The sequence below is a fragment of the Streptomyces lacaronensis genome (genome assembly GCF_047337785.1).
Taxonomy (GTDB): Bacteria; Actinomycetota; Actinomycetes; order Streptomycetales; family Streptomycetaceae; genus Streptomyces; species Streptomyces lycopersici.
On the sequence record NZ_JBLHDK010000003.1, the window covers coordinates 2,269,611 to 2,327,281 of the forward strand.

The following is a 57,671-nucleotide window of genomic DNA, read 5'->3' on the forward strand; positions in this document are numbered from 1 at the left end:
CGGGGAGCAGAACATATAGCGGGTCAGCGGATCGCTGACCATGCCGGACTCCAGGATCTCCTGGGCGGACATCGGCTTTCGGCGCCATGCCTCGGGGGTCAGACCGCCGTTGCGATACGCCTTCTCGGCCACGAGGGCGAGGGTCCGCGGGGTGATTCCGTGGTCGTGCATATAGCGTTGGATCTTCATGCCGAAGAACTGGGTGGTCACCATCAGCCCGTCGCTGCCGTACTCCACGCCCAGGCCCCAGTCCTCGGGCCTCGGGTCGAAGGCGCCGCGCGGGTGTTTGTCGAAGCCGACGGCGAGGACGACGTCGGCCATGCCGGAGCGGATCGCGTTCACGGCGGAGACCAGCGCGCTGCCACCGGTGGCACAGCCGTTCTTGACATTGACGAACGGCAGTCCGGTCAGGCCGAGTTGGGCCACCAGGGTGTCCGCCAGACCCGCGCTGTCGCTGCCGCCGAACGCGGCCCCCACCCGCGACCACTCGATTCCGGCGTCCGCCAGCGCGGCGTTCACGGCCGAGACGGCCAGCTGCCGGCCGGTCGTCTCCGACCACCGGCCGAACGGGGTGCGCCCCGCGCCGCAGATCAGCACATCGGTGCTCAAGAGCCCTCCTCGCTCAGGGTCGTGGGCCTGGCCCGGGGCACCCCGGGACCGGCGGTCACGGAGAGGGGCATGCCGATGCGGATGCCGTCGAGGTCGTCGAGGTCCAGGACGGCGGCCACTCGTACGTCGTCCGCCAGCTCGACATAGCCGAGGGCGAACGGCACGAAGCCTCCGGGCGGGGGCTCGTAGGGCGGCGACTTGGGCGCGTACCGCTGCACCGTCCAGGTCCACAGCGTGCCCGTGCCCTGGAGGGCCACCGGATCGGCCGGCCCTCCACACCGCGGGCAGGCGTCGTCCGCGGGGTAGACCGTCACCGAGCAGCCGGAGCAGCGTGCGCCCTGGAGCCCGGCGGTGGCCTGGCTCCGCGGATCCGTGGTCATCGGGATCAGCGCCCCTGCCACTTGGGTTCGCGCTTCTCCAGGAAGGCCGAGACGCCCTCGTTGGCGTCCTCGGAGTTGAGCGCGACGCCCACGGCGAGGTGCTCCATCACCATCAGCGACTGGGTGTCGGCGTCCAGGCTACGGTCGATCGTCATCTTGGTGAGCCACATGGTGAAGGGGCTCTTGTCGGCGAGGTGGCTGATGAACTCCTCGACCGTCGCGTCCAGCTCGTCGGCCGGGGCGGACTTGTTGATCAGCCCGAACTCGGCGGCCTCTACGCCGGAGAGGAGCTTGCCGGTGAGCATCAGCTCCTTGGTCTTACGGATGCCGATCATGCGCGGCACCCGGTAGATCGGTCCGGCCCCGCCGAACAGCGCGCGGCGGATGTGGAAGTCGCCGATCTTCGCGTCGTCGGCCGAGATGGCGAAGTCGCAGGAGATCATGATCTCGAAGCCACCGGCGGTGACATGGCCCTCAAGGACCGCGACCGAGGGCGTCTTCATCGAGTACAGCCGGTCGCACACCTTCGCGGACTTCACCGCGACGTCGATCGCGTTCGACTTGCCGACGTACTCGGCCTTCAGGCTGTCGAGGTCGAACCCCGAGCAGAAGGTGCCGCCACGGCCGCGCACCACCAGGACCCGCAGGTCAGGATCCTCGTCCACCTCGGTGATGATCTCATCGAGCCGGTCCAGGATCGGCACGGTGACGCAGTTCTTCTTCCACGGACGGTTGAGCCACACCCGGGCGACGTGGCCGTCGCGCTCGAACTGGATCTCGTCTTCCGTAGTCATCCCTCACCCCTCTGAAACTGAACTGAATTCACTACAACTCTGGGAGCCGGAGACCTCCCTGTCAACCCCCTGATCGAGCCAATCGAATCTGATTCAGTCCCGCGACCGTCGCTGCTCGACCTGATCGGCCTGGACACAGCCCGGGGCGGCTCAGGTGCCCGCTCAGGCGGCGCCACGGGGGGCGAGGCCGACGCGTTCGGCGAGCCGGGCCCGGTGCTGGTCCGCCGTGCCGAACAGCACCTCGGCGGCACGCGCCCGGCGTACGTACAGATGGGCCGGGTGCTCCCAGGTGAAGCCGATACCGCCATGCAGTTGGACATACTCGGCCGTCGCCAGGCGGAAGGTCTCGGAGCAGACCACTGCGGCGGCACAGGCGGCCACCGGCAGCTGCGGTGAGGCGACGGCCACACAGGCGGTCGCGTACGCGGATGCCGAGCGCGCCGCCTCCAGCGCCACCAGCGCATCGGCCAGCCGGTGCTTGACGGCCTGGAAGGACCCGATGGGACGCCCGAACTGGTGGCGCTGCGCTACGAATTCAACCGTCGCGTCCAGCGCGTGCCCGCTACCGCCGAGCTGTTCGGCCGCCAGCGCGGCCCGTCCTGTGTCCAACGTCGCCGAAACCGTGCCCTCGGCCTCCTCCGCCGTACCCACGGCGGTGGCCGGGGCGCCCCGGAACTCCACCAGCGCCTGGCGCCGCGTCTCGTCCAGGACGCGGCGCGGAGTACGCAGGGCGGTGTCGGGGGCGGGCTCGCAGGCGAAGAGCCGGGGCCCGGCAGGCGTTCCGGCCCGCACCAGGAGCAGATCCGCGCCGGCCCCGTCGAGCACGAAGTCCGCGCGTCCGCGCAGCACCCAGCCGTCGCGGTTCTCCTGTTCCGCGGCGACGCCGGGCTCGTCGGCGTCGAAACCGGCCACGGTGGCGGTGAGCGTGCCGTCGGCGATCCGGGGCAGATAGCGCTCGCATGCCGTACGGTCACCGCTGAGCAGCAGCGCGTGGGCGGCCAGGACCACCGTGGGCAGCAGTGGCGCGCAGTACAGGGCGCGCCCGGATTCCTCCAGGGCCACGGCCAGTTCGGCGAAGGTGAAACCCGACCCGCCGTACTCCTCCGGAACGGCCAGTCCATGGATTCCGATCTCGCCCGCGAGCCGCGCCCAGAGCGCTTCGTCGTATCCGCGCGGGCCGGCCAGATGTTTGCGCACATCCTCGACGCCACTCGCCTCGGCGTAGAGGTCGCGCAGGACGGTGCGCAGCTGTCGCTGCTCGTCCGTCTCGGACAGCAGCTGGGGGTCGATCTCGGGGCGGCGACGGTGCATGGGATCTCCATCGTGCTCGTACCACGGGCGGCGGCTTAAAGTATAGAAACTGAACTCAGTTCAAGACGGTAGGCACCGAACTCCGGGCGGGCAAGACCCGCACCCGAACTGCTCCGGACACCCGCTCAGGCGGTGAACCGGCCGCCGTTGGCGAGCAGCACCGCGCCGACCAGGTTCGCCGCGGCATCGCTCACGAGAAAGAGGGCGATCTCGGATATCTCCTCGGGCGTCGCGTACGGGCGCACCCGCGGGTCGGCGAAACCGGCCCGCAGCGCCTCGGGGGTGCGGGCCGCCATCCCCGTCTCGGTGGGCCCCGGCGCCACCACGTTCACGCGGATCCCGGACGCGATGACCTCCTTGGCCACGGCCTGGGCCAGCGCGTGCACACCCGCCTTGGAGGCCGCGTAGTGGGGATAGCCGACGGGCGCGTCGAAGGCCGACGACGATCCGATCACCGCGATCGCCCCGGCCCCGGCGGGCCGCATGACCCGCACCGCGGCGCGCAGCACATGGAACGTCCCGTCCAGGTTCACGCGCAGGACCCGCCGCCAGGAGGCGTCGTCGAGGGAGTCGGTCACCTCGACCGGCCGTCCTTCGGCCGTCGCGTCCGCGATGCGCCGCTTCGCCTCCGGATCGTCGACCCCCGCCGCGTGCACCAGGACGTCGAGCCGCCCGTACCGGCGCAGTACGTCCCGGAAGGCGCCGTCCACGGCCGCCGCGTCCGTCACGTCGAGTGCGATCGCCCCGGCGCCGGGCAGCTCCTCGGCGACCGCCGCGGCGCCCTCACCGTTCACGTCCGCCAGGACGACGGCCCCCGCCCCCTCCACGGCCAGCTGCCGGGCGACCGCCGCGCCCATGCCGGAGGCGGCTCCCGTCACCATCGCGACCCGGCCGGCGAACCTCCCGGTGCGGACATCTTCGCCTGTCATATCGACTCCATTCAGTTGCCCAGGACATCTATTGAACCGACTTCACCTCTGTTACCGTGGCAGCCGTGGCGCTGACAAGACCCAGGACGGTGAAGATGAGGGCTCTGCGGCTGACGGCCTGGGGCGAGACTCCGGCGCCGGCTGAGGCCGAGCGGCCCGTCCCCCACGGCACCGAAGTGCTGGTGCGGGTCGAAGCCGCCGGGCTGTGCCGCTCCGATCTGCACGTCATCGACGCTGCTCCGGGGGCGCTCCCCTACCGGCTTCCGTTCACCCTCGGCCATGAGGTCGCCGGGCGGGTCACGGCCCTGGGGCCGGATGCCGACGGGGTGGCGGCAGGTGACCGCGTGGTGGTCTACGGGCCGTGGGGCTGCGGCTCCTGCGCACGTTGTGCCGCGGGCTCCGACAACTACTGCGACCGGCGTGACACCCTCGCCTGGCACGGGGCGGGACTGGGCCGGGACGGCGGAATGGCCGAATATCTGCTCGTCCCGTCCGCCCGCCTCCTGGTGCCGATCGGCGACCTGCCGGCCGACCAGGCCGCCCCGCTCTCCGACGCGGGCCTGACCTCCTACCACGCCGTGTCCGGGCTCCGGCCCGCACTCGGCGAGGGCACCACCGCCGTCGTCATCGGTGTCGGCGGGCTCGGCCACCTGGCCGTCCAAATCCTGCGCGCCACCACCGAGAGCCGGGTGCTGGCGGTCGATGTCCGGGAGGACGCCCTGGCTCTCGCGGACCGCTCCGGCGCGGACTTCTCCACCCTGATGCGGCCGGACACCGCCCGCGCGCTGCGGGCGCGAAGCGGTGACGTGGGGGCGGACGCCGTGCTCGACTTCGTCGGAACCGCACAGACACTGGAACTCGCGATCAGCGTCCTGCGCCCCGGTGGCGAACTCGCCGTCGTCGGAAGCGGGGGCGGCAGCCTGACGGTGTCCAAGCCGGGTGTCCTCCCGGCCGGTTTCCGGCTCTCACTGCCCTTCTGGGGAACTCGCCACGAATTGGCAGGGGTCGTCACGCTGGCACGTTCGGGGGCGCTGCGCGTCGAGACGGAACGCTTCCCGCTGTCCGCCGCTCCGGAGGCGATCGACCGGCTTCGCCGGGGCGCGGCCCGGGGCCGGACCGTGCTCGTCCCCGACTGATCACATTCGCGGTGAACTGATGGCTCCGGCTCATCGGTGCCGGGCTCATGGATGCGGAAGGGAAGTTCAGCATGCGCTTCGACGGAAAAGTGGCGATCGTCACCGGCGGCGCCCGGGGCATGGGTGCCACGCATGTACGGGAGCTGGTCGCGGAGGGCGCCCGGGTCGCCGTCTGCGACCTGCTGGACGACGAGGGGGAGGCCCTGGCCGGGGAACTCCGCCAGGCGCGGTACTGCCACCTCGACGTCACCGACGAAACGGAGTGGCGGTCCGTCGTCCGCACGGTCGAGGACACCCTCGGCCCCGTGGACATCCTGGTCAACAACGCGGGGATCATGCACTACGGCGGCGTGGAGGAGCAGTCGCCCGAGCACTTCCGCCAGATCATCGACGTCAATCTGGTGGGCGCCTTCCTCGGCATGCACACCGTCCTCCCCGGTATGCGCGAGCGCGGCCACGGGGCCGTCGTCAACGTCTCCTCGGCCGCCGGGATGACGGGTTTCGCCAATGGCATCGGCTATGTGGCGAGCAAGTGGGGGGTGCGCGGGATGACCAAGGCCGCCGCACTGGACATGGCCGGCACGGGGGTACGCGTCAACTCCGTACACCCCGGAGTCATCCGCACGCCCATGGGTGAGACCGCCTCACCCGAACGTTTCGCCCAACAGCCGGTGGCGCGCATCGGGGAGCCCGAGGAGGTCACCCGCATGGTGCTCTTCCTCGCGAGCGATGACACCTCCTACACCACGGGCGGGGAGTTCCTCATCGACGGTGGCCAGACCATCGGCCTCGGCGGCCATTCCTCCGCGGACTAGAGCGCGGCGTGGAGGCCTGCGGTCACCACGCCGACACCCCCTATACATCCTTGCGGACGGTCAGCAGGGAACCGATTCCGATCAGGCAGACCAGCATGACGAAGAACGCCGGGGAGAGCAGGTTCCCGGTCCGGTCGACCAGGAAGGCCGCGATGTACGGAGCCGTACCGCCCGCGAGGACGGTGCCGACGTTGTACCCGATCGCCATACCGGTGTAGCGGACCCGGCGTTCGAACAGATGCGGCCACAAACTCGCCGCCGGGACCTGCACGAACGCACTGCTCAGCATCAGGAGCAGATACGCCAGACCGGCCAGCGCCAGGCTCCCCTGGCCCATCAGCATCATCGCGGGGTAGGCGGTCACCAGGAAGCCCAGCAGCCCGCCCATCAGGACGCGCCGGCAGCCGAATCGGGCGGCGAGCCAGCCGGCCGGCACCATGAGCAGCACGGTGAAGAGCACGACACCCGCGGACAGCCAGTACACCAGCGTGGTGTCGTATCCCAGGTTGGTGGTCAGATAGATGCCGATGTACGTCAGCCCGAGGAAGATGGCGCCGCCCTGTGCCATGGCCAGGCCGACAGACTGCAGCAGCGCCGTACGGTGAGTGGCCAGCACCTCTCGGATCGGAGCCGGGGGGATGTCGGCGCGCTGTGCGGCCTCCTTGAATTCCGGGGTGTCCTCGATCCGTAGCCGGGCCCACAGGCAGAGGATGGTGAGCGGCACGGCCATCAGGAAGGGCAGCCGCCAGCCCCAGTCGGCCATCTGGTCCTTGGTGGTGAGGGCCGAGATCGCCCCGGCCGTCGAGGCCGCGAACATGAACCCGAGGTTGGACCCGATGGGCGTGACAGCGCCGAGGAAGGCTCTGCGCCGGGGTGGCGCCGACTCATAGATGTAGGTGTAGGCGCCGACCGACTCGCCGCCCGAGGAGATGCCCTGCACCAGTCGGGTGATGAACAGGAGCACCGCGGCGAACACACCGATCTGGCTGTAGGTCGGCAGCAGTCCGGTGAGGCTGCTGGCCACCCCCATGCACAGCACCGAGGAGACCAGCGCCTTGCGACGCCCCCAGCGGTCGCCGATCCATCCGAAGAAGACACCGCCGATCGGCCGCACCACGAGGCCCGTGGCGAACACCGCGAGCGCCGCCAGCGTCGAGGCCGCTGGATCGTCGCCCGGGAAGAACTGCGGAGCGATCGCCACGGCGAGATAGCCGTAGACGCTGAAATCGAAGTACTCGATCAAGGTGCCGATGCTCCCGGCGAGCATCGCGCGGCGCACCGTACGTGGATCGTACGACGCCGACTCCTCCCCCGGCGGCGCGGGCTGATGTGTGGTGCTCATGTTCCGGCTCCCTTCCTGGCGGCATGGTCCGGTCTCCTGCCGACGCCCGGGACGCTACAGAACTGAACTCAGTACAGCTAGCCGTCGAACAGGGTTTTCTCCGGGAGCCCGGCGGACGCCGTGGGCACGATCAGGCGCGCGGACCGAAAGGGCTCTATGTATGGGGCGCCCGACCTGCGGCCCAGACAGCGGTGGAGGGCCGCGCGGGACGGTCACCACAGCGACACACACCCGATCGGTTGAGGATCTGAATTGGATTCGGTTTACTCATAGGAAGCGGGCGCACCGCGTGCGACGTCCGCGCTTCAGACCTACAGGTAGGCAGTAGCCAAGCTCGGGAGTGCAACGTGCCCATCGGGTTCGAGATCGAGGAAAGAGTCGCGGAGATCGCGCGGCGCACCACCGAGTTCGTACGGGACGTGGTGATACCCGAGGAGCGGGCGTGTGACGGCGATGTCCATGCCGGGCCGGAGCCGCTGCGCCGCCGGCTTCAGGACGCGGCCCGCGAGGCGGGGGTGTTCGCCCCGCATATCGACGCCGAATGGGGCGGACTCGGACTGGACCTGCGCGGGCAGGCGGTGGTGTTCGAAGCGGCCGGGTACTCGCTGCTGGGGCCGCTCGCGCTCAACTGCGCGGCTCCCGACGAGGGCAACACACACCTGCTCGAGGTGGTGGCCACCAAGGAGCAGAAGGAGCGGTATCTGCGCCCGCTGGCGGCCGGCGAGACGCGCTCGTGTTTCGCGATGACCGAGCCGGCGCCGGGCGCCGGCTCCGACCCGCGCGCGCTCACGACGACCGCGACGAGGATCGACGGCGGCTGGCGGATCGACGGCCACAAGTGGTTCATCAGCGGCGCCGACGGGGCGGCCTTCGCCATCTGCATGGCCCGCACCAGCGGCGGCCCCGGCGACCCGGGTGGCGCGACGATGTTCCTCGTCGCCGCCGACAACCCCGGCATGAAGATCGTCCGGAATATCGACACTCTGGACCGGGGCCTCTTCGGCGGCCACAGCGAGATCGCCTTCGAAAGCTGCGAGGTCGGGGACGAGGCCGTGCTGGGCGAGGTGGACCAGGGCTTCGCGTATGCCCAGGTACGCCTGGGGCCCGCCCGCATGACCCACTGCATGCGCTGGCTCGGAGTGGCTCGGCGGGCACAGGACATCGCCCTGGAACGCGCGGCGGACCGTTCGGCCTTCGGCAAGCCGCTGGCCGAACTGGGCATGGTGCAGCAGATGCTGGCCGACTCCGAGATCGACATCGAGACCAGCCGGGCGGTGCTGTGGCGGGCCTGCTGGGAACTGGACCAGGGCCGCCCGGCCGCCCAGCACACCTCCATCGCCAAGACATACGTCTCCGAGGCGGTGCACCGGGTGGTCGACCGGGCCGTCCAGATATGCGGCGCGCTCGGCATCTCGGGGGACGCCCCGCTGTCGCGGCTGTACCGCGAGGTGCGTCCGTTCCGTATCTACGACGGCCCTTCCGAGACCCATCGCTGGGCCATCGCCAAGCGCGCGGTGCGGGCGGCACGGGAGCGGAGGGCCGCTCGGTGACCCTCCCCGGGACGACGCCGGCCGGCGTCGACGTGGCCGCGTTGCAGCGCTACTTCGAACGCCACGTACCCGAGTGCGCGGGCCCGCTCGAGGTCACGCTCCTGGAGGGCGGGCGCTCCAATCTCACCTACGCGGTGACCGATGGGACACACCGGTGGGTGCTGCGCCGACCGCCACTGGGGGTGCTGACACCGACCGCGCACGACATGGACCGCGAATACCGCGTCGTCGCCGCGCTCGCCGACACCGCGGTGCCGGTCGCCCGGGCCGTGCTGTCGTGCACGGACCCGGAGGTGATCGGAGCGCCGTTCTGCGTCGTCGGCTTCGTGGAGGGCACGGTGCTGCGCGACGGCGACGAGGCCGCCGTACTCCCGCCGGACGACGCGCGGCGCGCCGCTGACACACTGGTGGACACCCTGGTCACGCTGCATTCGGTGGACGCGGCCGCCGTCGGGCTCGGCGACTTCGGCCGGCCCGACGGCTATCTGGAGCGCCAGGTGCGGCGATGGCGTGGGCAGTGGGACAAGGTCGCCACGCGGAGCCTGCCCGACCTCGACGAACTGCACGGCAGACTGGCCCGCTCGCTGCCCGCGAGCGGCGCCCCGGCCATCGTGCACGGCGACTACCGCCTGGACAACGTCATCCTGGCACCCGCCGACTTCGGGCGGATCGCCGCGGTCCTCGACTGGGAGATGGCCACGCTCGGCGATCCCCTGGCCGACCTCGGGATGCTGCTCATGTACTGGGACCGGACCTGCGAACCGGTCCTCGCGGCGCGGCACGTCCCGACGGCCAACCCCGGTTTTCGATCGGGGCGTGAACTGGCCGAGCGATATGCCGAGAAGTCCGGACGGGACATCGGCGCCCTGCCGTATTACCAGGCCCTGGGCTGTTTCAAGCTCGCCGTCATCGCGGAGGGCATCCACGCCCGCTTTTCGGCGGGACAGACGGTCGGCACAGGATTCGAACGGGTCGGATCCGCGGTGCCCGCGCTGCTGCGCTCGGGGCTGGAGCTCCTGCCGTGACCACTGACACACAAGACGAAGGAGTGCCCGTGGGAGACCGACTGTCCGGACAGATCGCCCTGGTCACCGGCGCCACCGGCGGCATAGGAACCGCCGTCTCACGGCGGCTGGCCGCCGAGGGCGCCACGGTGGTGGTGACCGACGTGGACGCCGACCGCTGCGACCACCTGGCGGAGGAGCTGACGAAGGAGCCGGCGGCCGACGGAGCGCGGGCACTCGGCCTCGCGCTGGACGTGAGCGACGAGGAGGCGTGGCGCGGCGCGGTCGAGCGCGTGGTCTCCGAACTGGGCGGCCTGTCCGTGCTCGTCAACAACGCGGGTGTCGCCCAGATGCGCACCGTGGAGACGGAGACCCAGGAGTCATGGGACAAGGTCATCGCGGTGACCCAGGGCGGAGTCTGGCTCGGCATGAAGCACGGTGGCCCCGCGATCGAACGCTCCGGTGGCGGTTCGATCGTCAACATCGCGTCGATCTTCGGCACGGTGGGCGGCTTCGGCAGCCAGTTCTCGTATCACGCGGCGAAGGGCGCGGTCCGGCTGATGACGAAGAACGCCGCGCTGCACTGGGCGACGCGCGGCGTCCGGGTCAATTCGATCCACCCCGGCTTCATCGAGACCCCGCTCTCGCGGGAACTGTGGCAGGGCACACCCCGTCACACCGCGATGGTCGAGGGCACCCCCATGGGGCGGCTCGGCAGGCCGGAAGAGGTGGCGGGGGCCGTCGCCTTCCTCGCGTCGCAGGACGCGAGCTTCGTGACCGGCTCCGAGCTGTACGTGGACGGCGGCTGGACGGCGCGCTGACGGGGCGCTACCTGGCGTGTGGCGCCGTCGCGGTGGCGGTGTCCGCGGCGGTCAGTCCGAACACCAGGGCCGAGGCGATGCCGCCGGCGTAGGCGCGGTGCCACAGGCCACCGGTGTCCGACCCGGCCGCGAGGAGCCCGGGAAGCGGTTCACCGTCCCCGCGCAGCACGCGGGCCCGGTCGTCGACGCGGATCCCGTGAAAGGGAAAGGTGATGGCCGGTACCGTCTCGATCACGTAGTACGGCGGTTCGTCGAGCGGGAGGCGGTCCAGCTTCCGGCCGGGCACCGGCTCCAGCCCCGCCGCGGCGTGTTCGTTGAACAGCTTGACCGCGTCGCGCACGGCGTCGCCCCGGTACCCCCATTCCTCCGGGAGGTAGGCCAGTTCGTCGAGGTCTTCGGCGAGTCCCACACGGCCGCCCCGCTTACCGGCCAGAGCGAACTTGTCCACGGCGACCGCGCCCTCGACGTAACTGCCGACGACCCAGTCACGGAAGACCCGGGCGTCGGCGATGAGAAGGCCCCGGCCTTCGGGCTGCTCCAGCAGCGCCATGGCCGTGAGGTGGTCGCCCAGCGTCTCGTCGACGAACCGGTCGTTGTCCACGTTGAACAGCAGGGCGTGCTCGCTGTAGTAGAGCGACAGGTCGACGAAGTCCGCCGGGTCGGCGAAGGGGATGCCGCTGGGGATGAGATGGCCGTAGAAGCCCGCGTCATCGTGGCCGGTGGCGGCACCGGCCCCGGTGGCCAGACGGTAGCCACCGCCGCGGCTGAAGGGGTTGGAGCGGAGCCGCATGCCCCCGGCACGGGGGTGCACATGCGTGGCGCGGAGTTCGGTATCGCCCTGAAACCCGCCGGTCGCGATGAGCGTGGACCCGGCGCGCACCTGTGTACGGGTGCCATCGGCCAGTCGCAGCTCCGCCCCCGTCACGACACCGTCCTCGACCACCAGCCTTTCGGTGCACGTTTCCAACAGCAGCGCGCCACCGCCTCGGCGGATGGCTTGACGACAGGTGGCGACGTACTGATGGGTGTCGAATTGGTGCCCGCGGCCGAAATCGAGAACGCGCTGCGCGTCCTTGATGTCCACGCCGAGGGAACGGATCCATGAGATGCCCTCGGGGAACCGATCCACGAGGGCGCGCTTGAGCGCGGTGTCTCCATACGGATTGTGCTGGTCCATGATGTCGTGGCTCGGCGCGGTCCATGCGTAACCCGCGAAGAGCGCGGAACCGCCGACGTCCTTACCGATCTCCACGACCGTGACGGACAGGCCATTGCGAACCGCGCGGGCACCGGCGGTCAACCCCGCCATACCCGCACCGATGATGAGCAGATCGACTTCTTCCGCGCGCACGCGACTCCCCTCCGGTCATGGGACGACCATCTCAGCAAAACCGAATCCAGTTCAAAGAGCAAGCACGGGAACGAGATCAGCCAGCCAGAACCGGTATCACCATGACCGAAGTGGATTCGCTTGGCGAGGGTGTCAGCGGTAGTGGGCCGCCAGTTCGGCGATCGAGGTGAAGGTCTGCGTTCCGCCACTGCCGCCGATGACGCGGACGCCGTCACCGGTTGTGGTGTCGAAGTCGAAGACGTAGGTCTTGTTCGGGCCGGCGGCCGAGGAGGTCGGGTAGGACGGTGTGACGCGCTGGCCGGTGACATCGGTCCAGGCGCCGTCGCGGCGGACCTGGATCTTGGGTGGACTGCTGAACCAGCCGCCGTCGCCGAACATGGTGCCGGTGGTGTAGGCCACCTGGTTGAGGCGGTATGTACGTGGCCAGGTGTAGCCCCACCAGCTGGTCGGCTTGCGTTCGTCGTTCCAGTCGTCCTCGTTCTGGGCCGTGTCACCGTCGTTGTAGATCGCGCGACCGAAGTGGGTGGCGCGTTCGATGGGCACGGTGCCGGGTTCGCGGGCGAGGTTGCGGGAGGCGTCCGGTGGGTTGTCCGGGGTGGTGGGGGCCGAGGGGGTCAGGGACATCTTGCGCAGTGAGAAGGTGTACGCCCAGAAGTCGCCGTTCGGGTAACCGCCGCCGCAGGGGCAGACGTTGGACTGGAGCCACATCGACTTGCCGTCCGCGCTGATGTACTTCGACGGGATGGTGGTGGCGTAGCCGCCGTGCTTGGTGTGGGTCCAGGGGTAGCCGCCGAAGTCCTTGGGGGTGAAGTGCTTCCACGGGCCCCACGGCGTGGGCGCCTCGTAGAACTCGTAGGTGTACTCCGTCCAGGACGTGTAGATGTAGCGCTTCAGTGCCTTGTTGTAGACCACGCCGCCCTGGCTGATCACGCTGAGGTCCTTGACCCGGCCCGCGGTTCCCACGTTCTGGTAGACGCGGTGGTCGTCGTGGAGGACCGACACCCGCTGGTCGATGTCGGCGGACCACCGGGGGGTGCCGCCGCTGTCACCGGCGTAGAACTGCCAGGTGGAGCGGTCCATGATGGACGTGGCGGGCACTCGGGCCAGATAGAGGTCGGTGGGGTCCGGGTCGGGGTCGAAGGTGTCGCGCCAGTTGTAGTCCAGGCCGTAGGCGTAGACGTATCCGTCCGGGCTGTTCGCGTTGTCCTTGCCGTAGTCCAGGAACATGACCGTGGTGAACTTCTGGTCCGAGAACATCGGCTTGACCTTGTCCGATGTCCAGGTCTCGCCCTTGTCGGTGGACTTCACGACCGTCGCGCTGGGCGCGTTGTCCAGCGTGCCCTTCTTGAGGTCCTGCACGGCGAGATACAGATCGCCGTTCACGCAGACCATGCCGGTGGGCTTGCGGTAGTAGTCCTGGGGGGCGCCCCAGATCCGGCCGATGCCGTCGCCCGACGCCCGCTGGGCGCCTGCCAGGTTGCCGGGTGAGCCGCTGATCCGGGCCACGCCGATGTCCTGCCAGGTGTCGCCGAAGCCCACGCCGTCGCCGTACGCGGCGTACACGTTGTCGTCGTTGGACCAGCACGACGGCCACAGGTCGCCGTGCTCCTTGTTGTCGCCGATCGCGGGGGCGCCGATGGTGGCGCCGGGGGCGATGTCCACGGTGGAGAAGTAGTCGCTCTCCGGGGCGTTCGCGGCCTTGGTGCTGGTGGCGGCCGTGGTGGTGTCGCGCCCGGCGTCACGGGGGTGGCCGGTGCCCGCGCTGTCCGCCTGGACGGCGGGTACCGTCGCCATCGTCACGACGGCCAGCCCGGCCGCCAGGGTGATCAGGAGTCTGGATCGTCGCACGGTGTGCTCCTCGCGGGTGTCGGTGGCGGCGTCCTCAGGCGGCCAGGCCGTTGATCCGGTACTGCATCACCCGGTAGTTCTGGTCGTCGTACCACTGGCTCACGGCGATGTGGAAGTCGCCGAAGGTCGAGCCGGGGACGATGAAGCCGCCGTAGGGGTTGGCCACCGCGTTGCCGGACTCGTTGCCGGGAGTGGTGGGGACGATGAGGGTCTGCTCCGGGGTGGCGAACAAGTCGCTCGTCGGCAGGGGGAAGACCTGGGCGCGGATGTCCAGGGGCTCCATGTTCAGCCAGGTCAGGGCGTACTTCCCGGCCATCGCACGGAAGCAGATCTCACCGAACCGGCGCCGGGCGGTGATGGTGGTCGGGTAGTTGCCCCAGGCCCAGGCGCCGTTCGCGTAGCCCCACGGCTGGTACGCCGCCGGGTCGCCCAACCGGTCCTGCGGGACGCGGTGCAGCAGCAGGTCGGAGGGAACATCCCGGTTGAACACGCTGGACAGGACGTAAGCGTAGCCGTCGTCCGCCACCGCGTAGGTCTTCTGCTGGAACTGGCCGCCGTACTGGTCCCCGGGCCACTGGCACAGGTACTGCCACGTCTGGCCGTTGTCCGTCGAGCGCCAGAAGTCGGAGTGGTGGGTCTGGTAGAGGACACCCCGCATCAGGTGCATGTACATCGTGTCACCGACGGTGAAGACGTCCGACGGTATGGCGGTGGTGTTGTTCTCGTGGCCCTCCGGGACCAGGCCCACGGCCTGTGAACCGCCCACGCTGTCGTCGATGACGAGGGCGTTCAGGTCGGGGTGGCGTGCCCGCAGGCCCACCGGGGCCCGCCAGTTGGGGCCGCCCACGCCACCGCCGTCGAAGGTGTCGCCGCACACGAACAGCATCGTGCCGTCGGGGCAGCGGACGGGGATGCCGAGGTCGGTCCAGGGCGCGGCGAACCGGCCCGTCTCGGCCGGGCCGGTGAGGTTTCTGACCTTCGTACCGGTGACGGCGGTGGCGGCGGCGTTCGCCCGCGGCGCACCCGCCGTCAGCCCGGCCGCGGCCGTGGCCAGGCCCAGACCGGCGGCGAGCACCAGACGGCGGCCGGGGCCACCGGCGGTTTCGGCGGGCTCCCCACCCGCCATTCCGGCGGGGACGGGTTGTGATGAAGCTGCCATGTGCGACTCCTCGGAATCGTGCGCTGCTACGGCTACGTCTATGGCTGCGACTGCGGCTGGACCGCCACGTCTCCGCACAGATGCACCTCGACACCCAGCTCGGCGAAGAGCGCGGCCTTGGCGCGCAGCGCCTTGTCGGCGGTCGCCGCGTCGGGGGCGTAGGCCACGTTGAGGTGGTTGGCGCGGTGGCGGGCCATGAACTGGTCGCGGGTGACGCCGTGCAGGACCGCGTGCATGATCGGCCACTGGTGGTTGGTGGCGTCGAGCCGGCGCCGGGTCTCCTCCTCGGGCAGCTCGACCGAGGTGGCCCGCCCGAGGTCGACGTGCAGCCCGCCGTCCATCAGGAACACCCGCGACCAGACGATCTCGCCCGGCTTGGAGACACCGCTGAGGGTGCCGCCGCCGAGCGGGAAGAACATCGGGGGCTGGCGCATGCTGTACGACTTGTCGTAGCCGCCGTTGTGCGAGGCGGGCACCGATCCGGAGATCTCGAAGACCCAGACGAACCGGCCGTCGTATTCCTCGCCCCAGCGGATGTCGTGCAGTGTGGTGGCCGGGTCGAGGCCCATCGCCGTCCAGATGCGGTTGGTGACCAGGGAGTCCACGGCAACGCCCTCGTCCACCTCGTTGAAGTGCGGCAGCGGCGCGCCCGCGTACAGCTCGCGGGCGCCGTCGCGGCTCCGTACCGGCGGGCGCTGGACGTTGTTGAGCAGGCCCTCGGCGAGGTCGCTCGCCGGGACGGTGTCCTTCAGGCCCTGCTGGTACTGGATGCCGACCGCGTCGAGCCCGAAGTCGTCGGCGATGCGCACCGCGGCGATGTACATCTTGAACTGGCTGAGCAGCTGGGCGTCGGTGAGTTCGGTGGCCTCGTCGGTGCCGGTGTGGAAGGTCATCCCGGCCCGGTCGAGCCAGGCCCGGACCTCCTGGGCCTCCTCGTCGGGCACGTTCCTCATCTCGGCCACCAGGGCGCTCTGCGACAGGCGCTCCTTGTAGATGCCGAGCGGGTTGAGGAACTCGTCGTCGATGATGGCGTTGTACATGCCCATGCAGCCCTCGTCGAAGACGCCGATGATCGCCTTCTCCTCGCGCAGCTGCCGGGCGAGGGCCACGCCCAGCCCGGTCTCGGGGTCCGCCCCCGGCAGGGGCGGCAGGGGCCGGACATGGCTGGTGTCGTGGGTGAGCGTGCCGGTCTCCAGCCAGGTGCGCAACGACTCGCGTGCCCACTCGTCGGTGAAGTCGGCGCTCCACAGCACCGAGTAGTCGCGTCTCGCCTTGGTGAGGCTCCCGGCGAGGTTCAGCAGGCCGACCAGCCCGGGGAATTCGCCACTCCAGTTGGCCACCACCAGGATCGGGCCCTGGTGGTCGCGCAATCCGGCGAGGACGTGGTGGCTGTACTGCCAGACGGCCTCGACGACGATGAGCGGGGCGTCCCTGGGTATGCGCTTGAAGACCTCGATACCGGCGCGCTGGCTGTCGATGAACCCGTGCCCCTTGGCCTCGTCCACGGCGTGGCCTCGGTGGACCTTCCAGCCGAGGTCCGTGAGGGCCGCGGCGAGGTCGCTCTCCAGCTTCTCCTGGGTGGGCCAGCAGGTGACGTTGGCGGCGGGACGCAGGTCGCCACTGGCCACGGTGTGGACGGTGGCCGGCTCGGCGGCGGGCGGCCGGTGGAGCTCGGGCAGGGTGTACGCGGTCATGCGGTCTCCGTTGACGGTGCGTCGGTGATGGTGCGTCATTGGCGCGTGGGGGCGCTGAAGGCACTGGGGGTACTGGGGTGTGGCCGCGGACGCTGGGCCCGGGGGGCGCGTGGGCTCTCAGCGCTCCTGTAGTGCGGCCAGCGCGTGGACGGTCGCGGCGGTGTCCGGGTACAGCCGCCGGTAGAGGGCGTACAGCTCGTCGTAGCGCCCGGTGTGTTCGGCGCGCGGCGTCACCGTCTCGCGCACCGGGTTCCAGTCGTCGATGGAGGCGTCCCCGACGAGCTGGGCGGCCAGCAGCGCGTCGCCGTAGCCCGCGCCGATGGTGATGGTGCGCAACTCCTGTGGGCGGCCGGTGATGTCGGAGACGATCTGTGTCCACAGCGAACCCTGGGTGCCGCCACCAACGGCGACCACTCGGCGGATGTCGCCGCCGACCGCCTCGATGACCTCGATGTTCTGGCGGATGGCGAACCCGGTGGCCTCGAGTGCGGCCCGGTAGAGGTCGCCGCGGGTGTGGGACAGGGTCAGCCCGGCGATCACTCCGCGGGCGTCGGGGTCCATGATCGGGGTGCGCTCGCCGGAGAAGTACGGCAGCATCAGCAGGCCGTTGGCGCCGACGCCCGACTCGGTGGCCAGCGCGGTGAGTTCGGCGTGGTCGCCGTCGGCGAACAGGTCCTTCAGCCAGCCCGCGACCGCGCCGGAGGTGGCCATGCCACCGGCCAGATTCCGGGTCCCGGGCAGAGCGCCGACGGTGCCCCACAGGGACGGGCTGGTCAGCGGCCTGGGCACGGTGTGGATGAGGAACATGGTGGTGCCGTACATCAGCATCAGATCGCCGATGTTCTGCGCACCCACGCTCAGGGCCTCGGCCCAGGCGTCGATGGTGCCGGTGGTGACGGGGATTCCGGCGGGCAGGCCGGTCGCCGTGGCGGCCTCGGGGGTGAGGGCGCCGGCCGCCTCGCCGGGCCAGCGCAGCGGCGGCAGTTCGATCCCTGGGGCGACCTCGGCGGCCCAGGGGGCGTACCACTCACCGGCGAGCGTGTCGTACAGCGGGGTGCACTGGCTGGCCGAGTGGTGGTCCAGGACGTAGTTTCCGGTGAGCTTTCCGACCAGCCAGGAGCTGGGCATGTACAGGCGCTTGGCCCGCGCGTAGAGCTCGGGTTCCTGCTCGGCGATCCACGCGATCTTGGGCCCGGCGGCCTGGGTGGTCAGGGCGGAGCCGCCGCGGCGGATGATCTCGTCGGCGCCCAGCCGCGCCTCGATGCGCTGGATCTGGTGTACCGAGCGGGTGTCCACACCGTAGAGCACGGCGGGGCGCAGCGGGGCGTCGTGTTCATCGGTCAGCAGGACGCAGGGCCCCATGCCGCTGACCCCGACGGCGACCACGGTGGTGTCGTCCGCGGCGGTCAGCTCGCGGGCCAGTTCGGTGAACTCGCGCCACCAGACGGCGGCGTCCATCTCGAAGTGGCCGGGACCCGGTCTCGCCGGAGTGTGCTCCCGGGTGGCCGAGCGGATCAGTGCCCCATCGAGACCGACGAGGACGCCCTTGGTGCTCGAGGTGCCGATGTCCACTCCGATGACTGCGTTGCGAGGCATGGCGAGCACGCTGACAGAAAACGATTTCAGCGTCAAGGGAGACCACGCGAATGGCCTTGCCCTGGCGAAAAGCCATATCAGCCGCGCGCGTCGGCACCCCGCGATCGACCGCATGTCTCACCCCTTGACACCCCTTGGAGCCCGCTCTACTTTGCGGTGAAATGGATTTCAGACGTGCTGCGCCGCACCGCCGGTGACGCCGTTCTCCGCGCGCCACGGCGCCTCTTCCGGCCCATCGGCGCGCGTCCCGTACCCCACCCATGAGGGCAAGACACGATGACGACCTTTGGACTCGACGGCATCTCCCGCAGGACGCGTGCCGTGAGCCGTTCCATCAGCGCCGAGAACATCACCGGCGCCAAGTCGGGTGGCGGCCGCGCCACGGAGGGCACCGGAGCGGTGGCGGCGAGCAGGCTGGGGCCGGGCTGGAAGATCTCCCCCAGCATCGACATCGCCCCCGGCACGACGGCCGTGCTCGCCGACATCGAGGGTCCGGGCACCATCCGCCACCTGTGGTGCACCACCGATCCGCACCGGGCCTGGCGGGGCGCCCTGCTGCGGATGTACTGGGAGGACGAGGAGGAACCGGCCGTCGAGGTCCCGCTCGGTGACTTCTTCTGCAACGGCTGGAACACCTTCAGCCAGGTCTCGTCCGTCCCCATCGCCGTGAACCCCAACGGCGGCTTCAACGCGTACTGGCCGATGCCGTTCCACCGCAGGGCACGGATCACCCTGGAGAATGTGACCGCCGAGAAGGTCACGCTCTACTACCAGGTGGACTACGAGCTGGACGAGGTCGGGGACGACGCCCTCTGGTTCCACGCCCAGTGGCGCCGCAGCCATCCGGTGCCGTACGGCGAGGTGCACACGCTGCTCGACACGGTCACCGGCGCCGGCGGCTACGTCGGCACCTATCTGGCCTGGGGTGTCAACAGCCCCGGCTGGTGGGGCGAGGGCGAGCTGAAGTTCTATCTCGACGGTGACGACGAGTTCCCGACGCTCTGCGGCACCGGCACCGAGGACTACTTCGGCGGCGCCTGGAACTTCGACGTCCCCGGCCAGGGCTACACCGCGTACACCACCCCGTATCTGGGCCTGAACCAGATCCTGCGCCCGGACGGGCTGTACAGCAGCCAGCAGCGGTTCGGGATGTATCGCTGGCACGTCCTGGACCCCATCCGCTTCTCCGAGGATCTGCGCGTCACCGTGCAGAGCCTCGGTATCGGCCCGGGGCAGGGCAACGGGCTGCCGCACCGCTACCGGCACACCAGCGATGACATCGCCAGCACCTCGCTGTTCTACCTGGACGCCCCGTCGTCCGCGTCCCGCCCGGCCACACCGGACCTGCTCACGCTCGAAGTCGACTGACGAGAAGCTCGACTGACGAGAAGCTCGACTGACGAGAACGTCGACTGACGACAGGTTGGCTGACCGGAAGCCGGCTGACGGGAAGGCGCCTGAGAGGCCCGCCCGCCCCGGATCCGTACGTCCCAGCACCCACCCCCCACCCGCACATCCCAGCCCCATCCCACTCCGACAGGAGCGCACGACATGCTCCAGCACGGCAATGAAGCCGGGCGCCCGGCCACCTCCCCCGGCACCTCACGCCGCCGTTTCCTCGCCACGGCTGCGGGCGCGGGCTCGGCCGTGGCGGCCCCGGCCCTGCTCACCGGTTGCGGCACGGCCCGAGCGAAGGGGGGTAACCTCCAGTTCTGGAACTTCTACGGGCCCCAGCGCTCGCCGGACCCCGCGATCAACGCACAGGCCAAGTGGTTCGTCGACATGGTCGACCGGTGGAACGCCACCCACAAGGCGCGGATCGACCTCGTCTATCTGCCGCAGCCCACCTATCTCAACGGATTCAAACTGCCGTCCGCCTTCGCCACCGGTGAGGGCCCGGACATCTTCCTGCTCTCCCCCGGCGACTTCCTGCGGTACTACAACGGCGGCGTCCTGGCCGACCTCACCCCGCACATGGAGAAGGCGGCCATCGACGACTTCGGCTCCGCGCTCGACAGCCGCATGGTGGACGGCAAGGTCTATGCCCTCCCCATGGAGATCGAGCCGCTGGCCATGTTCTACGCCCAGGACGTCTGGGAGAAGGCCGGTCTGTCGGAGGCCGACATCCCCACCACCTGGGACCAGATGCTCGACATCGGCGACAAGCTGCGCACCAGGACGCGGGCCGGGCTGGTCTTCGAGACCAGGCCGGGCTACTACCAGAACTTCACCTGGTACCCGTGGATGTGGCAGGGCGGCGGCGAGGTCCTGGACGAACGTGGCGATGTGGCCTTCGACTCCAAGGCCACCCGCCAGGCTCTGGGGCTCTGGCAGGACGCGGTGCGCCACGGCATCGCGCCGCGCACCATGCCCGCCGCCGCGGACGTGGTCGGCGGCTTCAAGGGCGGCAACGTCGCCATGTGGCAGCAGGGGATCTGGAACGTCTCCAGCTTCAAGGCGTTCGCGCCCAAGTACCGGTACGGCGTCTTCAAACTGCCCACGCCCCCGGGCGGCCGGTACGTCACCGCGCTGGGCGGCTGGTCCTTCTGCGCCAATGCCCAGGGCCGCAACCCGGAGGCGGCGGCCGAGTTCTGCGTCTGGGCGCTGGGATCCATGAAGGACGAGTCCATCAACCGGATGGTGGAGTGGTGCGTCGGCACCAAGTCCGATGTGGCGCCACGGGACAGCGCCCTGGACCGCGGCTCCGCCAAGGGCGGCTACGACTCCGGGATCATGAAGCAGTTCAAGGACGAGATCTTCCCGGGCGGCCGTGCCGAACCGCGCTATCCCCCGGTCGTCTACAAGGCGATTTCCGACGCCATCCAGGGCACCATGCTCGCCGGCCACGGCGTGGCCGGTGACGCCGAGAGAGCCGCCCGGTCCATCGCGGCCTACACCAAGAGCTACCAGGGGGCGAGCCTGATATGAGCAGTGTCGCCGCACAGGAGCGCCGCCGCCGGGCCACCGTGGCACCGGCGCAGTCGCCCGCCACGTCCGGCCGCCGGCCGAGGCTGAGCCGCAAGCACCGCGAGTGGCTGGCCGCCGGGCTGTTCCTCGCGCCCGATGTACTCGGGCTGCTGGTGTTCGTCGCGATCCCGATGGTGTTGTCCATCGGGCTGAGCTTCTTCCAGGTCAGCGGCTTCGGCAGCTATGAGTGGATCGGGCTCGGCAACTACCGGCGGATGGTGGACGACCCGCTGTTCTGGGACTCGATGAAGATCACGGGGCTGTATGTGGTGTTCCTCGTCCCCATCCTTTTCTGTGTGAGTCTGGGGCTGGGCCTGCTGGTGAAGCAGAAGCTGCCCGGGGTCGGTGTCTACCGCACGATGCTCTTCATGCCGTACGTCATCAGCCTGGTGGTGGTCGGCGTGCTGTGGAAGTTCCTGCTCGACGAGCAGACCGGGGTGGTCAACCGGGCCATGCGCGCGGCCGGTTTCGACGGCGAGTCCTGGCTCGGCAGTCCGTCCCTCGCCCTCGGCTGTGTCATCGCCGTCATGGTGTGGGTGATGATGGGCTACTACATGATCATTTTCCTGGCCGGGCTCCAGGAGATCCCCCAGGAGTTCTACGAGGCCGCGAAGCTGGACGGCGCGGGGCCGTGGACCACGTTCCGCACCATCACCTGGCCGCTGCTGCGGCCCACCAGCTTCTTCGTCCTGCTGATGTCGACGGTCGCCGCCATCACCGGCGGTCTCGACCTGATCTTCGTTCTGACCAATGGCGGCCCCGCCAACGGCACATCGCTCGCCATCTTCTACATCTACCAGCAGGCGTTCGGATTCGGGGAGTACGGCTATGCCTCGGCCATGGGCTCGTTCCTGGTGCTGATCATGGTGCTCATCTCCGCGGTGCTCTTCACGTTCACGAGAGGCGGGAGGTTCGACGATGGCGAGTGACGCCCTGACGACCCGGGCCCACACCACGGCCACCGCGGCCGGTCGGCGGCGGCTGCTGTCCTCGCGCGCCGGGCTGACGCTCCTGGCCGTCGTCCTGTCGCTGATCAGCCTCTTCCCCGTGCTGTGGATGGTCACGTCGTCCTTCAAGACGCGCGCCACCGTCACCGACGGACGGCTGATCCCGCGGGACATCACCTTCCAGAACTTCGTCTACGTCTTCACCGAGGTGCCGTTCGGCCGCTATCTGTGGAACAGCTTCTTCATCTCCACGGTGATCACCGTGGCGGCGCTGTTCTTCCACTCGATGGCCGCCTACGCGCTGGCACGGCTGCGTTTCCCGGGGCGCGAGAAGCTCTTCGGTGCCATCTTCGCCACGTTGCTGGTCACCGCGCCGGTGGTGCTGATCCCGCTGTTCCTGGTCGCCCGCCAGCTGGGGCTGCTCGACAGCTATGCCGGGCTGATCATCCCGGCGATCTTCAACGCGTTCGGCATCTTTCTGCTGCGCCAGTTCTATCTGGGGCTGCCGAAGGAGTTGGAGGAGGCGGCGGTCATCGACGGCTGCGGCCACTGGCGGGTCTACTGGAACATCGTCCTGCCGATGTCCCGGCCGATTCTCTCGGCCCTCGCGATCTTCTTCTTCCTCGCCAACTGGAACGCGTTTGTCTGGCCGTTGGTCGCCACGAGCGATCAGGACCTGACGGTGGTGCAGCTCGGTATCTCGTCGTTCCAGACGCAGTACACGTCCAACTGGAACTACATCCTGGCGGCGGCGACGGTGGCCGCGCTGCCCATGCTGGTGCTGTTCTTCATCTTCCAGCGGCAGATTGTGGAGTCGATCAAGACGTCGGGGTTGAAGTGAGCGCTGTGAGGTGAGGTGGCGCCGCACGGGCTGGATGGCCGGTGCGGCGCTGCTTTTGTTCGTGGTTCAGCGCAGCAGCGCAGCGTATGGCGTCCGCCCGCCCGTCAGGCGCGGGCGGGCCCGGCCGTGCTCTCCCTGACCTGCAGCTTTGTGCGCAGCACCACGGTCTGCACCGGCGACACGCTGCCGTCCATGCGCTGGAGGAGGAGGTCGGCGGCGGTGCGCCCCAGCTCGTACGAGGGCAGTTCGACCGCGGTGAGGGATGGCCGTACCAGCGACGCCCAGGGGACGTCCCCGAAGGAGAGCACACCGACGTCGGGTGGGATGCTGCCCGACTCGCGGAGGGCGTCGAGGACACCGATGGTCATGAGGTTGTTGGCGACGAACACGGCATCGGGTGGCTCGGGCAGCGCCAGCAGTTCACGCATCGCCGCGCGGCCCCCGTCCACCCGGAAGTCGGCATGCCGTACGTAGGTGTCGTCGGCGGCGGCCGGACCGCCCTGGGCGGCGCGCAACGCCGTGCGGTGGCCCGCGAGTCGTTCCTCGGAGGTGGAGGCTCCTTCGGGCCCCGTGATGCAGGCGATCCGGTGGTAACCGGCCCGCAGGAGGTGGCGGGTGGCCACCTCGCCACCGTGGTGGTTGTCGACCCGGACCGCGTCCACCTCGGCGTCGCGCGGACGACGGTCGACGGCGACCACGGGCACACGCCGGTCGGTCAGCGGCCCCAGATCCGTCTCGTCCTGGGACGCCGCCGCCACGATCACGCCCGCCATCTGCTCACCGAGAGCCACCTCCAGGTAGCGGCGCTCCTTGTCGGTGTCCTCGTCGGAGTTGCACAGGACCACGGAAAGGCTGGTGCGCTGCGCGGCGTCCTCGACGCCACGGGCGAGCGAGGTGAAGAACGGGTTCTCGATGTCCGGGATGATCAGCGCGATCACGCTGGACCGCTGCTTGCGCAGCGACCGCGCCACCCGATTGGGCGCGAACCCCAGGGCCGCCGCGGCCTCTTGCACGGACAGGGCACGTGCCGGTGTGACCTTGCCGCCGTTGAAGACACGCGAGACGGTCGCCGGAGAGACACCGGCGGCTCGCGCCACGTCATGGATCGTCACCAACTGTGTCCGCATCCTTTCACCGTGTACGGTCAGCCTTCACCCTACCCCGCGCTGAAAAGGATTTCACACTGGTATTGAGGCGTCGCGAGCGGGTCGGGGGGCGAACACCCTCCGGCGACGGGGGTTCGTCCAGACGTCAGTCGTGTGTGGGGGAGGCGTCCCGGTGGGGAGTGTTCCCATGAGTGGCGGTCCCGGGCCATGACGGCGGCGTATCGACGATGTGGCCGAGGAGATGTAGCGGCGCGGCGCCGACCCCGGCCGCCTCGACCGCGTCCCAGTAGGCATGCGCAGGGGAGGCGTCGACCAGCCCGTGGACCAGTGGCAGGCCGGACACGGCAGTGTGCAGCAGGGATTCGAGTCGGCAGGAGGCGACCGTGCCCGGCAGCCAGGACCGTTCCGCGTAGCCGGAGGCGGCGGCCGATGGCAGGTCGTCGGCGATGTGCCGCTCGGTGTCACCGACGGCGAGCAGTCCGCCCCCGACGGTCAGCACATCGCGCTGCCCGCGCATCCTGGCGAGGGCGCGTGCGGTGTCGAAGCAGTGCGGGAAGGAGTCGTCGACCACGACGGCGCCGGGGCGTAGCCGGTCGATGTCGAGGACGGCCGTGCCACCGCTGACGGCGGTGACGATCAGGTCGGCCTCGTACACCGCGGCGGGAAGAGCCGGTGCGGACTCGGCCGTCGCCACCGACCCGGCCAGCCCGGTCCCGCGCAGTTCCGTGGCGAGCGCCCGCAGGCGGGGCGCGCTGCCCGCGACATCGCACAGCAGCAGGTGAGCGGGCGGGCGCGGAGCGCGGGTGAGCAGCAGGTTGAGGGAAGAGGTGCCGATCGAGCCGAGTCCGACCACGGCGACGGTCAGGTCACCCAGTTCGCGTCCGGTCGTGGCGAGCGCGGCGTGGACGGTCTTGACCACGGACACTGCTGTGGCGGCGTGACCGGTGGTGACCGCCGTCGCCCCATCGATGGCGCGTACCACCTCGAATCCGTAGCCGGTCAGCGCAGGGAGCATGCCCGCCAGGGAGACACAGCGGGCGCCGAGGGAGGCGGCGTGGCTGACGGCGCGGGCCGTGTGGCCGGTGAGCGCGCTTCCCGCGGCCAGTTCATCCGCGAACAGCGGCAGCGCGACGAACGCGGAGCGGCCCAATGGCGTGCCGATCTCCTCCAGGAGGCGGGGACCGCCGTCCGGGAAGAGCAGGTGCCGCATGTGTTCGCGGGGCAGGTCCGCTTCCGGGACCCCGGCGAGCGCCGCGAGGTGGCCGGGCGCGGGGAGGTAGCCGATGAGCGCGGCGTCCGTACGGGATGTGCGCGGGGCAGGGGCCAGGGCAAGGCGCGGACGTGGCGAGGCCGCCTGGGTGAGCTCGTCCCGCAGGAGACGGGTGAACGCGGCGAAGGCGGGCGCATCGAGGGCAGCGGCCGAGGCCCGCAAGGTGACACGCAGCTCGCCCCCGACCGGCCGAACGGCCAGGAAGACGTCGGTTCCCACCGGCGGCGGGGCGAGTTCCGTGTCGTGATGGTCCCAGTCGAGGGCGAGGGTTGCTCCGGTGGGTGAGCCGAGGGCGGAGAAGTCCAGGTAGCTGAAGAGGAACTGGGTGGCCCTCGGCAGACCGAGCGGGGTGGCTGGGGCAGTCGGGATGGGCAAGCTGTCGGAGGGCTCACCGCCGGTGGCACGGCCGATGTCACGTCCGATGTCACCGTCCACGCCGCCGGTGTCGGGGCCGGTGTCGCCACCGGTGCCGTGAGACCATGCCGCACCGGCCTCCTCAGGGAGCCGGAGCGGGCCGGAGGGCGTACCGCCGGTGCCGCCACTTGTGCCGCCGCCGCTGTCGTCACCAGCGCCGTACGTCCGTGCGGCCACGGCCTCCTCGGTGATCCGGAGCAAATCTTCACGGAAAGCGCGGAAAGCGCGGAACGACCGGCCGGGCGTGGCCTCGGCACCCGTCTCCGACGCGGCAGGGCGCAGCGGTACGGCGGCCGCCAGGGGGCCGAACAGTCGGCTGATGTCGGGCAGTTGGTGGTCGCGTCCGGTGACCGCCAGGCCGAGGACGAGGTCCCGCTGGCCGGTGAGGTCCGCCAGGGCCCGGTAGTAGGCGGTCAGGACGGGGGCGTACGGTGTGGCGCGGACCGTGGTGGCGAGGTGGCGTAGCCCGGCCGTCAACTCGGCGCCGAGCGTGAACTTCGCCGACCTGAACTCCGCGGAGCCGACTCCGGCGGCCCGGACACCCGCCGGCTCGCCACTCCGTGCACCCGAGCGGCGCAGGTCCGGCCGCCGGTACGGGGTGGCGTGGCGGGCCTGCCAGGCGATGGCAGCCGGGTCCGGGCCGGGGCCCGGACCCGGCTGCTGGAGCAGGTTGACGTAATCGCGGAAAGTGCTGCGCAGCGGTGGCAGCCCGATCGGCTCGCCACGGCTGAGCCGGTCGTAGATGGTGATCAGTTCCCGGCCGAACAGGGCCGCGCTGTAGCCGTCACCGATGAGGTGGTGGGCGTGGACGAGGAGCGTGTGCTCGTCACGGCCGGTGGTCAGCACATGCAGACGCAGCAGTGGCCACGCCCACGGTTCGAACTGACGACGGCGTTCGTCGGCGACCCGCTCCTCGACCAGGTCCGGCGATGCCGGCGTCTCGAAGTCGACCGGGAGCCGCAGCGTGGGCGGCAGCTCCTGTTGGACGGGAGGGCGGGCGCCTGCGGGGAAGACGGTGCGCAGCATGGGGTGGCGGACGACGAGCGTATCGATCGCGCGCTGAAAGAGATCAGCCCGCAGCGGGCCACGCAGGCGCAACTGAGCAAGCCACGCGGACCCGGAGCCCGGCGCGATGGCTTCGGCGACCATAAAACCGCGCTGGGTGGGGGTGAGGGGGTATGGCGTGAGGTCCGCACCGGCGAGGGAGGCGGCCTTGTCCGCGACGGCTGCCTGATCAACCGCGCCGGAGGCGTCCACAGTGACGACCGCGTCCGCAGCGGTGGCCGTATCCACGGCCGTGGCAAGGGCGGTGAGTGTGCTGTGCTCGTAGATGACCGTCGGCCTCGGCAGGGCAGCCCCTGGCCGTTCCCTCTCGTACGCCTTCTCCAGGCGCGCGAACACTTCCAGGACCAGGATGGAATCGCCACCGAGCGCGAAGAAGTCGTCCTCGCGACCGACGTGCGCGACGCCCAGCACCTCGGACCAGATACGGGCCAAGGTGCGCTCGGTCGGTGTGGCCGCCGGGGTGTCACGGGTCTGTGGCGAGGTCATACCCGCCTCCGCGTCACCGGCCGTCGCGTCGAGTCGGCGGCGGTCGACCTTGCCCGTGTCCGTGAGCGGCAACGCGTCCAGGAACCGGAATCGGCTCGGGAGCATGTAGTCCGGCAAGGTGCCGCGCAAGTGGGTGCGCAGCTGTGCCGGATCGGGGTCGGGGCCGCCCGGTAGGGGTTCCACGAAGGCGGTCAGGCGGCCGTCGCGGTGCAGTACGGCAGCCTGGGCGACCCGGGGATGGGTCTGCAGCGCCGCCTCGATCTCCCCCGGTTCGACCCGGTGGCCGCGGATCTTCACTTGGTCGTCGAGGCGGCCGAGGAACTCCAGTACGCCGTCAGGGCGTTGGCGGACCCGGTCGCCGCTGCGGTACCAGCGTTTGCCGTCGCGCTCGGTGAACGCCGCCGCCGTGAGCGTGGGATCTCCGAGGTACCCCGGCGTCAGCCCCGCTCCACCAATGAGGAGTTCCCCGGGCTCGCCGGCGGTGTGGTGGCGCCCGTCCTCGGCCACCACCGCGACCTCGGTGCCGGAGATGGGACGGCCGATCGGCAGTCGCCGCACCTCATCGTCGGGGCGGGCCTCGATGAGGTGGCAGGTGGCGTTGATGGTGGTCTCCGTCGGCCCGTACAGGTTGGCGATGCGGTGGCCGGGCCCGAACAGGTCGTACCAGCGACGGACATGCGCGGCGGGCAGCGCCTCCCCGCCGACGTGGATCCAGCGCAGCGCCGACAGGTCGGGGCGGGGCGCGCCGCGCCGCACCCGGGATTCGGCGGCGGTCAGCAGCCGTTCCCACAGCGTGGGCACCGAGCTCCACACGGTGATCCGGTCCCGTACGACCCGGTCCAGCAGCGCCTCGGGGTCGCGGACCAGATTCCGCGGCAGGGTGTGAACGGTGGCTCCGACCAGCAGCGGTGCCAGCAGTTGGCGTACGGACGCGTCGAAGCACACGGAGGCGGTCTGGGCCAGCCGGTCGCCCGCGCGATAGCCGAAGGTGTCCACGGCCCAGTCCAGGTAGTTCATCATCGCCCGGTGGGTGATCGGTACGGCCTTGGGGCGGCCGGTGGACCCTGAGGTGAAGATGACGTAGGCGACGGCGTCGGGGTCGGCTACGGGAAGCGGTGCAGGTGCCGTTGTCGGTGTCGGTGTCGGTGCCGTTGTCGGTGCCGTTGTCGGTGTCTGTGTCAATGAGAAGTCGTCGATGGCCACCGTCGTCACGTCGTCGAGCGTGTCGGCCGTCGCTCGGGTGGCCTCATGGCACACCACGTGTCGGACCGTCGACCGGTGGAGCTGGTCGGCCAGGCGCGCGGCGGGGTGGGTGGCGTCCAGTGGCACCCACCCGGCCCCGGCCCGCAGGATGCCGACGACACCGACGACGGTGTCGGCACCCGGCTCGGTCAGCAGGCCGACCAGCTCCCCGGGGGCGACGCCACGGGCGCGCAGCCGGTCGGCGAGTGCGGCGGAGGCCCGGTCGAGTGCGCCGTAGGTCATGGTGGCGTCGCCGGTCGCGACCGCGATCTGGTCGGCGGCGGCCGCCCGGAATCGTGCCGACAGGCGCTCAACGATCCCGCGCCCGGCTGCGGGCAGCGGGGCCGGTGCCGGTGCCGGAATATCCCTTCGGGCGGGCGTGGCGAGTTCGGCCAGCTCCGCCAATTCGGCGAGGTGTTCGCGTGCCAGGCGCTCCACGGTGGTCCGGTTGAACAGCCGGGCCGGGAAGTTCCAGGAGAAGTGCAGGGCTCGTTCGCTCTCCCAGCACAGCAGTCCCAGGCGCGTGGCGGCGGATGCGGTACGCGCCGCCGCCGGACGCACCGTCACCGGGCAGCCGTGGTCGGTCGTGGCGGGGAAGCGGGCGAAGCTGAATCCGGCCGGGGAGACGGTACGCGGCCGGGGCCCGGCGGTGGGCAACAGCCGGGCGATGTCCAGGCTGGTGAGCCGGGCGTGCCGCTCCGCGTCCAGCCAGATCGCGCGCAACCGCTGTGCCAGGGCGGGCACGGGCTCGTCCGGGTCGATGGTGGCCGACAGCGGCAATGTGTCGGCGAGCGGGCCGACCAGCCGGTCGAGACCGGCCAGCCGGAGTTCGCGACGGGCGCGCGCCACGTTGACCGCGATGCCACGCTGCCCGCTCCACCGCGCCAGACAGCGCACGTACGCGGCCAGCAGCAGGTGAAAGAGGGAAACGCCATGGGCGGCGGCGCACTCGCGCAGGGCGGCGGTGAGGCCGGGGTCGGTGGCCACCTGGTGTGCGGTGAGCGGCGGGGCGGGCGGCCCCTCCGGGTCGCCGTCCCAGGGCAGGTCCAGGGGCGTGGGGTGGGCGTGGGCGGTGAGTGCGTCCCGCCAGTACCGCCGGTCCTCGGCGAACTCCGGCGAGGACCGTTCCGCCTCGACGGCGGCGGCGTAGTCGGCGAAACCCGCTTCCAGCGGGGGCAGCGCGGGTGAACGGCCGTGCGCGAGGGCGGTGTAGACCGACCACAGCTCCTCGCCGAGGACATTGAGGCTGAATCCGTCCGCGGCGGCGTGGTGCAGCACGAGGAGAAGGTGGGCCAGGTCGGCGCGCTCCCGTACCAGCACCGCACGTACCGGCGCCTCGGTGGCCAGGTCGAAGGGGCGATTGCACAGCGCCTCCTCCAGGTCGGCCAGGGGGCCGTCGGCGTGGCGGATCTCGTACCAGAAGGGCATGGTGTGCGGTTCCGGCGCCACCAGCATTTGGGCGGGCGCCGTGCCGTCGGTCTCGATCCTGAGGCGCAGCATCGGGTGGCGCTCGGCGAGCAGCGCGAGCGCCCGGCCGAGCAGACCGGCGTCCAGGGGGCCGCTGATGGTCTGGCGCACATACGCGTACGCGGCGACCTCGGGGTGCAACCTGCCGCCCGTATGGAAGGCCAGTTGCACGGGTGTGAGGGGAAGTGGGGCCCCGTCGCCGAACGCTGTCGCCCTGCCGGTGTCGGCGGGGCGCGGCGGGGGCGCGGGCTGCTCCGTCCCCACCTGGTCGGTCGACAGATGGGCGGCCAGCTCGCCGATCGTCCGGTACTCGAAGAACAGCGTGGGCGGCAGGGCCCGGCCCAGCTCCGACTCCAGCCTTCTGACGAGGTCCACGGCGGAGAGCGAGTCCAGCCCCATGGTCAGGAACTGCTCGTCGCCGCCGATCTCGGCGGGCGGGCGGTGCAGAGCCTCGGCAAGGAGGCGGCGCAGAACGCCGGTGATGTGTGCGGGGGCGGGGTCGGCCGTGCCGGTTGCGGTTGCGGTTGCAGGAGACACCGGCGCCGGTGTGGTGGTGGGGGATGGGTCGGTCGGGCAGGTGGCGGAGGCGCTGGTCCCGGACATGTCCGTGGCGGACGCGAGGTGCTCGGACCCAGCGGCGTTCGACGCTGCGGACCCCAACCCGGCGGCGGTCGACGCTGCGGACCCCAACCCGGCGGTCCCGGACACCGCGGCGCCGGGCCGGACAGTGGCAGACTCGGCCGTCAGCTCGGCCACCACCAACTGCGGCGCGTCTATGCCGCATGCCGCGTGCAGCGCGGCGAGGCCCGCGCCCGGGGTCAGTGGCGCTACGCCACGGGTCGTGGCGGGAGCGGTTCGCGACGGAGCTCCGGCGGCCAAGCCGGTTTCGGCGAACGCGGCGAAGTTGAGCGATTGCCACGGGCGGCCTGCCGCGCGTTCGGAGGCGGCGAACGCGTCGAGGAAGGCGTTGGCCGCGGCGTAGTCGCCGAGCGCACCGGCCAGGCCGGGGAGCACCGAGGTGACAGAGGAGAAGGCCACGCACACCGCCGGGCGGTGGCCATGGCGCCACAGGGCCCGGGACAACAGGTGGCTGCCGCGCACCTTGGCGGCCATCACCTCGGCCATCTCCTCGAGCGACTTGGTCCGCAGCGTGCCGGGGCGCGCCACTCCTGCGGCGTGGAACACCCCGTCCAGCGGCGGCAGATCCGCGACCAGAGCCTCGACATCCGCCTCAACGGCCACATCCGCCACGCGGTACTCCACCGTGGCGCCGAGCGCGTCGAGTTCGGCCATGAGCCTGCTCGGCGGACGGGCCGAGCGGCAGGCGAGGACCAGGGTCGGCCGACCGCGTCCGGCCAGGTCGCGCGCGAGGGCGGTGCCGAGCCCGCCCGTACCGCCGGTGATCAGATAAGTGCCGTCGGGTGGCAGCGGCGAGGACGAGGGCGGCGCGTCGGCCGCCACCGCCACGGGAGTACGGACCAGACGGCGGCCCTCCCGCCACGCCACCGCGCCGCCGCCCGGCGCGCTCTGCCCGAGCGCCTCCCGCTCCAGGGCATCGAGCCGAGCGTCCAGGGAGTCGTACGAGGACAGGTCGACGCCGTACGCGGTGAGGCGCGGGAACTCCTCGGGGAACGCGAGCGCCAAGCCGGTGAGCAACGCCTGGGCGGGGCGCGGCCGTTCGGTGGCGGCGCCGGTGGCGTGCACGTCCTCGGTGACCACCAGCAGTCGGCCACTTCCCTCGCTCATCGATGGGAGCAGGTCCCGCAGGGTGGACAGTACGGTGTGGGTCGAGGCGTCGAGGTCCGTCACGGTCGGGCACTCGGCGGCCGGTCCGGCGAGCCAGAGGGTGAGTTGCGCGGGGGTCTCGGCGAGGGAGGCGTCACCGTCCCGGCGGACAGTGATACCGCGCCGCTCCAGGCGGTTGGCCAGCGCACGGGCCAGCTGCGAGTCCGGCCCGGCCAGCCGGACGGTGCGCGGTGTGTCCGGTGTGTCCCCGTCCGGCGCGGGCCGCGTCTCGCGCCAGGTGAGGCGGTGCAGCGGCGCTGACGCTGCGGGGTCGGGGCCGGGGTTGTGCTTCTGTCGGTGCGCGTGTCGGTGTTCGGGCCAACGCTCAGGACGGTGCTCGTGTCGGTGTTCAGCCCGGCCCTCAGGTCGGTGGTCCGGCCAGTGGCGGCGGCGCTGGAACGGGTACGTCGGCACGGGCACGCGCGCCCGTCCCTCGCCCAGTGCCGAGTGGTCCAGGTCCACTCCGCGCGTCCACAATCGCCCCAGTGCGGTCAGCAGCGCCTGTCCGGCGTCGACACCAGTGTCGGCTCCGGTGCCCGGGGCCGCCAGTGCGAACACCTCCGGCGACGGGTCGCGTTCGGCCGCCACGGCGCGGACCGGCCCCAGCAAGGTGGCGCCAGGCCCGAGCTCAACAAAGGTGTCGTACCCGTCGTCCAGCAGCCGCTCGACCGCGGCTCCGAAGCGCACCGGCCGCAGGGCGTGTTCGCGCCAGTGGGCCGGGTCCAGGGGCGGCTGCCACTCGGCGGTCAGCGTGCTGAGCAGGGGGATCGAGGGCGCGAGCGGGGTCAGTTCGGTGGCCGCGGCGGTGAGCGGGTCGGCCACCGGGCGCATCGTCGGTGAGTGGAAGCCGTGGGATACGGGGAGTTCGCGGACCGTGATCCCGTCAGCGGCCAGCCGCCCGACGGCCCGAACGACGGCATCCGGCGCTCCGGCGATCACCACGTGCCCGGGGGCGTTGACCGCGGCCACGCACAGCGCACCGGGCGACTCGGCCACCAACTCGGCGACGGCGCCCTCACCGCCGCGTACGGCGGCCATGGCGCCCGGGTCGGCCAGTTCGCGCGTCAGGCGCCCCCGTTCGGCGGCGAACCGCACCGCCTCGGCCACGGTCAGCGACCCGGCGACGCAGGCGGCCGTGATCTCGCCGACGCTGTGCCCGGTGACGGCATCCGGGGTCACGCCCCAGACGCGCAGCTGTCGGGCGAGCGCGACGCCGAAGGCCACGAGCAGCGGCTGGGAGACCTCGGTGTGGGCCAGGTCGGCGGGCGAGGCACCGGGGTCCAGGCACCACTGGGCCAGAGTGCGTCCGCGCACCTCGCCGACGAGTGCGGACGCCTCCTCCATCACACGGCGGAACTCCGGTGCGGTGCGGTACAGGGCGCGGCCAAGCCCAGGCCGCGCGGTGCCCTGGCCGGGCAGCAGGAACGCCAACCGGGGGCGGGAACGGCCCACGGCGGCGGGGGTGGCGGTGTGGGCTTCGAGGCGTTCGGCGAGGTCGCCACGGGACACCAGTGCCAGGCGGTGAGGGCCGTGGTCGCGGGCGGTATTGACGGTGGCGCACACGTCGCCCTCGTCGAGCTCCGGGTGAGCCCGCAGATGGGCCGCGAGGTCCCTGGCCGCGGCCGCCAAGGCATCGGCACCGCGCGCCGACAGAGTCAGCAGGTGCGGCCCGTCCTCGCCGCCCGAGCCGCCGTCGCCCCCAGCATCCGCCTCACCCCGCCCGGCAGTGTCCAACCGCCCGCGGCGCCGTGGCAAGCGCGCGGGCGCCTCCTCGAGGATGGCGTGGGCGTTGGTGCCGCCGAAGCCGAAGGCGTTGATCCCGGCCACCAGCGGGCCGGGGGCCGTCCATGCCTGGTGCTTGGTGACCACCTGGAAACCGGCCGCGCCATCGTCGGGGAGGGAGGCGGCGGGTGGGTCGTGGTGCAGTGAGGCGGGCAACTGCCGGTGGCCCAGGGCCAGGACCACCTTGACCAGGCTCGGCATGGCCGCGGCGTTGAGCAGGTGGCCGAGGTTGGTCTTCACCGAGCCCAGCAGTCGGGGGCGGCCGTCGGCACGGGGTGGGAAAGCCTGGGTGAGGGAGCGCAGTTCGACGGGGTCGCCGAGGGCGGTGCCGGTGCCGTGGGCCTCGATGTAGGACACGTGGTCGGGGTCGACGCCCGCGTCGCGGTACGCCTGGACGATGATCTCCCGCTGGGTGAGCGCGTTGGGGGCCAGCAGGCTCAGCGAACGCCCGTCGTTGTTCACGGCGGTGCCGCGCAGCAGGGCCAGGACCGGATCGTTCGCGCGGTGTGCGTCGTCCAGCCGGGCCAGGACGATCGCCGCGCCGCCCTCCCCGGGGACGAAGCCGTCGGCCGCGGCGCTGAAGGCGTGGCAGCGGCCGGTCGGCGAGAGTGCGCCCGCCTGCTCCAGCAGCCGGTGGCCGGTCGGGGCCAGCGCGAGGTTGACTCCGCCTACCACGGCGAGGTCGCACTCCCCCGCCTGGAGGCTGCGGCGCGCCAAGTGCAGCGCGACCAGCGCCGACGAGCAGGCGGTGTCGACGGCGAGGGCCGGACCGGTCAGATCGAGGTTCTGCGCCACGCGGGCGGCGACGAGGTTGGGGAGGTTGCCGACCAACGCGGCGGGAGGCAGCCCGCCGTCCGGGCCGGAGGCCCGGGACAGCAGTTCGCGGTAGCCGCTCTCCCCGGTCGCGGCGAACACACCGATACGGCGGCCCGTCCGCCGGGATCCCGCGTAGCCCGCGCACTCCAGGGCCTCGTGGGCCAGTTCGAGGAAGACGCGGGCCTGTGGGTCGGTCGCGGCCGCCTCCTGGTCGTCCATGCCGAAGTACGTGGCGTCGAAGCGGGACGGGTCGTCCAGGAAGGCGCCCCACCGGGCCGTGGCCTCCGGCCGAGGTATCCAACGGGCGGCCGGTACGGGGCCGACGGCGTCGTGGCCGGCCACGAGCCGGTCCCAGAAGGCATCCGGGGTGTCCGCGCCGGGGAAGCGGCAGGCCATGGAGACGACCGCGATCGCTCCCGGGTCGGTGTCGCCCACGGTGTCGCGGGGCCGAGCGGCCTCCGGCGCCCCGGCGCGCCGCGCCGCCACCACGTGTTCGGTCAGCGCGGCCACCGTGTCACGGTCGCGCAGCACCGCCGGTGGCACGGTGACGCCGAAGGCGTCCTCCACCTCGGCGAGCACCTCCATCGCCTTCAGCGACGAACCGCCGACGGCCGGAAACCGGTCATGCGGGCCGATGCTGTCCCCCGGCACTCCCAGCACCCGCGCCCATATGCCAGTGACGGCCCGCGCAACCTCCCGCCGCGAGCCCAACGCCCGGGGGACGGCCACAGCGGCCCCAGCCAAACCCCCGCGCCCCCACCGCTTCTCCACCTCGGCGTAGGCCCCCGCCTCATAGCGCTCGCGCATCGCACGTCGCCGCAGCTTGCCGCTTGTCGTTCGGGGAAACGCGCCCGGCGGCAGGGGCAGCACCCGTACGTCGTCGTGGCCCAGGGCCTGCCGGACCCGCGCCGCCACCTGGGCCAGTACGGTGGCCGCCGCGCTCGGCGGACTGGGCCAGCGTACGAACACCACCACCCGTTCCGTACCGTCGGCCGGGTCGGTGGAGCCCACCGCCGCGGCCAGGGGTGGTGCCGGCAGGCCGGGGGTGGCCGCCGCCACTTCCTCCAGGTCCGGCGCGTGGAAGGTGCGGCCGGACACGAAGAGCACGTCCTTGTGGCGGCCGGTGACGCACAACCGGCCGTCGGCCAGGAAGCCCAGGTCGCCGGTGCGCAGCCAGCCATCCACGTACATGGCGGCGGTCGCCTCGGGGGCGTTGCGGTAGCCGCGCGCCACCTGGGGTCCGCGCACCTGGATGTGGCCCACCCGCCGGGCATCCAGCGGGCGGTCCGCGTCGTCCGCGATGCGCACCTCGCACCCGGGCAGCGGCAGACCGACGTCCATCAGCTCCACGGCGTCCGGGCCCCGGACCGTGTCCACCGCGTGGCCGCGGCTGAGCGCCGCCCGGTCCAGCACCCGCTCCACCGCCACCTCGTCCAGGGGCGGAAAGGTGACCGCCAAGGTGGCCTCGGCCAGGCCGTAAACCGGCAGCGGTGCCCGCTCGTCGAGCCCAGAGGCTCGCGCCTTCGCCACGAACCTCCGCCACACCGCCGGGGCGATCGGCTCGGCACCGACCAGGACCAGCCGCACGGAGGTCAGATCGAGCCGGGCGAAGACCTCATCCGGGATCCGTCGTACGGCCAGGGCCAGGGCGAAGTTGGCGGCGGACAGGAGGGTCGCCCGGTGGCGGGCCGCCGTCTCCAGCCACAGCGCCGGACGCTTGGCGAACGACAACGGCTCCAGCCGCACCTGCTTGGCGCGCGCGGCGAGCGGGGCCAAGTGGGTGCCGATGAGCCCCATGTCGTGGAAGTACGGCATCCAGCTCGCCACCACATCGGCGGGCGTGATGGCCGCGGCGAGCCGCATCTGCTCCAGGTTGGCCAGCACGGCGGCATGCGTCAGCTCGACGCCCTTCGGGGTTCCGGTGCTGCCCGAGGAGAACTGGACGAACGCCACATCGCCGGGCGTGGCCCCGGGCAGCCGGGCGGGTGGGCGGCGCTGCCGCAACTCGTCCAGCCGCAACTGCTCGACGCCGCCGGGAAGTTCGCCCAACAGCGTCTCCGTGGCCTCGTCCACCGCCACCGGCGGGCGGCCGAGCGATTCCCACACCGGCGTCACCCGCCGGACATCGGACGCGAGCGGCACCGGGACGAGACCGGCCAGCAACGCACCCCAGAACAACACCTGGAAGTCATCGCCGCGGTCGGCGAGCAGCGGGACACAGGTACCGGGCGCCACCCCGGCCGCGAGATAGCCACCGGCGACGCACAGCGCCTCGTCCCGCAGCTCCGCGAAGGTGACGGTCCGCTCGCCGCCGTCGCCTCGTACATGCACCAGCACCTGGTCCGGGGCCGCCTCTGCCGCGCCCATCAAGACCTGCGGGAGCGTGGTCTCGCCATTCGGTCCGGTCATCGAGCTCCCCAACTCACTTGCCCTCCTCTAAAGGGATGTGCGGACGGAGCGGCGGGTTCCAGCCGGGCGGCAATCCTCACCTCAGCATTCGCACCAGGCCGCTCAGCGTTCATGCCCTTCGCTCCCGGCCGCCGCCTCGGTGAGCCGGTCCACCACGGCCTGGTAGTGGGTCAGACCGTGGTCGACCTTTTGCTGGGCGCTCTCGCGTCCCGTCCTGCCGTAGGTGCCCGGCCGGTCACGCACCCCGCGGCTCACCATGATGTCGACGAGTTCGACGAGGTAGTCGGCGGAGAGCTCACGCTCGTAGTAGCCGGTGGCGGCGAGCAGAGAGTCCAGCGGATGGTCGTACGGCGCGCCGGTCTCCAGCAGGAAGCGGACGTGATTGCGCAGGATGCGCAGCTCGTCCTCGTAGCCGTACGGCACTCTGCGGACGAGCCAGTCCACGGACACGTTGGCGAGTTCGCGGCTGACGGCTCCCCGTTCCCGCAGCAGGCGCACCTGTCGCTCCGGGTACGGAGCCGCCCGGATGACCAGGTCGAGCAGGGTCTGACCGGCGGTGTTGACGGCGTTGATGTCGGCGCCGGCACCGAAGAGTTCCGCGAGGTCCGCGTCGTCGAAATACGTCCCCTCGGGGTTGTACTGCACGACCACATAGCCCCCGCCGGTCAACTCCTCCCGCAGCTCACCCGACTCGGCCTCCGCGAGACACCGCAACGGCTCGTCAAGATCCATGGCCGGAGTCTCGCAGGTGGGTCCGGCAGCCACCGGGCCACCGGACCCACCGCGAACGACCGCGAACGACCGGTGTCTCAGGCGAACACCGACAGCAGCAGGGCCATCGCCAGGCCGAGCACACTGACCAAGGTCTGCACGGCGGTCTGGGTCTTGGTGGCCTGGGTGAGGTCCATTCCGAACGACTCCTTCACCAGCCAGAACCCCGCGTGGTTGACGTAGTTGAGGCCGAGCGAACCGGCGCCGATCGCGACCACGAGCAGGGATGCCTCAAGGCCTCCCCCGTCGCCGATCAGCGGGGCCACGATGCCGGTGGCGGAGACGATGCCGACGGTGGCGGAGCCCGTGGTCAGCGACAGCAGCAGGGCGATGAGCCAGCCCAGCAGGATCACATTGATGTGGGCGCCCTCGGCGGCCGACGCGATGGCATCGCCGATGCCCGAGTCCTGAAGGACCTGCTTGAACGCCCCTCCCCCGCCGATGATGAGCAGGATGGCGGCGATGGACTTCAGGCTGTCGGTCAGGGAGGCACGGGTCTCCTCACCCGAACGGCCGGAGTGGCTGGCGCGGGTGGAGCCGACCATCGTCACCCCGAGGGCGAAGACGAAACCGGCGAGCATCGCCACCAGCGGTTCTCCGGCGAACACGAGCGCCGCGCCCAGCCCGCTCGACTCGTCCAGCGCCGTCTCGGCCAGGGTGCGCAGCAGCATCAGGACGACGGGCACCAGCACGGCCGCCACGGCCAGCCCGGTGGGCACACTTGTCCGGCGGGGCACATCGGTGGCCGCCTGTGCTCCGGGTCCCGAGGTGGCCGCAGCGGGCTGCCGCTCAGCCCCCGTGAACTGCGCCACCAGCTCGGCATCCGGAGCGACATCGGGAAGCCGGGGCGCGATCCAGCGGGCGTAGACGGGCCCGGCCAGGATGACGGTGGGCACGGCGCAGACGATGCCGACGCCGAGGGTGAGGCCGAGGTCGGCGTGCAGACCGGTCATCGCGGTCAGCGGGCCGGGGTGGGGCGGCAGCATGCCGTGCAGGGTGGAGAGCGAGGCGATGGCGGGCACACCGAGGAGTACGTACGGACTGCCCTTGGTGCCGCCGTGCTCCTCCATCCTCCGGGCGACGCTGAAGATCAACGGCAGCAGCACGATCAGGCCCACCTCGAAGAACATGGGCACACCGATGACGAACGCGGCCGCGCCCACCAGCCAGGGCAGCCTGCGGGGCTCGGCGCGGGCGACGAGGGCGCGGGCGATGGCGTCGGTGGCGCCCGAGTCGGACAGCAGACGGCCGAGCATGGCGCCCAGGGCGAGGGTGACGCCCACGTCGCCGAGGGTGCCGCCGGCGCCCTCCTCGATGGATCCGGCGAGTTTCGCGGCGGGCTCCCCGGCCGCTATCCCCGTGCCCACGCTGACCAGGATCAGCGCGACGAACGGATGGACCCGCAGCCGGGAGTTGATGAGATAGATCAGTGCTGCGATCGCCACCGTGAGGATGAGCAGCAGCCACCAGGTGTGTGCGGTCATGCGGTGCCTTTCCGGGACATATGGGTGCGTACCAGGGCATGCGGGGGTTCGTGTGCCACCCGGGCATGGGTGGGTCAAGGGATGAGGGCGGTGTGGTTCAAGGGCGGCAAGGGCGTGCCACGGCCGCCACGGCGGAGTGTTCGGTCAGTCCAGTCCCAGGTGTCCGACGAGCTCCGCCACGCTCTTGTCCTGCCGGGCCAGATACGTGGCGAACGTGCCCCCCGTGGCGAAGGCGTCGGTCCAGCCGTGGCGGGTGAGCTCGGCCTTCCACTGCCGGGAGGTGTGCAGCGCGGTCAGCACCTCGATCCAGCGTTCGCGGTCCGCGGAGCTGATACCGGGCGGGGCGACGATCCCCCGCCAGTTGTCGAAGACCAGGTCGATCCCGGCCGCCTTCAGCGTCGGCACCCCGGGGAGCGCGGCCACGGGCCGGTCGCTGGTGACCGCGAGCACCCTGAGCTGCCCGGCCGCGATCTGGTCGAGGAACTCCCCGATGCCGCTGGTGGCGAAGTCGACCCGGCCGTCCAACAGGGCGGGGAGCAGATCGCCGCCACCGCCGTCGTAGGCGTCGTAGCGCACCGCCTTCGGCTGGATGCCGACGGTGCGGGCCAGCGCCATGGGCAGCAGATGATCCGGGCCGCCCAGCGACGAGCCACCGCCGACCGTGACGTCCCCCGGGTGTTTCCGCCACTCGGCGACCAGGTCCGCGATGCCGCGGTACGGCGAGTCCTTGCGGACCACCACCGCCTCGGGCTCCTCGATGAGGCGGGCGATCGGGGTGGTCCGTGCCACGGTCACCTTGGCGTGGGCGACATGGGACGCGCCCAGCACGCCGAGACCCATCTGGAGGGCGAGCCGTCCGTTGCCACGTTCGTCCACGGTGCGCTGGAGACCAACCGTGCCACCGGCCCCGGGCAGGTTGAACACCTCCATGTCCGAGGTGGTCCCGGTCTCCTCCAGCACCCGGGCCACGGTCCTGGCCGTGGTGTCGTAGCCGCCTCCGGGGGTGTTCGGCACCAGGATCCGCAGCCCGTCGTCCCGGGCGTCGCCGGTGCCCGGCCAGGTGCCGCAGGCGCCGACGAGCAGGGACAGCACGGCGGCCAGAGCGCCGGACAGGACGCGGGTGCGGGTGCCGGACAGGACGCGGGTGCGGGTGCCGGTGCCGGTGCGGCGTCTCATGGCACCTCCCTTTCGCTTCCCATACGGCGGACGCCATGATTGTGCGGCCTGGTGGACAATGCGCCCAGGTTGTGTCAGCAGGAGAGATTGAGTTCATTGTGGTCGCCGCGTTCCGTCGCCAAACACTCGCAGGCGAGATGCTGCTGCTCCAGCTCGCCATCGTCGTGGTGGTGCTGATGGCGGTGGCGGCGGTCTCGCTCGCGCAGTCGGAGGCCACCTTCAACCGGGTGGAGGGCCGCCGGGTCGGTGCGCTCGCCGAGCAGCTGGCCGCCCAGCCGCTGGTGCGCAGCAGGCTGGTGGGGCCCTCACCGGCGGAGGCGCTGGCCCCGCTGGTGTACTCGGCGCGGGTGCAGTCGCGAGTGACGTCCGTCACGGTGGCCGACCGCCACGGGCGCGTCGTCAGCTCGACGAATCCCACCGTGCTCGGCGACCGGCTACCCCTGGGCGAGGGGGTGGGCGCGGGCCGTGGCTGGTCGGGCACGCTGGACTGGGACGGCAGCCGGGAGCTGGTGGCACAGGTGTCGGTGGTCGGCGCGACGGGGGACGATCTGGGGCGGCATCTGGGCACCGTCATGATCGGCGAGGCGTCTCCCACGGTGTGGCAGCGGCTGAGCGGCGCGTCCTCGTACCTCCCCGTCTATCTCGGCGTGGCCAGCGCGCTCGGCGTCGTCGGCTCCTGGCTGCTCGCCCGGCGGGTCAAACGGCAGACGCTGGGCCTGGAGCCACGCGAGATCACCGGGCTGGCCGAGCACCGCGAGGCGATGCTGTACGGCATCGCCGAGGGCGTCGTCGCCCTCGATCCGCAACACCGGATGACCCTCGTCAACGACATGGGCAGGCGGCTGCTGGACCTGCCCGAGGACTGTGTGGGCCGGAATCTGGCCGAGCTCGGCATCGAGGGACGGCTGCTGGACGTCCTGGCCGGGGCGCGGAAGGAATCGGCGGACCCGAAGGACGAGGTCGTGGTCCGGCACGGCCGGGTCCTGGTCATGAACCGCATGACCGTGGTCAAGGACGGACGGCCGCTCGGGTCCGTCACCACCCTGCGCGACCGCACCGAGCTGGCGAGGCTGGAGCGCGAGATCGGCTCCTTCCGCTCCACCTCCGAGCTGCTGCGCGCGCAGACCCATGAGTTCGCCAACCAGCTGCACACCATCTCCGGGCTGATCCAGATCGGCGAGCAGGAGGAGGTGGTGCGCTACATCCGGGCGCTGAACCAGCGCCGCCAGTCGCTCGACATGTCCATCGGCCGCCGGGTCCGGGACACCGCCATCGCGGCACTGCTGATGGCGAAGGCGTCCCAGGCCGCCGAGCGGAAGGTGGCCCTGCGCCTGTCGGACCGCACCGCGCTGGACCGGCTGACGCCCGAGGACGCCGCCGATGTGGCGACCGTGGTCGGCAACCTGGTCGACAACGCCATCGACGCGGCCACGTCCGAGCACGGCGGCGAGAACAAGGATGGCGGCGGGGAGGGCGACGAGCCGTGGGTGGAGGTCGAGCTGCGGCGGGACCACACCAGTGTGGAGATCGTGGTGCGCGACTCCGGCCCCGGCGTCGCTCCCGGACTCGCCCAGGAGGTCTTCGCCCACGGCTTCACCACCAAGGCCGCCAGGGAGGGCGAGCGCGGCATCGGACTCGCGCTCACCCGGCTCGTCTGCGAGCGCCGCGGCGGCGAGATCGCGGTGACCAACACCAGCCAGGGCGCGATGTTCAGCGCCCGCATGTCCGTCGGCCACCCCGCCGACGCGGTGGCGGAAGGAGCGACCCGATGACCGAGTCGGCCGGCACGATCGATGTGCTCGTCGTGGACGACGACTTCATGGTGGCGCGCGTGCACCGCACCTTCGTGGAGCGGGTGGCGCCGTTCCGCGTCGTCGGCACCGCCCACACCGGCGAGCAGGCGATCGAGGCGGTCGACGCGCTCCGGCCCGACCTGGTCCTGCTCGACCTCTATCTGCCGGACCTCTTCGGCCTGGACGTCATCCCGCGGCTGCGCACCGCCGGGCACGACTGCGACGTCATGGTGATCACCGCGGCACGGGAGGCGGACGCGGTGCGCGGGGCCGTCCGCCAGGGAGTGGTGGACTACCTCCTCAAGCCCTTCGACTACGAGGATCTCCAGCCCCGCCTGGAACGCTATGCGACCCAGCGCGGCCGGCTGCTCACCACGGTCGTCCGTGGCCAGGCGGATGTGGACCGCGTCCTGGCCGGGGCGTTCGCACCCCCGGCGGGCGGCGCCCTCCCGAAGGGCCTGAGCGTGGAGACCGCCCAGCTCGTGGAGCGCGCCCTCCGCGAGGCGGACGGCACCGTCTCCGCCGCCGAGGCGGCCACCGCCATCGGCATCTCCCGGGTCAGCGCCCGCCGCTACCTGGAGTACTTCCACGCCACCGGCCACGCCGATGTCTCGCTGCGCTACGGCACGGCCGGGCGGCCGGAGCGCCGCTACAGCCGACGGGCGTAGGGGCCCTGACGAGTCCGCGGGTCCGGCCCGCTCCGGGCCGGGAGGGCGACGACCACTGGCTGAGACGGCTGAACGAGCCCTGCTCGCGGCGTCCTTCGGCTGGGCAGGCCCGGATACGGCGCCGGGCCCACCGGTCAACGACGTCAGGCAACGACGTCAGGGCTTGCGGGCCACCGCCCCGTACATCGCGATGTCCTCGTCCTTGATGTCCTCCGTGGCGGTGGCGTCCGGGCGCCACTTGTGGACCTGGGTGAGGCCGGGCTCGACCAGCTCCAGGCCGTCGAAGAACCGCTCGGCCTCGGCCTCGGTGCGCAGCCGCATGGGCATGTCGCGGGCCGCGTACTCACGGGCGACCCGGGCCACCTCGTCCGGCGCGAAGTCGGCGGTGCCGATGGACATCGCCAGATAGCTGCCGGAGGGCAGCGGCTCCAGGAGGCGGTTGACGATTCCGTAGGCGTCGTCCTTGTCCAGGACGAAGTGCACGATGGCGATCACCGTCAGGGCGACCGGCCGGGTCAGGTCGAGGGTCTCGCGGAGCTCGGCGGCCTCCAGGATGGTGGCGGGGTCGCACATGTCCGCTTCGACATAGGCGGTCCTGCCCTCGGGAGTGCTGGCGAGCAGGCCCTGGGAGAGCGTGAGGACGATGGGGTCGTTGTCCACGTAGACGACCCGGGAGGCCGGGGCCACCGCCTGGGCGATCTCATGGAGGTTGGGCGAGGTGGGGATGCCGGTGCCGATGTCGAGGAACTGCCGGATGCCCGCCTCCTCGGCCAGATAGCGCACGGCCCGGTTCATGAAGTCGCGGTTGGCCCGCATGTGGATCGGCAGGGCGGGCCACTCGCGGGACATGGCGATGCCCGCTTCCTTGTCGGCCGGGTAGTAGTCCTTACCGCCGAGGATGTAGTCGTAGATACGTGCCGAATGCGCGCTCTCGGTGTCGATGCGGTCGGCCGACCATCCGTTGTCGCTCAAGGCGTCCCCTCCCAGTGGATCGTCAGTTCGCTGTTGGTGTGACCCCCGGCCGCGCGGGCCGGGACGGGCCCGCGCGACCGGGAAGGATGCGGTTCCGTGGCGGCTAGCAGAGGAAGTCGGCGTTGCCGTCCTTCACACCCGCCAGAAACCGGGTCATCTCGTTCGTGGTGAAAACCAGTGCGGGGCCGTCGGGGTCGGTCGACTGACGCAGCGCCACCCGCCCGTCGTGCAGCTTCTTGGCTTCGACGCAGGCGCCCCCGGCGTCGTCGCTCCACGGCTTGGACCAGCCCAGGGTGCCGAGGTCGTGGGAGGGCATGCCGCTGCGTATGTGGTGGTGCACTTCAGAGCTCCTTGCGAATTGCGCCGAGGACGGCCTCGGTTTTCCTGGCGGGCACCGACTGGGCGCCCAACCGGTCCAGGACCTCGCGATACACCACCACGTCGTCCTCCTTGTCCAGATAGACCGCGCCGACCAGGCCGCTGAGGTAGACGATGTCGGGCAGCTCCGGAGCCCTGAACCGGAAGACATGGAACGCACCGGCCCGCATGGCCGGATGCGGGCCGCTCCCGAACGGCATGATCTGCACGGTCACCTGGGGAAGGGCGCTGACCTCGATCAGATGGTCGATCTGGGCGCGCATCACGGCCGGGCCCCCGACCGGCCACCTCAGCACCGTCTCGTCCATCACGACCCACAGTCGGGGAGGGGATTCCCGGGACAGCAGTTCCTGGCGCTGCATGCGCAGGGCGACCCTGCGCTCGGTGGCCTCGGACGGAGCGTGCGGATTTCCGGCGCTGAGCAGCGCACGCGCGTAGTCCTCGGTCTGCAGCAGCCCGTGGACGAACTGCGCCTCGTAGGCGCGGATCTGAAGCGCCGCCTGCTCCAGATTCAGATACGCGGCGAACCAGTCCGGCATCACATCGCGGTAGGTGTGCCACCAGCCGCGCTTGTTGGCCTCGCGGACCGACTTCAGGAAGGTGTCGAGCTCATGCCGGTCGGTGACGCCGTACGTCTGGAGCAGCTTCTCCACGTCCGCGAGCCTGAGCCGGGCCACCTTGGCGGCTTCCATCCTGCGGATCGTGGAGTGGCTGACCCCGATCGCCACGCCCGCCTGGTCGTAGGTCAGGCCGGCGCGCGTCCGCAGCTCCTCCAGCTGCTTGCCGAGGATCATGCGGAGGACAGAGGGGGCATCGCCCCATGCGGTTTCCGCCGCCAACGCTCTACCTCCCCACACCGGGCCACGGCTGCAGTCTGTCACGGTCGCCGGCCGCGCGAACGGCATCCCCCCGATGGCAACTTGCAATTTTCAACTTACCGCTTGCAAGTCGTTCGTTGCACCTGCCACAGTGGTCCCACCGTCCGATCACGGTGGGAACGCTTGCGTGGGTACGTCCGTAGGCACTGCGCAGTGCGGGAACGGCACGGTCATGATGCGCAGGCAGACGAAAGGCGGCCGCTCGTGGCTCCCCTCGCCCTTCCCCTGACTCCCCTTCGGACGTCCCGGGAGCAGGACACCCACCCGGGATGTGCTTTACGGCTTCCGGCCACCGCCTCCTCGGTGAGCACGGTCCGCGCGGCCGTGCGCGAGCGGCTGAGTGCCTGGGGCGTGAGCGCCCACGTGTGCGACGACGCGCTCCTCGTGGTCTCCGAGCTGGTCACCAACGTGATCACGCATACGGTCAGCGATCACCTGGAGTGCAGGCTGAGCGTCGGCGCGGGACTGCTGCGCCTCGAGGTCGAGGATCAGATCCGGGCCCGCACTCTCCCCGCGCCACGCACCCCCGACCCCGATGAGCACTGCGGACGAGGGCTTCTGCTGGTCGGCGCGGTGAGCAGCGCCTGGGGCGTCAGGGACGCCCCGCACGGGCCGGGGCGGATCGTATGGGCCGAGCTGCCGTCGCGCACGGAAGAGTGTCACTGACTCATGGACCGACAGTTTGTTGCCCCCGAGGCACCTGAGGCACATGAGTTGCCTGAGGCCCCATCACTCGGCGTGGCGCGCCTCTGGCGAGGCCACCGCGGACGCCTGCGGCTCCCCGACGGACTTCCCGCCAGACTGGGATACGACGCGGTCGGGATGCCCACGGACATCGGCAGACGGGTCATGAAGTGTCTGCCCCGCATCGGCTGTGTCTTCGCCGACGATCAGCGGTGGTGGTGGATCGTGCCGTCGGGGTCGAACATCGACGTCGCCTGGCCGCCGTTCACCAGCTACGCGGTCGGGGCCCGGATGACCGACCTGAGCGGCGAGTACTCCGGGCGTTCCCGACACCCCCGTCTGATCCATCACCCCCAGGACGACTCGCCGTACACGCCGCCGATTCCGCTGTACTTCATGACCTGTCATATCGCGGGGATCCGGCCCCACTGGTCACCGGGGGACACCTCCGGGCCGTCCCAAGCGCTCTAGGACCCCTCCCGCACGCTGCCGCTCCGCACGGGACCCTGTCTGGCCGACAACGTTGTCCCAAGGTATGGACAAACACTGGAGTGAGTGCTCTGGTAATGCGTGCAGCAAGTGTTCCCTGTGGAAGAGTTCCGCCGTCCTCCGGGCGGCGGCGCCAACCGGACCATGGAGCAGCAGCGTGCTGAGACACTTGTTCCTTCGCTTCCCCTCCCTCCTCCGTCCAAGACGGACCTGGCGGCGGCGCGTGACCGCCGTCGTGGTCCCCGCGCTGGCCGCCACCGGTCTGCTCGTCTCCGGCGCCGGCCCCTCCCACGCCGCCCAGGCCTGGGATCCCCAACCCTCCCCGATGACGACCCCGTGGACGAACCAGGTCCCGGTCGACAATCCCCTGCCGGAGTATCCGCGCCCCCAGCTCACCCGGCCCGACTGGTCCCCCCTCAACGGGATTTGGGACTTCGCGGTCACCTCCCGCGACGCCGGACAGCCGACCACGTTCGGTGAACAGATCCGGGTGCCGTTCGTGCCCGAGTCCGCGCTCTCCGGCGTCCAGCGCAAGATCACCCAGAATGACAAGCTCTGGTACAAGCGCACCTTCACGGTCCCCTCCGGCTGGAACGGCCGCCGCGTCCAGCTCAACTTCGGCGCGTCCGACTGGGAGACCACGGTCTGGGTCAACGGCAAGCAGGCGGGCGCCGCCCACCGTGGCGGCTACGACGCCTTCTCGTACGACATCACGCCCCTGCTGAACGGTGGCACCAACACCATCGTCGTCTCCGTGTACGACCCCACCGAGACCGGCGGTCAGGCCATCGGCAAGCAGCGCGTCCAGGACGTCACCCCGCACCCCGGCAGGAGCATCGTCTACACGGCATCGTCGGGGATCTGGCAGACCGTGTGGCTGGAACCCACCGCCCCCGCGCACATCACCCGCCTGGACATGGTCCCGCGCCTGGAGGACGACACCCTGCGGGTCACGGTGCGCGGCGCCGGAGGAGCCGACGGCACGGGCGTCAAGGTCACCGTCTCAAGCGGCGGTACCACGGTCGGCAGCGCCACCGGCACCGTGGGCGGTGAGCTCTCCGTGCCGGTGCCGAACGCCCATCTGTGGACGCCGGAGGACCCGTTCCTGTACGACGTCACGGCCGAGCTGACCGGCACCACCGGGGCCGACAAGGTCGGCGGCTACACCGGCATGCGGTCGATCGCGGTGAAGGACGTGGGCGGGGTCCGGCGGCCGGTGCTCAACGGCAAGTTCGTCTTCCAGACAGGCACCCTGGACCAGGGCTACTGGCCGGACGGCATCTACACCGCGCCCACCGACGAGGCCCTCAAGTACGACCTGCAGAAACACAAGGACCTGGGCTTCAACATGGTCCGCAAGCACATCAAGGTCGAGCCGCAGCGGTGGTTCTACTGGGCGGACCGGCTCGGGCTGCTGGTGTGGCAGGACATGCCCTCGATGGACAGCGGCAAGACCCCGGACACCGCGGCCCGCGCCCAGTGGGAGAGCGAGTACCGCGCCATCATCGACCAGCACCGCAGCTCGCCCGCGCTCATCCAGTGGGTGGACCAGAACGAGGGCTGGGGCCAGTACGACCAGGCCCGCATCGCCGACATGGTCAAGGCGTACGACCCCTCGCGCCTGGTCGACAACATGAGCGGCGTCAACTGCTGCGCCGCCAAGGACGGCGGCAACGGCGACGTCATCGACAACCACAACTACGTCGGGCCCGGCAACACCCCGGCGGAGCCGGTGCGCGCCTCGGTGCTCGGGGAGTACGGCGGCCTGGGCTACCGGGTGCCCGGCCATGAGTGGTATCCGGGCGGCGGGTTCAGCTACGAGGACCAGCCCAGCGTCCCCGCGCTCAACAACCGGCTGGTCGGTCTGCTCGACGGAATCCGGGAGAGCGGTATGCCCGCGGGCGGTCTGTCGGCCTCCGTCTACACCCAGATCACGGACGTGGAGAACGAGGCCAACGGGCTGATGTCCTACGACCGCCAGGTGGTCAAGGTCGACCAGGCCCGGGTACGGACCGCCAACCAGGCTCTCATCGCGGCCTCCCGGTCGGCCGGCGCCACGGTGAAGCTGCCCGTCGGGCAGAACGTGTCGATCCGGGTCACCACCCCCGGCTACACCGACCGCTACATCCGCCACTACGACGGACTGGGCTTCACCGAGGTGGTGCACTCCGCCAGCGCCGACCTGCTGAAACGGGACGCCACCTGGACGGTCCGGCAGGGTCTTGCGAACAAGCTCTGCTACTCCTTCGAGTCCCGCAACTACCCCGGTGAGTATCTGCGCCACCGCGACTTCCGCGTCCGGCGCGAGGCGGGCGACGGCTCCACCGGGTACAAGGAGGACGCCACCTGGTGCCCGACCCAGGGCAGCGGTGGCATCCGGATGTCGGCCGCCAACTTCCCCGGGCAGTATCTGCGGCACATCAACGCCGAGCTGTGGCTGGCCCAGTCCGGTGGCACCCACGCCTGGGACAACCCGGCCAGTTTCACCGAGGACACCACCTGGGCGATCGAGTCGCCCTGGGCTCCCTAGCAACGACCGCCGCGGGCCCTGATCGACGGACCCGCGCCCTCCGGCGGCCGCCCCGCGCGGGCGGCCGCCCGTCTCTCCTCCCCCACGCTCATGCGCACGGCCCCCACGGAAAGGCGGGTACGCCATGTCAGCGCGGCTCCACCGTGTCCTCCACGGACTCCTGACCCTGGCCATCGCCCTGGCCGGTCTGGTCGCCCTCCCCACGCCGTCCCGTGCCGCCACCCCGGTCTGCGCGCTGGCGTGCGACACCCTCGACCCCTCGAAGGCGCAGCGCGAGACCTTCCCCGTACCGAATGTGAACCTGGGCGGCCGGACCCTGAAGTTGCACGTCTCCGACCCCGACTCCATGGCCTGGGCCAGCATCGACAACGGTGTGAGCGGTGACGCGGTCTGGCTCGACCGGTCCTGGGACCGGGGCGCCACCTGGGAGGGCCTGCTCGGCAAGGCGAGCATCCCCGGCACCTGGACCGGCACCCGCACCCTGATGTACAACCTCACCGACCCGGTGGGGCACCGGCGCGGCTGGCTCCGCGCCTGCGGTGACGCCGCCGGTGTCACCTGCACCGACTGGGTCCACCCGAAGGTGTGCGACGGCGCGTTCTGCGACGGCGCCGACCCGGCCACCGCGGCGGGCGACGACCGCCCGGTGCCCGCCACCACTCTGTTCGGGCGCACCATCAGCCTGCATGTCGACCAGAAGAACTCGATGGCGTGGGGCGTCATCGAAAGCGGTGGCGCGGGCGACGAGATCTGGCTCGACCGCTCCTGGGACACCGGCGCCACCTGGCCCGAGGGCTCCTCCCTCGGCCGTACGAGCGTGGCGTCGGGCAAGACCTCGACACGGACGGCCATGTTCGCCACCCGGGACCCGCGTGGGCTGCTGTTCGGCGGGGCGGTCCGGGCGTGCGGCCGCGAGGCGGACCACCAGGAGGGCAGTTGCACGGCCTGGGTGAGGCCCGCGCCGAGCCGGGCGCGCGCCGCGGCGGACGCGCTGATGGCGTCGTACCACACGTACGAGGGCTGGTGGCGCAGCAGTTGGTGGAACTCGGCCGTCGCGGTCACCTCCCTCGTCGACTTCGCCCAGCGCACCGGGCGGCACGACTACGACTGGGTCATCGCCCGCACCTTCGAGCAGAACCGCGGCACCTTCGCCCCGGGCGAGCGCAGCTCCGACGCGGTGGAGGGCCACTTCATCAGCCGCGCCATCGACGACGCGGCCTGGTGGGGCGTGGCCTGGCTGACCGCGTACGACCACACCCATGAGCGGCGCTACCTGGACGAGGCGGTCACCATCGCCACCTACGTCCACCAGTACTGGGACACCGGCAGCTGCGGCGGCGGTGTGTGGTGGGACCGGGAGCGCACCTACAAGAACGCCGTGACCAACGGGCTGTACCTGTGGCTGACCACATCACTGCACCAGCGGATCTCCGGCGACTCCGTATGGGGCGACCGGGCGGCCACGGCCGCGACCTGGTACCTCAACAGCGGGCTGATCAACAGCGCGGGCCTGGTCAACGACGGGCTGACCGCCGACTGCCACAACAACTCCCAGACCGTGTGGAGTTACAACCAGGGCCTCGCCCTCGGTGCCTTCACCCAACTGTGGCGGTCCACCGGCGACGACCGGTACCTGGACACCGCCCGGCGCCTGGCCGATGCCGCGACCACCTCGGCGGCGCTCACCCGCGACGGCGTGCTGACCGAGTCCTGCGACACCGGCGGCAACGCCTGCGACGACAACCAGAAGCAGTTCAAGGGCGTCTTCATGCGCCACTTCGCCGACCTCGCGGACGCCACCGGATCCGCCGGCTACCGGGCGTACGTCAAGAAGCAGGCCGACTCGATCTGGGCCACCGACCGCGACTCCCTCAACCGGCTCGGCCAGCGCTGGGCGGGCAGCACCCCCAACCAGGTGGACTGGCGCACCCAGGCCAGTGCCCTTGGCGCGCTGACGGCCGCGGACGGTCTCTGACACCTTCCCCACGGACCAACCCCCTCACGAGCCGTACCCGCACCGACGCAAGGAAGCGCCCATGAGCCCCCGCACCGCCCGCCGCCACGCGGCACTGCTCACCGCCCTGCTCGCCATCCTCTGGGGTCTGATCTCCGGCCCGCCCGCCGCCACCGCGGCCCCGCACACCGCCGCCGCGGGCACCTTCCGCAACCCGCTCAACACCGGCCCCGACCCGTTTGTGACCACCTGGAACGGGACCTACTACCTGACCACCACGCAGGGCGACAGCATCCGGATGTGGCGCTCCACCTCCCTGGGCACCCTGCTCGACGCCGACCCCGTCACCGTGTGGACGGACACCGACGGCTCCCGCAACCAGCACATCTGGGCACCGGAGTTCTACCGCTTCGGCAACCGCTGGTACCTCTACTACACCGCCGATGACGGGGTCGACGACCACCACCGGCTCTATGTGCTGGAGTCGGACCGCGACGACCCGGCCGGTCCCTACCACTTCAAGTCCCGTCTGACGCCGCCCAACCACGCCGCCGACTTCGCCATCGACCCCGGCATCCTCGAGCACAACGGGCGGCTCTACCTCGCCTACTCCGGCATCAACCAGTACCAGCACAACGGCCTCAACATCGCCCCGATGTCCAACCCGTACACCGTCTCGGGCGACGCGGTCGCCATCAACGGGGCCGGCGGCTGCCCGGAGGTGCGCGAGGGCCCCGAGTTCCTCTACCGCAACGGCCGCACCTGGATGACGTACTCCACCTGCGACACCGGCAAACCGGACTACCAGGTCTGGATGATGTCCCTGCCGTCCACTGCCGACCCGCTCGTGCCCGGCAACTGGACCCAGCACTCCGGCCCGGTGTTCTCCCGCGCCGACGACCACGGCGTCTACGGCCCCGGCCACCACGCGTTCTTCCGCTCGCCCGACGGCAAGGAGGACTGGATCGTCTACCACGCCAAGACCACGCCGGTGAACACCTACACCAACCGCACCACCCGGGCCCAGAAGATCGCCTGGAACGCCGACGGCAGCCCGAACCTGGGCCGCCCGCTCGCCATGGGCGCCACCCAGGACCTGCCGTCCGGCGACCCGGGAGCGGGCACGTACTGGATCAATGACGACGGCCGGTCCAGCGGCGACGGAAGCGTGTCGTACACGGGCACCTGGAACTCCGGGACCGGCTGCGCCACCCAGTGCTTCTGGAGCGACGACCACTGGAGCGACCGGGCGGCCAACACCGCCACCTTCTCCTTCACCGGCACCCGGATCGCCCTGCTGTCGGTCCGCGACACCGGCAACGGCATCGCCGCCCTCAGCATCGACGGCGGCCCCGAGCAACGCGTGGACTTCTACGGCGCGATCCGCACCGGCGAAACCCTGCAGTACCTCAGTCCCCGGCTCGCCTCCGGCCGGCACACCCTGCGCATCCGGGTGACCGGCGAGCACAACGCCCAGTCGGGCGCCTCGTTCGTGAGCGTGGACCGCGCCGAGGTGTACACCCGCTGACACCCGGCACATCCGCGGCCCCCGCCCGGCGGCGGGGGCCGCACACGTCTCCACGAGGCGTCTGCGCCGGTGACATGACGCCCTCGCGCAATCCCACCGGGGCTTGCCTTACCGTGGCGCGGGTGGATCTCAACTTGCTCGTGGCGCTCGACGCGCTGCTGGAGGAGAACAGCGTGACCGCCGCGGCGGACCGGCTGAACCTCTCGCCACCGGCGATGAGCCGGACGCTGGCCCGGATCCGTCGCGCGACCGGCGACGACATCCTGGTGCGCGCGGGTCGCACCATGGTCCCGACCCCGCGCGCCCTCGAACTGCGCGAGGAGACCCGCGACCTGGTCCGGCGGGCCACCGCCGTGCTCACTCCCGTACGCCGACTCGACCTGGCCGGTCTGAACCGGCACTTCACGGTGCGGGGCCATGACGCGCTGCTGGCGGCCCTCGCCGCCCCGCTGATCGCCAGGGTCGGCGCCACGGCCCCGAACATCCATCTGAGCCTGCTGGCCGAGTCCTCCGCCGACCGGCCCGACCTCGCCCGGGGCCAGGTCGATCTGGAGATCGGCGCGGACGAGCCGGGCCGCCCGGAGATCTCCTCCGAGGTGGTCGGCGCCGACCGGCTGGTCCTGGCCCTGCGGCGGGGGCATCCGCTCGCCAAGGGCCGGGTCGGCCTCGACAAGCTCGTCCGCATGACCTTCGTGACCGTCTCGCGCCGGGGCCGACTGCACAACGCCGTCGACGACGCCCTCGCCGAACGCGGGCTGCGACGGCGGGTGGTCGCGTCCCTGCCGACGAGCGCCGCGGCGCTGGACGTGGTGTCCCGTTCGGACGCGGTGGCCGTCGTCGCCGAGCGGGTCTGCCGACCCGCCTCGGCGAGGCTCGGTCTCGTCACCCGACGGCTCCCGCTGGAGCTGCCGCCGACCCAGGTGGTCCTCACCTGGCATCACCGGCACGACAGCGACCCCGCCCATGCGTGGCTGCGCGGCCAGGTGCGGGATGTGCTCCGCGAGGCGACCGACGGCACCGCGAAGGGCCGATCCGCGACCGGGCGGCTGCGCGGATCCGCGTAGCCACCCCCGGTCGCCTCGGCTTACATATGCATCGTGAGCCGCTTGGCACACTATTCTTCGTATTGTCAGATGGCGAGGGTCAGATGGCGAGGGTCGCGCGCAGCGCCGGTTGCAGCCGCTCGCCGTGTGCGCGCACCATCTCGTCGCACAGCTCCCAGATCTGCTCGACGCGCAGGGCGGCGGCGGTCGCCGGGTCGGTCATGGCCGCGTGCCGGATATGGCGCGGCTCGTCCCCCAGGGCGGCGCGCACCACGAGGTCGTTCATGCTGAGGTAGGTGCGGTTGAGCGCGGCGAGCTGCGGGGGCAGCGCACCGGCACGGGTCGGCCGCACACCGGACCGGTCGGCCAGACACGGAACTTCGACCACGCCGTGGGCCGGAAGGTTCTCGATGAGGCCGTGGTTGGGCACATTGCCGTAGACGGTCCTGGGGGTGCCGGTCACCATGGAGTGGATGATCTGCGGGGCGTACTCCATGGTCCCCTCGACGTCGATATCGGCGCCGGTCGCCAGGGCGTCGCGGGTCCGTTCGTATGCGGCGACGTTCTCGTCCACGATGCCGAGGTACGCGCCGACGGGCAGCCGCAGCCGCTCGATCTCGCTGTCGTGGCGCAGATACCAGGGCACATACTCGGAGGAGTGCTCGCTGGTCTCGGTCGGGTAGTAGCCGAGCCGCCGGTACATGTCGACGCGGACCCGCCGCCGCAGCTGCTCGTTCTCGGCGATCAGCGCGTCCAGCCGGGGGTAGAGATCGGTGCCGTCGTGCTCCAGACGGAGCACCCACGCCTGGTGGTTGACCCCGGCGGCGCGGTAGGTGACCTCGGCGAAGGGGACCTTCAGCAGGTTGCACAGATCATGGATGGTCCAGTAGACCGAGTGGCACAGGCCGACCACCCGGGTCAGCCCGGTGGCCGCCACGAGGTACTGCACGTTCATGGCCATCGGGTTGGTGTAGTTGAGCAGCCATGCCCCGGGGCATACGGCGGCGATGTCCTCGCCCAGCGCCTTGAGGAGCGGGAAGGTGCGCAGGGCGCGGAAGATGCCGCCGACGCCGAGGGTGTCGCCGATGGTCTGCCGCACACCGTGGCGCGCGGGGATCTCGAAGTCGATCCGGGTGGCCTCCCCCATGCCGATCTGGACGAGGTTGATGACGAAGTCGGCGCCGTCGAGTGCCTCGCGCCGGTCGGCGTGTGCGGTGATGTGCGCGGCGGCGCCCCGCCGCTCGGCGATGTAGCGCGCGGCGGCCTCGGCGGTGGCCAGGCGTTCCGGGTCGATGTCGTGCAGGGCGATCCGCGCGGACTTCAGCTCCGGGAAGGCGAAGAGATCCGCCAGCAGGCCCTGGGTGAACACGACGCTTCCCGCGCCGATGAGCACGATCTTGGGGTTGATCATGACGGGATGTCTCCGTTGGCGGTGAGGTGGGTGAGGGCTTCGTCCCAGGTGGGCTGGGCGGTGGTGCCGCCCGGGGCGCGGGTGGACAGCGCACCGCAGGCGGCGGCGAGGTCGAGCGCCTCGGCGATCGGCCGGCCCGTGAGCCGTCCGGCGAGGAAGCCCGCGTTGAAGCTGTCGCCCGCGCCGACGGCGTCCCGGGGCGTGACACGGATCCCCGCGGTGGTGAGCAGGGTCCGGCCGTCGTGGCACAGGGCGCCGTCCGCCCCGTTCTTGACGGCCACCAGCGGGACCTGCCGCGCGAGGAGTTCGGCGGCCGCCGCGACGGATGTGCCGTCGGTGCCCGCAAGCCGGTGTGCCTCGGCGGCGTTGGGCAGCAGGAGGTCGGTCCGGGCGAGGACGGGGGCCAGCGCGGCGCGGTCCCACCGGCCCGAGGGGTCGTCGTTGGTGTCCAGCGAGGTGGTGGCGCCCACAGCGCGGGCGGCGTCGAAGAGGTCCGGCAGATCGGCGGCGAGCCCCGGCATGAGGAAGTAGGACGCGGCGTGGAGGTGGCGGGCCGAGGTCAGCAGGTGTGGGGGGATGTCGCGGCCCGAGGTGGCGGCGAGTGTGCCCGGCGAGGTGAGGATGGCCCGGTCGTCGCCGCGGGTCACGATGACGGTGAGCGGTGTCGGCAGGGCGCTGTCCAGGTGCAGCCCACTGACGTCGACGCCGTGCGCCGCGAGCCGGTCGCGCATGTAGTGTCCGGCGCCGTCGTCCCCGACGCGTCCGGCGAAGGCCACCCGCAGCCCCAGCCGGGCGGCGCCGCACGCGGTGATCGCGGCGGATCCGCCGAGGGTGAGCGCGCCGCTGTCGACGAGCTGTTCGCGCTGGCCGAAGGCGAGCGGGGGGCCGAGCGGTCCGACGATGACGTCCGGGTTGGCGTCCCCGATGACGAGCAGGTCGAAGGTGGGTGGCATACGGGTTCCTGAAGGGTGAGGGAGAGGCTGGGCGGTGCCGGTCAGCCCTTGAGACCGGTGGAGGTGATCGACCGGACGAAGGTCTTCTGGGCGGCGAGGAAGGCGAGCAGCACCGGCAGGACGGTGATGACGTTCCCCGCCATCACGGCCGACCACTGGGTGTGGTGCTGCCCCCGGAAGGTGGTCAGGCCCAGCTGGAGGGTGTAGTTGGCGTCGTGGTTCAGCGCGATGAGCGGCCACGACAGGTCGTTCCAGGTGGTGAGGAAGGTCAGGACGGCGACCGTGCTCAGCGCCGGGCGGGACAGCGGGACCACGATCTGGAACAGCACCCGCAGCCGCGAACACCCGTCGATCCAGGCGGCCTCCTCCAGCTCCCTGGGCAGGGAGAGGAAGAACTGCCGCAGCAGGAACACCGCGAACGGCGTCACCAGCGAGGGCACGATCAGCGCCCCGAGGGTGTCGACGAGCCCCAATTTCCGCATCACCAGGAAGGTCGGGATCATCGTCAGCTGGAACGGGATCGCCATGGTGGCCAGCATCAGCACCAGCAGCACCCGGGACCCGCCGAACCGCATCCGGGCGAAGGCGTATCCGCCCAGCGTCCCCAGCAGCAGATTGGACACGACCGCGACCGCCGAGACGATCAGGGAGTTGGCGAACCAGCGCGGGAACATCGCGTTGCCGAGCACGAAGCGGTAGCCGCCCAGGTGGATGCCGGAGGGCCAGAGCGCGGGCGGGAAGCGGTTGATCTCCGCGTCGCTCATCACCGAACTGAGCCCCAGCCAGATCAGCGGTACGGCGAAGAGCAGCGCCAGCGGCGCGAGCAGCAGATGCCACGGGCTGAACGGCAGCCGCGGCCGCCGCCGTGGGGACAGCTCCGTCATGACGTGACTCCCTCGATACGGCCGTCGCCACGGCGCCGGACCAGCCGCAGCGCGGCGGCGGCCACGAGCAGGGCGACGCCGAGGACATAGGCCGCCGCGGCCCCGTAACCGGCGGTGAAGTTGCGGAACGCCTGCTCCCAGACGAAGTAGACGATCACGGTGGTGGATCCGAGCGGACCGCCCTTGGTCGTCACGTACACCAGGTCGAAGACCTGCAGTGCGCTGATCGTCTGCCACAGCAGCAGGAACACGCTGACCGGCGCGATGGTGGGCAGGGTGACATGGCGCAGCACATGCCGCCGCTCCGCGCCGTCCAGGGTGGCGGCCTCGGTCAGTTCACGGGGTACGTCCTGGAGGGCCGCCAGATAGATCACGACGCAGAAGCCGGTGCCGTTCCACAGCGAGATGCCCACCAGGACCAGCAGCGCCTGGCCCGGGTCGGACAGGAAGCCCTGCGGGGAGACTCCGAGGTGGTGCAGCAGCGAGTTGGCCGCGCCGAACTCCGGGTCGAGGATGAAGGAGAACAGCACGCCCTGGGCGGCGGCCGAGACCACGAACGGCACGAAGAGCAGCGTGCGGTACAGACCGGCGAACCGGATCCGGCGGTTGAGGACCAGCGCGAGCACCAGCCCCAGACCGATGCTCAGCGGTACGTACAGCGCCGTGTACTCCAGGGTGTTGCGCACGGCCTGGGCGAACTGCGGATCGTCGGCCAGCTGGCGGTAGTTGTCCCAGCCCACCCAGACGCTCGGGGTGAGGAGGTCGCTGTACTGGAACGACAGCAGCAGGGACCACAGGACGGGGACGACGCTCAGGCCCAGGATGACCAGGACGGAGGGAAGGACGAACGCCCAGGCGGTCGCGGCCTCCCGGCGGCCTCGGCGGCGTGCGGGACGGGCCGGTGTGCGGGGCGCCGGACGGGTTATGGGGGTGGGCAGACGGGACATGGGGAGCTCCTCAACGCACCTTGGCGATGGCCGCGTTGGCCTCGTCGGCGCACCGCCGCAGCGCCTTCGCCGGTGTGCTCCTGCCGAGCAGGACGGCGGTGACGGCCTCGCCGAACGGGATGGAGATCTTGGGGTAGGCACGGTCGACGGGCCGTACCCGGGCGGTCTCCAGCACCTCGGTGAACACCGGCA

Annotated in this window: 41 protein-coding genes (2 of these 41 cut by a window edge); 17 read left to right on the top strand and 24 right to left on the bottom strand. The window is 71.2% G+C overall.

Going from position 1 to position 57,671, the window contains the following annotated elements; translation table 11 throughout:
* The 5 genes from ACMTAK_RS10070 to ACMTAK_RS10090 all read right to left on the bottom strand — a co-directional run.
* On the bottom strand, positions 1–609 hold the 5' portion of the coding sequence (locus tag ACMTAK_RS10070; RefSeq protein WP_413805890.1) for a thiolase family protein. The gene continues 540 nt to the left of window position 1, outside the view; the window shows 609 of its 1,149 coding nt (coding positions 1–609); its start codon is at positions 607–609; its stop codon lies off the left edge, out of view.
* A complete protein-coding gene (locus ACMTAK_RS10075) occupies positions 606–989 on the bottom strand; it encodes a Zn-ribbon domain-containing OB-fold protein (protein WP_413805891.1) in 384 nt (127 codons plus the stop codon). Before ACMTAK_RS10075 ends, ACMTAK_RS10070 begins: the two co-directional genes overlap by 4 nt.
* A 5-nt stretch (positions 990–994) precedes the next feature.
* Positions 995–1,783, bottom strand: a complete 789-nt coding sequence (locus ACMTAK_RS10080) for an enoyl-CoA hydratase/isomerase family protein (RefSeq protein WP_037953706.1) — start codon at positions 1,781–1,783, stop codon at positions 995–997.
* A gap of 162 nt (positions 1,784–1,945) precedes the next feature.
* On the bottom strand, positions 1,946–3,094 hold the full coding sequence (locus ACMTAK_RS10085; RefSeq protein WP_413805892.1) for an acyl-CoA dehydrogenase family protein: 1,149 nt from the start codon (positions 3,092–3,094) through the stop codon (positions 1,946–1,948).
* A gap of 125 nt (positions 3,095–3,219) precedes the next feature.
* Positions 3,220–4,023 (bottom strand): SDR family NAD(P)-dependent oxidoreductase, encoded by an 804-nt coding sequence (locus ACMTAK_RS10090; RefSeq protein WP_413805893.1) that lies wholly within the window; start codon positions 4,021–4,023, stop codon positions 3,220–3,222.
* A 95-nt stretch (positions 4,024–4,118) separates the two neighbouring features.
* Here ACMTAK_RS10090 and ACMTAK_RS10095 point away from each other — a divergent pair, with 95 nt between their 5' ends.
* Both ACMTAK_RS10095 and ACMTAK_RS10100 read left to right on the top strand, forming a co-directional pair.
* Complete coding sequence (locus ACMTAK_RS10095; RefSeq protein WP_413812842.1) at positions 4,119–5,159, top strand: NAD(P)-dependent alcohol dehydrogenase; 1,041 nt, start codon at positions 4,119–4,121, stop codon at positions 5,157–5,159.
* A gap of 71 nt (positions 5,160–5,230) precedes the next feature.
* Positions 5,231–5,974: an SDR family oxidoreductase gene (locus tag ACMTAK_RS10100; protein WP_413805894.1), complete on the top strand. Its 744-nt coding sequence runs from the start codon at positions 5,231–5,233 to the stop codon at positions 5,972–5,974.
* Positions 5,975–6,014: 40 nt separating this feature from the next.
* On the opposite strand, the gene ACMTAK_RS10105 is transcribed toward ACMTAK_RS10100, so the two are convergent.
* Positions 6,015–7,316: an MFS transporter gene (locus ACMTAK_RS10105; protein WP_413805895.1), complete on the bottom strand. Its 1,302-nt coding sequence runs from the start codon at positions 7,314–7,316 to the stop codon at positions 6,015–6,017.
* A 347-nt stretch (positions 7,317–7,663) separates the two neighbouring features.
* Between ACMTAK_RS10105 and ACMTAK_RS10110 the strand changes: the two genes are divergently transcribed.
* The 3 genes from ACMTAK_RS10110 to ACMTAK_RS10120 are packed head-to-tail and all read left to right on the top strand — an operon-like array spanning position 7,664 to position 10,691.
* Positions 7,664–8,866: an acyl-CoA dehydrogenase family protein gene (locus ACMTAK_RS10110; protein WP_413805896.1), complete on the top strand. Its 1,203-nt coding sequence runs from the start codon at positions 7,664–7,666 to the stop codon at positions 8,864–8,866.
* Complete coding sequence (locus ACMTAK_RS10115) at positions 8,863–9,891, top strand: phosphotransferase family protein (RefSeq protein WP_413805897.1); 1,029 nt, start codon at positions 8,863–8,865, stop codon at positions 9,889–9,891. The genes ACMTAK_RS10110 and ACMTAK_RS10115 overlap by 4 nt, the downstream gene beginning before the upstream one ends.
* Before the next feature lie 29 nt (positions 9,892–9,920).
* Positions 9,921–10,691 carry an SDR family NAD(P)-dependent oxidoreductase gene (locus ACMTAK_RS10120; protein WP_413805898.1) on the top strand — a complete coding sequence of 257 codons (771 nt, stop codon included), beginning with the start codon at positions 9,921–9,923 and terminating at the stop codon, positions 10,689–10,691.
* A 7-nt stretch (positions 10,692–10,698) separates the two neighbouring features.
* Here ACMTAK_RS10120 and ACMTAK_RS10125 read toward each other — a convergent pair whose 3' ends face one another.
* The 5 genes from ACMTAK_RS10125 to ACMTAK_RS10145 all read right to left on the bottom strand — a co-directional run bounded on the left by ACMTAK_RS10125 (position 10,699) and on the right by ACMTAK_RS10145 (position 18,339).
* Complete coding sequence (locus tag ACMTAK_RS10125) at positions 10,699–12,042, bottom strand: FAD-dependent oxidoreductase (RefSeq protein ID WP_413805899.1); 1,344 nt, start codon at positions 12,040–12,042, stop codon at positions 10,699–10,701.
* Between the two features lie 132 nt (positions 12,043–12,174).
* Positions 12,175–13,890 (bottom strand): hypothetical protein, encoded by a 1,716-nt coding sequence (locus ACMTAK_RS10130; RefSeq protein ID WP_413805900.1) that lies wholly within the window; start codon positions 13,888–13,890, stop codon positions 12,175–12,177.
* Between the two features lie 34 nt (positions 13,891–13,924).
* On the bottom strand, positions 13,925–15,016 hold the full coding sequence (locus tag ACMTAK_RS10135) for a DUF4185 domain-containing protein (protein ID WP_413812843.1): 1,092 nt from the start codon (positions 15,014–15,016) through the stop codon (positions 13,925–13,927).
* A gap of 71 nt (positions 15,017–15,087) precedes the next feature.
* Positions 15,088–16,743 (bottom strand): fucose isomerase, encoded by a 1,656-nt coding sequence (locus ACMTAK_RS10140; protein WP_413805901.1) that lies wholly within the window; start codon positions 16,741–16,743, stop codon positions 15,088–15,090.
* 117 nt (positions 16,744–16,860) lie between these two features.
* Positions 16,861–18,339 carry an FGGY-family carbohydrate kinase gene (locus ACMTAK_RS10145; protein ID WP_413805902.1) on the bottom strand — a complete coding sequence of 493 codons (1,479 nt, stop codon included), beginning with the start codon at positions 18,337–18,339 and terminating at the stop codon, positions 16,861–16,863.
* Positions 18,340–18,615: 276 nt separating this feature from the next.
* On the opposite strand from ACMTAK_RS10145, the gene ACMTAK_RS10150 reads away from it, so the two are divergent.
* From ACMTAK_RS10150 to ACMTAK_RS10165, 4 genes are all read left to right on the top strand, one after another.
* A complete protein-coding gene (locus ACMTAK_RS10150; protein ID WP_413805903.1) occupies positions 18,616–19,707 on the top strand; it encodes a glycoside hydrolase family 172 protein in 1,092 nt (363 codons plus the stop codon).
* A gap of 183 nt (positions 19,708–19,890) precedes the next feature.
* Positions 19,891–21,267: an ABC transporter substrate-binding protein gene (locus tag ACMTAK_RS10155; protein ID WP_413805904.1), complete on the top strand. Its 1,377-nt coding sequence runs from the start codon at positions 19,891–19,893 to the stop codon at positions 21,265–21,267.
* Positions 21,264–22,235 carry a carbohydrate ABC transporter permease gene (locus tag ACMTAK_RS10160; protein ID WP_413805905.1) on the top strand — a complete coding sequence of 324 codons (972 nt, stop codon included), beginning with the start codon at positions 21,264–21,266 and terminating at the stop codon, positions 22,233–22,235. Before ACMTAK_RS10155 ends, ACMTAK_RS10160 begins: the two co-directional genes overlap by 4 nt.
* Positions 22,225–23,094 (top strand): carbohydrate ABC transporter permease, encoded by an 870-nt coding sequence (locus ACMTAK_RS10165; protein WP_413805906.1) that lies wholly within the window; start codon positions 22,225–22,227, stop codon positions 23,092–23,094. The genes ACMTAK_RS10160 and ACMTAK_RS10165 overlap by 11 nt, the downstream gene beginning before the upstream one ends.
* A 104-nt stretch (positions 23,095–23,198) precedes the next feature.
* On the opposite strand, the gene ACMTAK_RS10170 is transcribed toward ACMTAK_RS10165, so the two are convergent.
* From ACMTAK_RS10170 to ACMTAK_RS10190, 5 genes are all read right to left on the bottom strand, one after another.
* The gene (locus ACMTAK_RS10170) at positions 23,199–24,221 is read right to left on the bottom strand and encodes a LacI family DNA-binding transcriptional regulator (protein ID WP_413805907.1); all 1,023 of its coding nucleotides are present in this window, start codon (positions 24,219–24,221) and stop codon (positions 23,199–23,201) included.
* A gap of 124 nt (positions 24,222–24,345) precedes the next feature.
* A complete protein-coding gene (locus ACMTAK_RS10175) occupies positions 24,346–36,936 on the bottom strand; it encodes an amino acid adenylation domain-containing protein (RefSeq protein WP_413805908.1) in 12,591 nt (4,196 codons plus the stop codon).
* Positions 36,937–37,038: 102 nt separating this feature from the next.
* Entirely contained in the window at positions 37,039–37,668 is a 630-nt protein-coding gene (locus ACMTAK_RS10180) for a hypothetical protein (protein WP_413805909.1), read from the bottom strand.
* Between the two features lie 77 nt (positions 37,669–37,745).
* Entirely contained in the window at positions 37,746–39,191 is a 1,446-nt protein-coding gene (locus ACMTAK_RS10185) for a GntP family permease (RefSeq protein ID WP_413805910.1), read from the bottom strand.
* A 144-nt stretch (positions 39,192–39,335) separates the two neighbouring features.
* Positions 39,336–40,367, bottom strand: coding sequence for a Bug family tripartite tricarboxylate transporter substrate binding protein (locus ACMTAK_RS10190; RefSeq protein WP_413805911.1), 1,032 nt, complete (start codon positions 40,365–40,367; stop codon positions 39,336–39,338).
* Between the two features lie 98 nt (positions 40,368–40,465).
* Here ACMTAK_RS10190 and ACMTAK_RS10195 point away from each other — a divergent pair, with 98 nt between their 5' ends.
* Together ACMTAK_RS10195 and ACMTAK_RS10200 are read left to right on the top strand one after the other, a co-directional pair.
* On the top strand, positions 40,466–42,139 hold the full coding sequence (locus ACMTAK_RS10195) for a sensor histidine kinase (protein ID WP_413805912.1): 1,674 nt from the start codon (positions 40,466–40,468) through the stop codon (positions 42,137–42,139).
* Positions 42,136–42,828: a response regulator gene (locus tag ACMTAK_RS10200; protein WP_138916359.1), complete on the top strand. Its 693-nt coding sequence runs from the start codon at positions 42,136–42,138 to the stop codon at positions 42,826–42,828. The genes ACMTAK_RS10195 and ACMTAK_RS10200 overlap by 4 nt, the downstream gene beginning before the upstream one ends.
* 156 nt (positions 42,829–42,984) lie before the next feature.
* Here ACMTAK_RS10200 and ACMTAK_RS10205 read toward each other — a convergent pair whose 3' ends face one another.
* The 3 genes from ACMTAK_RS10205 to ACMTAK_RS10215 form a co-directional block, all read right to left on the bottom strand.
* The gene (locus tag ACMTAK_RS10205; RefSeq protein WP_262702527.1) at positions 42,985–43,800 is read right to left on the bottom strand and encodes an SAM-dependent methyltransferase; all 816 of its coding nucleotides are present in this window, start codon (positions 43,798–43,800) and stop codon (positions 42,985–42,987) included.
* A 103-nt stretch (positions 43,801–43,903) separates the two neighbouring features.
* Positions 43,904–44,116: a DUF397 domain-containing protein gene (locus tag ACMTAK_RS10210; RefSeq protein WP_413812844.1), complete on the bottom strand. Its 213-nt coding sequence runs from the start codon at positions 44,114–44,116 to the stop codon at positions 43,904–43,906.
* Positions 44,117–44,141: 25 nt separating this feature from the next.
* The gene (locus ACMTAK_RS10215; RefSeq protein ID WP_413805913.1) at positions 44,142–45,017 is read right to left on the bottom strand and encodes a helix-turn-helix domain-containing protein; all 876 of its coding nucleotides are present in this window, start codon (positions 45,015–45,017) and stop codon (positions 44,142–44,144) included.
* Between the two features lie 243 nt (positions 45,018–45,260).
* Here ACMTAK_RS10215 and ACMTAK_RS10220 point away from each other — a divergent pair, with 243 nt between their 5' ends.
* The 6 genes from ACMTAK_RS10220 to ACMTAK_RS10245 all read left to right on the top strand — a co-directional run bounded on the left by ACMTAK_RS10220 (position 45,261) and on the right by ACMTAK_RS10245 (position 53,305).
* A complete protein-coding gene (locus ACMTAK_RS10220) occupies positions 45,261–45,722 on the top strand; it encodes an ATP-binding protein (RefSeq protein ID WP_413805914.1) in 462 nt (153 codons plus the stop codon).
* 156 nt (positions 45,723–45,878) lie between these two features.
* Positions 45,879–46,211 carry a hypothetical protein gene (locus ACMTAK_RS10225; protein ID WP_413805915.1) on the top strand — a complete coding sequence of 111 codons (333 nt, stop codon included), beginning with the start codon at positions 45,879–45,881 and terminating at the stop codon, positions 46,209–46,211.
* 253 nt (positions 46,212–46,464) lie between these two features.
* The gene (locus tag ACMTAK_RS10230; protein WP_413812845.1) at positions 46,465–48,759 is read left to right on the top strand and encodes an AbfB domain-containing protein; all 2,295 of its coding nucleotides are present in this window, start codon (positions 46,465–46,467) and stop codon (positions 48,757–48,759) included.
* A gap of 124 nt (positions 48,760–48,883) precedes the next feature.
* Positions 48,884–50,734 carry a glycoside hydrolase family 76 protein gene (locus ACMTAK_RS10235; protein WP_413805916.1) on the top strand — a complete coding sequence of 617 codons (1,851 nt, stop codon included), beginning with the start codon at positions 48,884–48,886 and terminating at the stop codon, positions 50,732–50,734.
* 61 nt (positions 50,735–50,795) lie between these two features.
* On the top strand, positions 50,796–52,241 hold the full coding sequence (locus tag ACMTAK_RS10240; protein WP_413805917.1) for a family 43 glycosylhydrolase: 1,446 nt from the start codon (positions 50,796–50,798) through the stop codon (positions 52,239–52,241).
* Between the two features lie 122 nt (positions 52,242–52,363).
* Complete coding sequence (locus tag ACMTAK_RS10245; protein ID WP_413805918.1) at positions 52,364–53,305, top strand: LysR family transcriptional regulator; 942 nt, start codon at positions 52,364–52,366, stop codon at positions 53,303–53,305.
* A 79-nt stretch (positions 53,306–53,384) separates the two neighbouring features.
* Here ACMTAK_RS10245 and melA read toward each other — a convergent pair whose 3' ends face one another.
* The 5 genes in view from melA to ACMTAK_RS10270 are tightly spaced (at most 41 nt apart) and all read right to left on the bottom strand, a layout consistent with a single transcriptional unit that may run on beyond the window.
* On the bottom strand, positions 53,385–54,695 hold the full coding sequence (gene melA / locus ACMTAK_RS10250) for an alpha-glucosidase/alpha-galactosidase (protein ID WP_413805919.1): 1,311 nt from the start codon (positions 54,693–54,695) through the stop codon (positions 53,385–53,387).
* The gene (locus ACMTAK_RS10255; protein ID WP_413805920.1) at positions 54,692–55,648 is read right to left on the bottom strand and encodes a carbohydrate kinase family protein; all 957 of its coding nucleotides are present in this window, start codon (positions 55,646–55,648) and stop codon (positions 54,692–54,694) included. Before ACMTAK_RS10255 ends, melA begins: the two co-directional genes overlap by 4 nt.
* A 41-nt stretch (positions 55,649–55,689) precedes the next feature.
* On the bottom strand, positions 55,690–56,532 hold the full coding sequence (locus ACMTAK_RS10260; protein ID WP_413805921.1) for a carbohydrate ABC transporter permease: 843 nt from the start codon (positions 56,530–56,532) through the stop codon (positions 55,690–55,692).
* Positions 56,529–57,479 (bottom strand): carbohydrate ABC transporter permease, encoded by a 951-nt coding sequence (locus ACMTAK_RS10265; RefSeq protein WP_413805922.1) that lies wholly within the window; start codon positions 57,477–57,479, stop codon positions 56,529–56,531. Before ACMTAK_RS10265 ends, ACMTAK_RS10260 begins: the two co-directional genes overlap by 4 nt.
* A gap of 10 nt (positions 57,480–57,489) precedes the next feature.
* Positions 57,490–57,671, bottom strand: partial view of an ABC transporter substrate-binding protein gene (locus ACMTAK_RS10270; RefSeq protein ID WP_413805923.1) — the 3' end only. Its footprint extends 1,162 nt past the window's final position; the window shows 182 of its 1,344 coding nt (coding positions 1,163–1,344); its start codon lies off the right edge, out of view; the stop codon is at positions 57,490–57,492.

Coding starts and splice junctions, on each gene's coding strand:
- ACMTAK_RS10075 (WP_413805891.1), bottom strand. CDS start 989: ATGACCACGGATCCGCGGAGCCAGGCCACCGCCGGGCTCCAGGGCGCA.
- ACMTAK_RS10080 (WP_037953706.1), bottom strand. CDS start 1,783: ATGACTACGGAAGACGAGATCCAGTTCGAGCGCGACGGCCACGTCGCC.
- ACMTAK_RS10085 (WP_413805892.1), bottom strand. CDS start 3,094: ATGCACCGTCGCCGCCCCGAGATCGACCCCCAGCTGCTGTCCGAGACG.
- ACMTAK_RS10090 (WP_413805893.1), bottom strand. CDS start 4,023: ATGACAGGCGAAGATGTCCGCACCGGGAGGTTCGCCGGCCGGGTCGCG.
- ACMTAK_RS10095 (WP_413812842.1), top strand. CDS start 4,119: ATGAGGGCTCTGCGGCTGACGGCCTGGGGCGAGACTCCGGCGCCGGCT.
- ACMTAK_RS10100 (WP_413805894.1), top strand. CDS start 5,231: ATGCGCTTCGACGGAAAAGTGGCGATCGTCACCGGCGGCGCCCGGGGC.
- ACMTAK_RS10105 (WP_413805895.1), bottom strand. CDS start 7,316: ATGAGCACCACACATCAGCCCGCGCCGCCGGGGGAGGAGTCGGCGTCG.
- ACMTAK_RS10135 (WP_413812843.1), bottom strand. CDS start 15,016: ATGGCGGGTGGGGAGCCCGCCGAAACCGCCGGTGGCCCCGGCCGCCGT.
- ACMTAK_RS10140 (WP_413805901.1), bottom strand. CDS start 16,743: ATGACCGCGTACACCCTGCCCGAGCTCCACCGGCCGCCCGCCGCCGAG.
- ACMTAK_RS10145 (WP_413805902.1), bottom strand. CDS start 18,339: ATGCCTCGCAACGCAGTCATCGGAGTGGACATCGGCACCTCGAGCACC.
- ACMTAK_RS10150 (WP_413805903.1), top strand. CDS start 18,616: ATGACGACCTTTGGACTCGACGGCATCTCCCGCAGGACGCGTGCCGTG.
- ACMTAK_RS10155 (WP_413805904.1), top strand. CDS start 19,891: ATGCTCCAGCACGGCAATGAAGCCGGGCGCCCGGCCACCTCCCCCGGC.
- ACMTAK_RS10160 (WP_413805905.1), top strand. CDS start 21,264: ATGAGCAGTGTCGCCGCACAGGAGCGCCGCCGCCGGGCCACCGTGGCA.
- ACMTAK_RS10165 (WP_413805906.1), top strand. CDS start 22,225: ATGGCGAGTGACGCCCTGACGACCCGGGCCCACACCACGGCCACCGCG.
- ACMTAK_RS10170 (WP_413805907.1), bottom strand. CDS start 24,221: ATGCGGACACAGTTGGTGACGATCCATGACGTGGCGCGAGCCGCCGGT.
- ACMTAK_RS10175 (WP_413805908.1), bottom strand. CDS start 36,936: ATGACCGGACCGAATGGCGAGACCACGCTCCCGCAGGTCTTGATGGGC.
- ACMTAK_RS10180 (WP_413805909.1), bottom strand. CDS start 37,668: ATGGATCTTGACGAGCCGTTGCGGTGTCTCGCGGAGGCCGAGTCGGGT.
- ACMTAK_RS10185 (WP_413805910.1), bottom strand. CDS start 39,191: ATGACCGCACACACCTGGTGGCTGCTGCTCATCCTCACGGTGGCGATC.
- ACMTAK_RS10190 (WP_413805911.1), bottom strand. CDS start 40,367: ATGAGACGCCGCACCGGCACCGGCACCCGCACCCGCGTCCTGTCCGGC.
- ACMTAK_RS10200 (WP_138916359.1), top strand. CDS start 42,136: ATGACCGAGTCGGCCGGCACGATCGATGTGCTCGTCGTGGACGACGAC.
- ACMTAK_RS10210 (WP_413812844.1), bottom strand. CDS start 44,116: ATGCCCTCCCACGACCTCGGCACCCTGGGCTGGTCCAAGCCGTGGAGC.
- ACMTAK_RS10225 (WP_413805915.1), top strand. CDS start 45,879: ATGCCCACGGACATCGGCAGACGGGTCATGAAGTGTCTGCCCCGCATC.
- ACMTAK_RS10235 (WP_413805916.1), top strand. CDS start 48,884: ATGTCAGCGCGGCTCCACCGTGTCCTCCACGGACTCCTGACCCTGGCC.
- ACMTAK_RS10240 (WP_413805917.1), top strand. CDS start 50,796: ATGAGCCCCCGCACCGCCCGCCGCCACGCGGCACTGCTCACCGCCCTG.
- melA (WP_413805919.1), bottom strand. CDS start 54,695: ATGATCAACCCCAAGATCGTGCTCATCGGCGCGGGAAGCGTCGTGTTC.
- ACMTAK_RS10255 (WP_413805920.1), bottom strand. CDS start 55,648: ATGCCACCCACCTTCGACCTGCTCGTCATCGGGGACGCCAACCCGGAC.
- ACMTAK_RS10260 (WP_413805921.1), bottom strand. CDS start 56,532: ATGACGGAGCTGTCCCCACGGCGGCGGCCGCGGCTGCCGTTCAGCCCG.
- ACMTAK_RS10265 (WP_413805922.1), bottom strand. CDS start 57,479: ATGTCCCGTCTGCCCACCCCCATAACCCGTCCGGCGCCCCGCACACCG.